Source organism: Sphingomonas adhaesiva, from assembly GCF_036946305.1.
Classification (GTDB): domain Bacteria; phylum Pseudomonadota; class Alphaproteobacteria; order Sphingomonadales; family Sphingomonadaceae; genus Sphingomonas; species Sphingomonas adhaesiva_B.
The window spans coordinates 107,810-164,918 of record NZ_JAQIJJ010000004.1; the positions used below are offsets into that span (position 1 = coordinate 107,810).

Here is a 57,109-nt window from a genome sequence, read left to right on the forward strand (position 1 = left end):
GCGGGTGGCGGTGCGGGACGGTGCGGATAGGACCGCGCCCTCATCCGGTGGAAGAACATGCCCAGCGCGACCAGCGCGATCGAGTTGATCCCCACCGGCGCGAACGCGAAGGCATAGCCGGCGGCGTGGATGCCCTGGCTGCCGATCACCGCGGTCAGCGCCGCCGCGCCGCCCGGCGGATGCAGGCACCGCAGCAGCGACATCACCAGGATCGCCGCACCCACCGCCACCCCCGCCGCGATCGTGGCATCGGGCACCAGGTTGAACGCGCTCACCCCGACCAGCGTGGAGATGACGTTCCCGCCCACCACCGGCCATGGCTGCGCCAGCGGACTGGCGGGCACCGCGAAGACCAGCACCGCGGACGCGCCCAGCGGCGCCACGATGATCGGCAGGTCCGCGATCGGCAGCGGCACCTGCGCGCAGACGAAGATCGTCAGCGCGATCCCGATCGTCGCGCCGACGCAGGCGACCAGCCGCTCCGGCAGATGTGCGCCCGCGACGATCGGACGGAACAGCCGCGTCATGCCGCGCGCGTGCCCCATGGGTTCTCGCGAAACCATTTGGTGATGATGTACTTGGTCCCCTCCACCACCGGCATGCCTTCGTGCAGCGTCTGCATATCGGGGCTGCCGTCGGCGGCCATGTTGTTCCATGCCAGCAACAGGCCGCGCCGCGGCGACACCCGCAGCCCACCCTGGGGGAACCAGGTCGCGCCCCCCTCCTCCACCTCGTTGAGGTAGATCATCGCGGTCCAGGTGCGCTGCCCGCCGCTCGCCTGCATCCGCGGCCAGTAGCTTTCGCCTTCGTGGAAATAATCGTGATGCGCGCGGAAATGCTGGCCGGGGGCGTAGCGCTGCCCCTGCATCGTCTCGCCATGTTCGGGCGCGATGCCCAGCGTCTCGGCGATATAGCGGTCGATCTCGCGGATGCCGTCTGCGTTGCGATCCATGTCGCAGCTGTCGCTGGTCCGGTTCGCACCCGATCCCGCGTCCGACAGCAAGGTCGACGGGCGCCGGTTGGCCTCGATCAGCGCGATCAGCCAGTCGCAGTTCGCCGCATCGAGGAAGCCGGGGCAGCGCCACGCCTGGACGCTGTCGCTGGGCAGCCGCTGCATCCGCGCGTCCGCCTCCAGCCGCGCCGCCACCGCGTGGCCGATCGCGGCGCGCACGGCGGAGGGGCGGCCCGGCATGTTGGTAGTGATCGCCATGTGGCTGCTTTTGCAAGCCCGGCGCGCCGGTTCAAGAGCGGCGCGCCGGTACCCACTTACCAGAAGAGGCCGGGGATCATGTCGACGACCTGCCCGGTGTAGATATCGACCAGCAACGCGTCGTCATAATAGCGTACCCAGCGATACGGACCATAGGCATCGGGCAGGCGATAAGACCAGGGATCGTCGATCCAGTAATTCTGCCCGAACAGCGGCGCCGCCAGCCTGACCCCGATCGAGAAGCGGGTGTAGCCGCGATCCCAGCCATAGGGCGCATAATAGCGCGGCAGGCGGTATTGCTGGCGATTGGCCGCCCGATAGCGCGTCCAGTCGTAGCGGCGATCCTGCCGCCAGCCGCGATCCCAGCCACGATCGCCGCGGCCCCAATCGCCTCCCTGCCAACCCTGCCGGGCCTGCCAATCCCGTCCCTGCCAGTCTCTGCGGTCGCGATCGTTCCAGTCGCGGCGCCCGCTCGCCCAGTCGCCGCGGCGCTGCGCGTCACGCACCCAGTCGCCACCGCGCCGGTCGTCACGCCAGTCGGGGCGTGCGGGGTCGGGACGCTGCCATCCGCCGCGATCGTCGCGCCCCGCCTGCGGCGGCACCGTCGGCATCACCGGGCGATCGTTGCGCCAGTCGCGCTCCGGGCGGCCCTGCGGCCCGTCGCGATCCGGGCGGTTCTGGCGCCACTCGCCCATCGGACGATCGGGGCGCCCCTGACGCCACTCGCCCGCCGGGCGATCCGGCCGCTCGGCCCCCGGCCCCGGCCCCGGCCCCGGCCCCGGCCCCGGCCCCGGCGCGGCGGGCGCCCCCTGCGGTCGGTCGGGGCGCGGCCCACGCCCCGGCAGCTCGCCGCGCGCCTCCATCCGCGCGCGCATCGCATCGCGCACCGACATGTCCTGCGCCAGAGCCGCGCCCGGCAGCAGCGCCACCGCGGACATCAACGTCGCCACCATCGCCTTCATCATCGCCAGCGTCTTTCCACCTGCCGGCGCACAAGCCGGCCCTACGATGACGTCTGTGTGCCACCGTCGCGCGGAACGATCGCTGAACCGCTCCGTCAGCGAAATGACAGCATTAGGCGAAGGTTCTCAAGGGCATTCCCGTCACCCCGGGCCTGACCCGGGGCTTATCCTCTTCAATCAAGTATTCTTCCTGCCACCCCGGCGCAGGCCGGGGTCCAGTCGGGAAGGTCGCTGTGACGACGTACAGCGCTCGCCAACCTTTGTTCCCCAACTGGACCCCGGCCTTCGCCGGGGTGGCGTGCTTGTCCGAACGGGACAAGCACCGATCAAGGCCGGGGTGACGGGATCGAGGGCATGCGGCCGCCCCCCGATCGTCAGGCCGCCGCTATCGCCAGATCCTTCGCCTTGGCGTAATCCGCCTTGCCGTTGGGCGCGCGCAGGCTCTGCGCGGTCGCGACCAGCAGCTTGGGCAGCTTGTATCCCGCCAGGTGGCGCCGCAGTTCGTCGCGCGTCGCCGCCTCGTCATAGCCCGCGCCGGCGCGCACCACCGCGGTGACCGACTGGCCCCAGCGCGGGTCGGGCGTACCGAACACCAGCGCGTCCTCCACCCCCGGACACAGCTTCAGCGCTTCCTCGACCTCTTCGGGAAAGATCTTCTCGCCCGCCGAATTGATGCATGCCGATCCGCGCCCCAGCAGCACCAGCGACCCGTCGGCATTCACCTTCGCATGATCGCCCGACACGACATAGCGGACGCCGTCGATCACGCGGAAGGTCCGCGCGCTCTTCTCCGGATCCTTGTGATATTCGACCGGGCCGGGCGGGGCGAGCACCACCTTGCCGGTCACGTCGCTGCCGGGCACCACGTCGCGGTCGTCGTCGTCCAGCACGCGGCAGCGCGGGCCGACCATGAAGCGCGCGGTCTCCACCGTGCCGTCGCGCGTCGTCACCGACGCCCCCATCCCGATCGCCTCGGAGGAGCTGAAATTGTCCTGGCACATCGCATCGGGCATGTGACGGATCAGCCCGTCCTTGACCGCCTGCGTCCACATCACGCCGGACGAGGAGATGAGCCGCACCGCCGACACGTCCCACCGCCCCGGCTCGCGGTCCAGCGCCTCCAGGACCGGGCGCGCGAAGGCATCGCCCACCACGATCAGCCGGTTGGCCTGCCAGCGGTCGATCGCGTCCAGCGCCTCCTCCGCGCGGAAGCTGGTGGAGGGCAGCGTCGCCACCATGCCGCCGGCCAGCAACGCGCCATAGGAGGACAGCAGGCCGGTGCCATGCATCAGCGGCGGGCCGCAGACGGTGCGCGGATAATCGGCATTGGCCGCGGCGAAGGCGGCCGCCTCCTCCACCGTCTGCGGGATCGGCAGCCCCTGCGACGCCGCGACCGCCAGGCCGATCGCGTTGAGGTCGGCATGCTGCCACACCACGCCCTTGGGCATCCCCGTGGTGCCGCCGGTATAGATGAAGAAGCGATCCGCCGGGTCGCGCGCGATCCCCAGCGCCGTCGCATCGCCCGCGGTCAGATCGTCGAACCGTTCCGCGAAATCGGGCGCCGCGCCCTCGCCGCCGATCTCGACCCACGTCCGGACCCCGGGCGCGCCGGGCACCACCTGCACCACCGCGTCGCGCAGCCGCGCGTCGTACAGCAGCACGGTCGCATCGCTGTCCGCCAGGATGTACGCCAGCTCCTCCGCGACATAGCGGTAGTTGACGTTGACGTGCGTGCCGCGCGCCTTCCAGCACGCAACCAGCCCGACCAGATAATCCGCCGAATTATAGGCATAGAAGGCGAACCGCTCCCCCGGCGACAGCCCGCGATCCACCAGCGCGCGGGCAAGTGCGTTCGATCGCCGGGCGAGCGTCGCCCAGTCGATCACCTGCTCGCCATGCGCCAGCGCCACGCGGTCGCCGGGCACCGCCCGCTCGACCGCCTCGATCATGTCGCCGAAGTTGAAGCTCATCCCGCAACCCCTCTCACCAATGGGGTTTTCCCCCAATATTCATCGCGAAGGAGCCGCTTGTACAGCTTGCCCGTGTCATGCCGCGGCAGTTCGTTGCGGAAATCGATCCGGCGCGGCGTCTTGACGTGGCTCAGGTTCGCGCGCGCGAATTCGGTCAGCTCAGCGGCCAGTTCCGGTCCCGCGCTCTCGGGATCGCGCGGCTGCACCACCGCCACCACTTCTTCGCCCATCTCGTCGTGCGGCGCGCCGATCACCGCGACGTCCGCCACCTTGGGATGCGTGACCAGCAGGTTCTCGATCTCGGCCGGGTAGATGTTCACCCCGCCCGAGATGATCATGAAGCTCTTGCGGTCGGTGAGGTACAGGAACCCCTCCTCGTCCACCCAGCCCACGTCGCCCAGCGTGGTCCAGCCCTTCGCATTGGTCGAATCGCGCGTCTTCGCGGCATCGTTGTGATAGGTGAAGATCTGCTCGCCGGTCGGGCTCTCGAAATAGATCGCGCCCTCGGTCCGCGGCGGCACCTCATTGCCGTCCTCGTCGCAGATGTGCGTGATCGTGGTCAGGTTGCGCCCGACCGATCCCTTATGCGTCAGCCAGTCCGCCGCGCCGATCGCATGGAAGCCGTTGCCCTCCGTCCCGGCATAATATTCGCCGACGATCGGACCCCACCATTCGATCATCTTCTCCTTGACCGGGATCGGGCACGGCGCCGCGGCGTGCCACACCGCCTTCAGCGACGACAGATCGTAGCGCGTGCGCACCTCGTCGGGCAGCTTGAGCATGCGGATGAAATGCGTCGGCACCCATTGCGCATGGGTGACGCGATAGCGCTCGATATAGTCCAGCGCCTTTTCGGCATCGAACCGCTCCATCACCACCACCGTGCCGCCAAGCTGCTGCACCGCCATCGACCAGCGCAGCGGCGCGGCGTGATAGAGCGGCGCGGGGCTGAGATAGACCATGTCGGGCGAAAAACCGTAGAGCGCCTGCCCGAGCGTCACCAGCGGCGACAGGTTGGTGCCGAACGGCTCCTCCGACAGCGCGTGCTTGACCCCCTTGGGTTGGCCGGTGGTGCCCGACGAATAGAGCATCGTGCCGCCCGGCGACGGGTCGGCGATCGGCGTCGCGGGCTGCGCATCGCGCGCCGTCTCGTACCGCTCGTAACCGGCGAGGTCGCCATCGACGATATAGCGCGTCAGGTCGCCTATCGCGGGCAGCAGCGCGGTGGCGCATTCCGCTGTCCCGCGCGACACGATCAGCACCCGGCAATTGCCGTCGCGGATGATATAATCGGCCTCCGCCACGCTCAGCTTGGAGGAGATGCAGGTGCAATAGACGCCGGTGCGCTCCGCCGCCCACATGATCTCCAGATAGCGCGGCGAATTGTCCATCATCACCGCGATGCCGTCGCCCCGCTTCAGCCCCAGCGACCGGATCAGTTGCGCGCCCTGGTTGGCGCGATGGTCCAGCTCGCCATAGGTCACCGTCTCGCCCGTCCCCGCCATGATGTACGCGGGCTTGTCGGGCATCGCCTGCGCATGGGCGACCGGGTGCTGCATCATTCTCTCTCCATCATGGTCGGGCGGGGCCGCGTCGATCCGCGCGGCCCCTTCCCTGCTTTGTTCAGGCGTCCAGCCGCTCGACGACGATCGCTGGCGCCATCCCGCCCGCGGCGCACATCGTGACCAGGCCATAGCGCTTGTTCTGGCGCTCCAGCTCGTCGACCACGGTGCCGATCAGGATCGCGCCGGTCGCGCCGATCGGATGACCCAGCGCGATCGACCCGCCGTTGACGTTCACCTTCGACCGGTCGAGGTCGAGATCGCGGATGAACTTTTCCGCCACCACCGCGAACGCCTCGTTGATCTCCCACAGGTCGATGTCGTCCTTGGTCAGCCCCGCCTTCGCCAGCACCTTCTTCGCCGCCGGCACCGGCGCGTTGAGCATCAGCGTGGGATCGTCGCCGACATTGGCGGTGGCGACGATGCGCGCGCGCGGCGTCAGGCCGTGCTTCTCGGCATAGTCCTTCGACGCCAGCAGCACCGCCGCCGCGCCGTCCACCACGCCCGACGAATTGCCGGCGTGATGGAAATGCTGGATCTCAAGATCGGGGTATTTCGCATTGATCTGCTTGCGGAACGTGTCGCCCGACTTGTTGTACGGCATGTCCGCCATGGCGGCGAAGCTGGGCTTCAGCGCGGCCAGACCCTCGGCCGTGGTCTGCGGGCGCGGATATTCGTCATGGTCGAGCACGGTGTTGCCCGCATCGTCCACCACGGGGACGATCGACTTCTTGAAGCGCCCTTCCTTGATCGCGATCTCGGCGCGGCGCTGGCTCTCCAGCCCCAGTGCGTCCAGTTCCTCGCGCGTGATCCCCTCCATGCTGGCGATCGCGTCGCCGCAGATGCCCTGATGGCTCTGCGGATGGCTGAGGTTGAGGCGCGCATTGCCCGATCCCATGCCGAGCGGGGGCTTGCCGCTCTCCATGTCCTCCTGCGCCATCGCCGCGGTCAGGCTCATCATCTCGGTCCCGCCCGCGATGACCAGATCCTCCATCCCGCTCATGATCTGCGCCGCGGCGAAATTCACCGCGGTGATGCCGCCGCCGCAGAACCGGTCCAGCGTCGTGCCCGACGCCTTGACGTCATAGCCCGCGTCCAGCGCCGCCATCCGCCCCAGGTCGCCGCCCTGCTTGCCGCGCTGCGACGAGGTCGACCAGATGATGTCGTCCACTTCCGCGGTATCGAGGTTGTTGCGTTCCTTGATCGCCTTCAGCACGGTGGCGGCCAGATGCTGCGGATGCATGTCCGCCAGCGCGCCCTTCCCCTGCTTGCCGATGCCGCGCGGCGTGCGCACCGCGTCGATGATATAGGCCTCACCCATGACGAACCTCTCCTGTATTCCCGAACTGACGCGACGGACGGCTCTTTACCGCCGCCGAATTCCGGCATAACCTTCGTTATGGTCGACGGGATGTCAAGCGTTACGCCTTCGGTTGCCCCGTCGCCACGGGGGGCCGACCTTACACCGCGCGACTGGCTGGAGGCGGGGCAGTCGCTGCTGCGTCGCGGCGGGCTCAAGGCGCTCAAGCTGCGGCCGCTGGCCGAGGAGCTGCGCGTGTCGACCGGCAGTTTCTATCATCATTTCGCGGACTTCGACGCCTATCAGGGGCAGCTCGCGAGCTATTTCGCGGGCGCGCAGCTCAGCGCGCTGATCGAGGCGCTGGAGCGCGCCACCCCCGATCCGATCGAGCGGATCCGGCTGCTGGGGCAGTCGGTGCGGCGGCGCGGCTCGTCGCGGATCGCGATCGCGATGCGCGCCTGGGCGGAAAGCGATCCGCGCGCGCGCATCGCGGTGGAGCAGCATGACGCGATGATGCTCGATTTCCTTGCCCGCTGCCTGACCAGCGCGGGGTTCGAGCGCGAGGATGCGGAGGTGCGCGCCTATGGCCTCATCACGCTGGGACTGAGCAAGGTCCACGCACCGCATCTCGACATGGCGCGATTGTTCGACCGGCTGCTGGAGATCGTCTGCGCCCGCCCGGAGCTGGGTCTGGAGACGGCGCAGTGAAGGCGGTGGTCGTCTCCGCGCTGACGCCCGACCTGTCGGGCACCGCGCTGGTCGACGTTCCGGAACCGGTCGCAGGCGCGGGACAGGTCACGATCCGGGTACGCGCCGCCGCGCTCAACTATCCCGACTTGCTGATGACGCGCGGCGAATATCAGCTGAAGCCGCCGCTGCCCTTCACCCCCGGCATGGAGGTGGCGGGCGAGGTGATCGCGGGCGACGGCTTCGCGCCGGGCACCGCGGTGGTGGCGGGCACGCGCACCGGCGGGCTGGCGGAGGTGGTCGCGGTCGATGCCGCCGCGGTGCGCGAGAAACCCGCGCACCTCTCCTTCGCGGAGGCGGCGGGCGTCGGCGCGGCCTATCTCACCGCTTATGTCGCGCTGGTCCGGCTGGCGAAGGTGGAGCCGGGCGAATGGGTCGTCGTCCATGGGGCCACCGGCGGGGTCGGCCTCGCCGCGGTGGATCTGGCCAAGGCACTCGGCGCGCGCGTCATCGCCACCTCGCGCTCGGCGGAAAAGCTGGCGATCGTGGCGGACCAATATGATGTCGACGCCACCTGCCTCGCCCCCGGTTTTCGCGAGACCGTGAAGGAGATCACCGGCGGCGGCGCGGACGTGATCTACGATCCCGTCGGCGGCGACGTGTTCGACGAATCGGTGCGCAGCATCGCTTTCGGCGGACGGCTGCTGGTGGTCGGCTTCACCTCTGGCCGGATCGCAACGGTGTCCACCAACATGCCGTTGATCAAGGGTTTTTCGGTCGTCGGCGTGCGCGCGGGCGAGTATGGGCGGCAGTTTCCGGAGCGCGGTCGCGAGAATCAGGCGGCGATCTGGGCGCTGGCCGGCGAGGGGCGCATCCGCCCGCGCGTCCATGCCGAATATCCGCTCGATCGCTGGCGCGACGCATTGGTCGCGATGGAGCGCAGCGAGATGGTGGGCAAGCTGGTGCTGGTGCCGTAAAATGAACGACGCGGCCCTCACCCCGCCGGCATGAGCGGGGACAGGCCATGAAGGAGAGGTCGATGTCCGGGTACGATTACGTCATCGTCGGTGGCGGCTCCGCGGGCTGCGTGCTGGCCGCGCGGTTGAGCGAGGATCCCGCCGCCAGCGTCTGCCTGCTGGAGGCGGGCGGCGCCAACAAGGAACTGCTGGTGCGGATGCCCGCCGGAGTCGGCAATCTCATCAAGTCGAAGAACAAGCACAATTGGGGCTTCTGGACCGAACCGGAGCCGCACATGGACGGGCGCCGGCTGTGGTGGCCGCGCGGCAAGGGACTGGGCGGCTCCTCCTCGATCAACGGCATGATCTACACCCGCGGCCATCCGCAGGATTACGACGAATGGCGCCAGATGGGGCTGGACGGCTGGGCGTGGGAGGACGTGCTCCCCTATTTCCGCCGGCTGGAGGGGCATCATCGCGGCGAGTGCGACGGATTGCACGGTGCCGCCGGCCCGCTGTCGATCTCCGCCGGCGAAAGCGACAGCCCGTTCCACGACGCGCTGATCGAGGCCGGGCGTCAGGCCGGCTATCCCGTCACCCCCGATTTCAACGGCGCATCGCAGGAAGGATTCGGGCGCTACGACCTGACCATCTCCGACGGTCGGCGCTGGTCGACCGCGGCGGCCTATCTGCGCCCGGTGCTGGCGCGCCGCAACCTGACCGTGATCACCGACGCGCGGACCACGCGCGTCGTGGTCGAGCACGGCCGCACGGTCGCGGTCGAGTACCGGCGCGGCACTGCGCTCGAACGGGTCGAGGTCGCGGGCGAGGCGATCCTGAGCGCGGGCGCGGTGCAAAGTCCGCACCTGCTCCAGCTCTCCGGGATCGGCGACCCCGACCGGCTGCGTGCGGCGGGGATCAACACGGTCCATGCGCTGCCCGGCGTCGGTGAGAATCTACAGGATCACCTCGACGTCATCATGAACTGGTCGACGCGCGGGCTGGTCACCGCTTTCTCCGCGACGCGCGGGCTGGGGCAGCTCAAGACCGGGCTCAACTATCTGTTGCGCGGTCAGGGACTGGGGCGGCAGCAGTTCCTCGAATCGGGCGCCTTCGTCCGCTCACGCGAGGGGCTGTCGCGTCCCGACGTGCAGATCCACGGCGTCCTCGCGGTGATGCGCGATCACGGCAAGCAACGCGTCGGACAGGACGGCTTCTCGCTCCATCTGTGCCAGTTGCGCCCCGAAAGCCGCGGCCGGATCATGGCGGCCTCCGCCGATCCGTTCGCCGATCCGCTGATCTACGCCAATTACCTCGCCGCGCCGGAGGACCGCCGCGTGATGCGCGAGTGCGTCAAGATCGGGCGCGACGTCGCCGCGCAGGCGGCGCTCGACCCGTATCGCGCCGACGAACTGTTCCCCGGCGCGTCGGTTCGGACCGACGAGGAGATCGACGCCTGGGTCCGCGCCGCGGCGGAGACGATCTATCACCCGGTCGGCACCTGCCGCATGGGGGCCGAGGGCGACCAGCGTGCGGTGGTGGACGGCGCCTTGCGCGTCCGCGGCATCCAGGGGCTGCGCGTCGCGGACGCCTCGGTCATGCCGACGCTGGTCGGCTCGAACACCAACGCACCCACGATCATGATCGCCGAGAAGACCGCGGACCTGATCCGGGGCGTGAAGGCGACGCCCGCACTGGCGGCGTAGCGCGCGGCGGCAGCGGCCACACCGGGCCGTCACCCCGGGCTTGAACCGGGGTGACGAGAAACGGGGCGCCTGCGTCTGGACGGAAGCATCCTGCCCGGCGTCGCGACCTAGTGCTGCTCCTCCAGCAACACCTGTCGCACCCGCGCTACCAGATCGTCGCGCGCGAAGGGCTTTCGCACGATCCACTCCTCCGGGACATGCGCGATCGCGGCCAGGTCGGCATAGCCGGTGACGAACAGCACCGGCAGCGCGGGCCGGACCGCGCGGGCGCGCCGGGCGAAATCCACGCCGCTCATCTGCGGCATCGCCACGTCCGCCACCACCGCCTCGATCCCCGGTTCCGCGTCGAGCGCGTCGAGCGCGCTGCGCCCGTCCGCCGCCTCGATCACGCGGCACCCCGCGTCGCGCAACGCGCCCGCGGTGACGTCGCGCACCGCATCCTCGTCGTCCAGCACCAGGATCGTGCGCCCCGCGATCGACGCGCCGTCGACGCCGGCGGCGCCATCGTCCGGCGCGACCGGCGAGCGCCGCCGCGCGCGGCAGGTACACGCTGACCGTCGTCCCCCGCCCCTCGACGGTATCGATCCGCACCCCGCCGCCCGATTGCTTGGCGAAACCGAACACCTGCGCCAGCCCCAGCCCCGATCCCTTGCCCACCTCCTTGGTGGTGAAGAACGGTTCGAACGCGCGCGCCAGCACCGCGTCGCTCATCCCGGTCCCGGTATCGCTGACCGCGACGCGGACATGATCGCCCGCGGGCGGCTCCTCGGGGCGCAGCGGATCGCCCAGCGACACGTTGGCGCTGGACACCACCAGCGTCCCGCCCTCCGGCATCGCGTCGCGCGCGTTGATCGCCAGGTTCAGCAGGATCAGTTCGATCTGCGTCGGGTCGACCAGCGCCGGCCACAATCCGTCGGCCAGCCGCGTCTCGATCGCGATCGAGCGGCCCAGCGTGCTCGCCATCAGCGGGACCAGCCCGGCGACGGTCCCGTTGAGATCGACCACCTTCGCCTGCAGCCGCTGCCGCCGCGAGAAGGCGAGCAGTTGCGCGGTCAGCGCCGCGCCGCGCTCCGCCGCGGTGCGGACATGCGCCAGCCGCTCCAGCGAGCGCGCGTCGAGCGGCCCGGCCGCGGCGGCGCGGGTCAGCATCTCGACATTGCCGAGAACGACTGTCAGCAGATTGTTGAAATCATGCGCCACGCCGGAGGTCAGCTGCCCCACCGCCTCCAGCCGCTGCATCTGGTGGAGCGTCTCCTCCATCCGCTCGCGCTCGGCGATCTGGCGGGTCAGTTCGGCGGTGCGCTCCGCCACCCGCGCCTCCAGCGCGGCACCGGCGAGATGCCGTTCGGTCACGTCGATCGCGCAACCGACATAGCCCAGGAACGTGCCCTCGCGGTATCGCGGCTGGACGACGCTGTACATCCAGCGCTCGCGCCCGTTCGCCCCGGTCAGCTTGTAATCGCCGCTGCGCTCGCGCGGGTCGGCGAACCAAGTGGCGTAGAAGGCCTGCGCCGCGGCCCGCGCCTCGTCGCGGATCAGCGGCGCGAACCCCTCCGCCATCATCCGCTGCGGCGAGACGCCGAACAGCAGCTCGAACCCCTGGTTGGCGAAGATGATCGCGCCGTCCGCGTCGGTCATCCACACCAGCGCGGGCAGGCCGTCGGCCAGCATCCGGAAGCGCCGCTCGCTCTCGCGGATCGCATCCGCCTCGCGATGCCGCGCGGTCACGTCGATCGCGGTGCCGATCGCGCGGACGCAGCGATCGCCCTCGAAGATGCCGCGCCCCTTGGCCGCGATCCACCGCGTCGTGCCGTCCGCCCCGGTGATGCGATATTCGACGTCGTAGAGCGCGCGGCGGGCGGGGTCGGTGGCGGCAGTAAAGGAGGCGATCAGCGCGGCGCGATCGTCCGGATGGACGCGCCGGTCGAAGTCGGCGACCGTGCGCCGCGTCAGCGCCGGCAGGTCGTACAGCGACCACAGCCGCGCCGACCCGTTGAAGGCGCCGGTGGTCAGATCGCAATCCCACGTCCCGATCTCGCCCATGTCGGTCGCGAGTTCGAGCGAGTCGCGGCTGATCGCCAGCGCGGCCTCGGCGCGATGCCGCTCGGTCTGGTCGTTGCCCTGGACGAACACCGCGGTGATCGCGCCGGTCACGTCCGCGATCGGCTGGTAGATGAAGTCCAGCCGCCGTTCCTGCTCCGCGCCCGTCGCCGGATCGCGCAACAGCACCGGCACGTCGACCCCGCTGTACGGCGTGCCCGTCGCCGCCACCGTGTCGAGCCGCGCGACGAACCCCTGCGGCACCAGTTCCGGCAGCGCCTCCGCGACCGTGCGCCCCACCAGGTCGCGCCCGCCCACCAACGTGCGGAAGGCGGCATTCGCCATCTCCACGACATGTCCGGGCTGGCGCAGCACCGCGATGAAGCCGGGCGCCTGATCGAACATGCGGTGCAGTCGCTGGCTGTCCTCCACGATCGCGCGCGCCGCGCGGACGCGCTCGGTCGTTTCCGACACGATGCACAGCACGCCACCCACGCTGCCGTCGTCCAGCGGCACCGCGGAATAGGAGATGTCGAAATACACCTCCTCGCCATAGCCCGCCCGCTCGATATAGAAGGGGCGATCGCGCGCGGCATAGGTGATGCCCGTGGCCCGTACCCCCGCCAGCAACGGCTCCAGATCGTCCCACAATTCGGTCCATGCCTCGCGCGCGGGACGCCCCAGCGCGCGCGGATGCTTGTCGCCGATCGTGGGGGCATAGGCATCGTTGTAGAGCGCGACATAGTCCGGCCCCCAGAACAGCACCGTCTCCGCCCGCGTCGGCAGCATCAGCGCGACCGCGTGGCGCAGCGCCGCGGGCCAGCGCTCGATCGGCCCCAGCGGCGAGCCATGCCAGTCGTGCGACGCGATCAGCCGCCCCATGTCCCCGCCCCGCGCCAGAAAGGCGGGCGGATCGTCGGTGCTGTCGGGCGGTTGTGTCATCTGCGCCAGCGTAGCGCGGCCGGGCGGTCGCGCGAAGGTGGCAAAATCCTCCGTTCGCAGGTAATTCCGGTGCCATGAACCCAGCCTTCCGCTCGATCCACCACCACGGCATGATCCGCGTCGCCGCCGCCACCCCGGTCGCGACCGTCGGCGACCCTGCGCGCAACGCCGAGGAAGCGATCGCGCTGGCGCAGGCGGCCGACGCGCGCGGCGTCGACCTGGTCGTCTTTCCGGAACTGAACCTCAGCTCCTACGCGATCGACGACCTGCACCTGCAAACGGCGTTGCAGCGCGCGACGCTGGCCGCGATCGAGGCGGTGCGCGCGGCCAGCGAGCGGCTGCGCCCGCTGCTGCTGGTCGGCGCCGCGCTGGAGCGCAACGGGCGGCTCTACAATTGCGCGGTCGCGATCGCGCGCGGGCAGGTGCTGGGCGTGGTGCCCAAGACCTTCCTGCCCAATTACCGCGAATATTATGAGAAGCGCTGGTTCGCGCCCGGTGCCGGCCTCACCGGGCTGACGATGACGCTGGGCGACGCGGACGTGCCGTTCGGCACCGACCTGCTCTTCGCCGCGCGCGACCTGCCGCATTTCGTCGTCCATGCGGAGATCTGCGAGGATTATTGGGCGCCCACCCCGCCCTCGACGATGGGCGCGCTCGCCGGGGCGCTGGTCTGCGCCAATCTCTCCGCGTCGAACGTCGTGATCGGCAAGTCGCGCGAGCGGATGATGCTGTCCGCCGCGCAATCGGCACGCGCGGCCTGCGCCTATGTCTATTCCGCCGCCGGGCCGGGGGAGAGCACCACCGACCTCGCCTGGGACGGTCAGGGCACGATCCACGAGCTGGGCGAGCTGCTGGCGCAATCCAGCCGCTTCTCGCACGAGGCGGAGCTGGTCGTCGCCGACGTGGATGCCGAGCGGCTGGCGCAGGAGCGGCTGCGCACCGGTACCTTCAACGACGCCGCGATCGCATCGGGCCACCCGGAGACGCGCTTCCGCCGTATCGCCTTCGACCATGGCGCCGATCGCGGCGACACCGGGCTGGAGCGCGAGATCCGCCGCTTCCCCTTCGTCCCCAACACGCCCGACAAGCTGGACGAGGATTGCTACGAGGCGTTCAACATCCAGGTGGAGGGGATTGCCAAGCGGCTGGTCGCCGCCAACGCGCAGCGGCTGGTGATCGGCGTATCCGGCGGGCTGGACAGCACGCACGCGCTGATCGTCGCCGCCAAGGCGCTCGACCGGCTGGGCCGCCCACGCGCCGACATATTGGGCATCACCATGCCCGGCTTCGCCACCAGCGAGGGGACGAAGGGCAATGCGTGGAAGCTGATGAACGCGCTCGGCATCACCGCGGAGGAGATCGACATCCGTCCCGCCGCGACCACGATGCTGACGGACATGGGCCATCCCTATGGCCGCGGCGAGCCGGTCTATGACGTCACCTTCGAGAATGTGCAGGCCGGGCTGCGCACCGATTATCTCTTCCGCATCGCCAACCAGCGGGGCGGGCTGGTAGTCGGCACCGGCGATTTGAGCGAGCTGGCGCTCGGCTGGTGTACCTATGGCGTCGGCGATCAGATGAGCCATTATGCGGTCAACGCCGGCGTGCCCAAGACGCTGATCCAGTTCCTGATCCGCTGGTGCATCGCGACCCGTCAATATGATGCCGCGACCGATGCGGTGCTGGATGCGATCCTCAACCAGGAAATCTCGCCCGAACTGGTGCCCGGCGAGGAATTGCAGAGCACCGAAAGCAAGATCGGCCCCTATCCGCTCAACGACTTCTTCGCGCATTACGTGATCCGCCACGGACTGGCGCCGTCGAAGGTCGCGTTCCTGGCATGGCATGCGTGGCGCGATGCGGATGCGGGGCGCTGGCCGCTCGGCTATCCGGATGCGGCGCGCACCGCCTATGATCTGGAGACGATCCGGATGTGGCTGGAACGCTTCCTGACGCGCTTCTTCCAGACCAGCCAGTTCAAGCGTTCGGCGATCCCCAACGGGCCGAAGGTGTCGGCCGGCGGCGCGCTCTCCCCGCGCGGCGACTGGCGCGCCCCCTCCGACGGCACCGCGGCGGCATGGCTGGCGGAACTGGCGGCGAACGGGCCGTAACCCTCCTCGTCACCCCGGACTTGATCCGGGCTCCCGCTTCTTCTTCGGGCGTCGCCTAGAAAGCGGGACCCCGGATCGAGTCCGGGGTGACGTGAAAGCCTTCTGAACCTCCGTCCCTTTCACCCGTTCGGGCCAAAACCCACGGGAGAACAGCGACATGAGCGACAACGGAACCACCCGCCGCACCGTTCTGGGCGGTGCGGCGATGGCGGCGGGCGCGGCGACGATCGGGGGCAGTACCGTGGCGCAGGGCGCACCCGCGAAGCTCACCGATCCGCGCGGCAAATACACCAGCCAGCCCTTCCCCGAACAGCGCCAGCCCTGGCCCGCGCTCCAGTCGAAAATGACCCCGCGCCCCGATTGCGGCGAGACGAGCTATCGCGGTTCAGGCCGGCTGGCGGGCCGCAAGGCGCTGGTGACCGGCGGCGATTCCGGGATCGGCCGCGCCGCCGCGATCGCCTTCGCGCGCGAGGGCGCCGATGTCGCGATCAATTACTACCCCACCGAAGAACCCGACGCGCGCGAGGTGAAGGCGCTGATCGAACAGGCCGGGCGCAAGGCGGTCCTGCTCCCCGCCGACATCCGCACCCAGAAGGCGTGCGAGAAACTGGTCGCCGATGCGGTCCGCGCGCTCGGCGGCCTCGACCTGCTGGTCAACAACGCCGCCTATCAGCAGAGCAAGGAGAGCATCGCCGACATCACCGACGAACAGTTCGTTCGCACGTTCGAGACCAACATCTTCGCCACGTTCCGCATCAGCAAGGCCGCGATCCCGTCGATGCCGCCCGGTGCGGTCATCATCAACACCGGCTCGGTCAACAGCTACGATCCGGGCGAGGAACTGCTCGATTATGCCAGCACCAAGGGCGCGATCCTGATCTTCACCAAGGGGCTGGCGAAGCAGCTCGCGAGCAAGGGCATCCGCGTCAACATGGTCGCCCCCGGCCCGATCTGGACCCCGCTTCAGGTCGCGGGCGGACAATTGCCGGGCAAGCTGGGCGAGTTCGGGCAGGACACGCCGCTCGGCCGTGCCGGACAACCAGCGGAGCTGGCGCCGCTCTACGTCATGCTGGCGGAGGACGGCAGCAGCTTCTCGACCGGCACCGCCGTCGGCGCCCATGGTGGCAAGGGCAATCCCTGACCACAAAGTCACTGATCGACATCAACACATTGAAATTACGGGGAACGTGCGCGCTGGTCGGCATTTGATCGGACACCTGCAACGAGGGAGCCCGACATGGCCGACCAGCCGTCAGACGACGACGCCCCCGCCTTCGCCGCGAAGAAAGGCGACCCCACGCCGCACGGCGAAACCATCACCGCGCGCGCCGTGACGATCAACAAGCCGGTCGCGGAGGTCTTCTCCCGCTTCCGCGATTTCGCCGCGCTGCCGACCTTCATGGAAAATGTCGAGCGGATCGACGTGGTCGACGAAAAGCGCTCGCACTGGACCGTCAAGGCGCCCGGCGGCGGCACCGTCGAATGGGATGCGCGCATCACCGAGGAGGTGCCTGGGCGCCTGATCGCCTGGGAAAGCGAACCCGGCGCCGACGTCCCCAACTCGGGTCGGGTCGAGTTCCGCGATGCCGGCGCGCGCGGCACGGTGGTGGTCGCCACCATCCTCTATGATCCGCCCGTCGGGATCGTCGGCAAGATCATCGCCAAGATGTTCCAGCGCGAGCCCGCGATCCAGGCGCGCCGCGACCTGCGCCGCTTCAAGCAGCTGCTGGAAACCGGCGAGATCGCCACCCCGGCGATGAACCAGAAGCAATTCGAGGAGATGGGGCTGTGAAAGCGATCGCCTGGCACGGCAAGCATGACGTCCGCGTCGACACGGTCGACGATCCCGGCATCGTCAACCCGCGCGATGCCATCATCAAGGTGACGTCGACCGCGATCTGCGGCTCCGACCTCCACCTCTACGACGGCTATATCCCGACGATGCAGTCGGGCGATATCCTGGGGCATGAGTTCATGGGCGAGGTGGTCGACGTCGGCCCCGGCTCGACGCTGAAGAAGGGGCAGCGCGTCGTGGTGCCCTTCACGATCTCGTGCGGCGCCTGCTATCATTGCACGAAGCAGCAATTCTCCGCCTGCGACAACGGCTTGCCCGCGGATAATCAGGACATCGCGCAGGAGCTGTACGGCCAGCCGATGGCGGGCCTGTTTGGCTACAGCCACATGACCGGCGGCTATGCCGGCGGTCAGGCGGAATATGTCCGCGTGCCGTTCAGCGACGTCGGCCCGATCGTCATCCCCGATGGCGTACCGGACGACAAGGTGCTGTTCCTGTCGGATATCCTTCCCACCGGCTGGATGGCGGCGGAGAATGCCGATATCGAGCCGGGCGATACCGTCGCGGTCTGGGGTTGCGGCCCGGTCGGGCTGTTCGCGGTCCAGTCGGCGTTCCTGATGGGCGCGGAGCGCGTCATCGCGATCGACCATTTCCCGCACCGGCTGGAACTCGCACGAAAATTCGGCGCAGAGACGATCAACTTCGAGCAGACGCAGGTCTATGAGGCGCTGATGGTCATGACCGGCGGCATCGGCCCCGATGCGGTCATCGACTCGGTCGGACTGGAGGCGCACGGCTTCTTCGTCGACAACGTCATCGACCAGATCAAGGTATCGACCTTCACCGGCACCGACCGCGCGCATGCCAACCGCCAGGCGATCATCGCCTGCCGCAAGGGCGGGCGCGTGTCGATGCCCGCCGTCTATGGCGGCTTCGTCGACAAATGGCCGCTCGGCGCCTTCATGGAGAAGGGCCTGACGCTCAAGACCGGGCAGACCCATGTCCAGCGCTATCTGCCCGCGCTGCTCGCCGCGGTGCTCGACGACAAGATCGACACCGAATTCCTGATCTCGCACCGCATGCCGCTGACCGACGGGCCGGAGGGCTATCGGATGTTCCACGATCAGCAGGACGAGGTGACCAAGATCGTCCTGAAGCCCGGGATGGCGTGAACAAGATCCGCAACCCCACCCACCTCCGTTTGCCCTGAGGAGGGGCTGAGCGACGTCGAAGACCCGTCTTGAAGGGCACGCACCATGCGTCGACACGGCATTTCGACAAGCTCGATGCCTCCTCAGCACGAACGGACCAGAAGAACACGAGAGGAACCCCGTGGCTGACACCTTCGCCATCATCACCGGCGCTTCGACCGGCATCGGCTTCGAGCTTGCCACCCTCGCCGCACAGGCCGGCCACGACCTCCTCATCGTCGCGGACGAAGGGCTGATCGAGGCCGCCGCCGCCGACCTGCGCCAGTTCGGCACCGACGTTCAGGCGCTGGAGGCCGACCTTGCCACGGTCGAGGGCATCGACCGCCTGCTCGCCGCGGCGGGCGGGCGCACCATCGACGTGCTGTGCGCCAATGCCGGCCGCGGGCTGGGCCGCGCCTTTCTCGACCAGTCGGTCGACGACTGGCGCCGCGTGGTCGACACCAACATCACCGGCACCGTGTACCTGCTCCAGAAGGTGCTGGCGCAGATGGTCGCCCGCCGCGACGGCAAGGTGCTGGTGACCGGCTCCATCGCCGGCTTCATCCCCGGCAGCTTCCAGGCGGTCTATAACGGCACCAAGGCGTTCGTGGACCATTTCACCGACGCGCTGCGCGACGAGTTGAAGGACCATGAGGGCGTGACGCTGACCACGCTGATGCCCGGCCCGGTCGAGACCGAGTTCTTCGACCGCGCCGACATGATGGATACCGAGGTTGGCACCTCCGACAGCAAGTCCGATCCGGCGAAGGTGGCGAAGGACGGCTGGGACGCGATGATGGCGGGCCGGCATTCGATCGTGTCGGGCTGGAAGAACAAGCTACAGGCCGCCGCCGCGCACGTCCTGCCCGCGGAGATCACCGCGCACCAGCACCGCAACATGGCCGAGCCGGGCACGGCGAAGAAGTAACCTGCACCAAGCCCCGCATCGTCATGCCGGACTTGTTCCGGCATCCAGGGCCACATGCACCCAACCATCGTAGGGCGTGCGGAACCCTGGACCCCGGAACAAGTCCGGGGTGACGATATGCCTGGGGCGCCGGCAGAGCCCCCTCAATCCCCCGCAAACCCCCAGGCCGACACCCCGCGCTCGCGCTCGTTGACCAGCAGCGCCCTGCCCGCCGGCGCCGCCGACCGTTGCGGGCAGTCCGCGCGATAGCAGGTCCGGCACCCCGTCCCGACCGGCGTCGCCGCACCGTCCAGATCCAGCCCGCGTGCCGCCGCCAGCGTCACCGCCTGTGCCGCCGCCACCCCCAGTCCGATCGCGAACTCCGCCGCGACCGTCGCCAGCCCGGCACCGACCGCCCCGCCCTGCGCGCCGACGCTGCGCGCCAGCGTGAACCAGCGGCTGCCGTCCTCCATCTCCACCACCTGCGCCACGGTCGTGCCCGGTCGGTCGAACGCATGGTGCAGCTGCCACAACGGGCAGCGCCCCTCCGCCTCGACCAATACCGACTGGCTCGCGCCCGCGAACCGCTTCGACGACTGGCCCGCGCGATCGATGCGGATCATGAAGAACGCCAGCCCGCGCGCGCCGACGCGCTGCAACGTGGTCAGCCGGTGCGCCACCTGCTCGAACCCCGCGCCGAACCGCCGCTGGAGGATATCGAGGTCATAGCCCGTCGCCTCGCACGCGCGCAGGAAGCGCGCATAGGGCATCATCAGCGCCGCCGCGAAATAGCCCGCCAGATGGCGCCGGAACAACCGCTCCGCCGCGCGATCGCTGAACCCCGCGCCGCGCGCCAGCGCGTCGATCTCGCCGCGCGCCTCCAGCTGCGCCAGCTGCACCGCCAGCGCGAAGGTGCGCGACGGTGCGTCGAGCCGCTCGCTCAGCTGCAACTGCCGCGCATGCAGGTCCAGCCGCCGCAGCAGGTCGGGCATGACCTCGACCGGCAGCACGCGGATCGCCAGCCCATGCTTCACCCGCAACCGCTCGACCAGCGCACCGTACAAGTCGGCCGCGACCAGCCGCAGCTCGTCGGCCAGCGTCTCGGCCGCCTGGTCCAGATCGGGGAAGTGGTTGCGCCACCGCTCGATCTCGCGCCGCACCGCGGTGCTGGGATCGTCCGCCACCGATGCCGTGGTCCCCCCGCCGCCGACGCGGTCGAACGCGCGCGCGAATGCCTCCGCCCCGCCCGGCGCCGCGGCCAGCCATTCCTCCACCTCGGCACGGTCCACCTCCAGGTCGGCGAACATCGGATCGCCCAGCCGCCGCCGGATCGCCTCCGCGCCGCCGCCCGGCTCGCCCGCGGTCAGCGCCCGCGGGTCGAAGTCGAACCGCTCCGCCAGCTGCACCAGCAGCCCCGCCGGCAAGGCGCGCTGGTTGCGCTCGATCAGGTTGAGATAGCTCGCCGACACCCCCAGCGCCTCCGCCATCGCCGCCTGGGTCAACCCGCTGCGCCGCCGCAGCCGCTTCACCGCATGTCCCGCCAGCAGCTTCTCGCGTGCCATCCGTCACCTGTAAATGAATTTACAAAACAACGGGCATTTACCGCATCTGTGCCGACCGCGCGACACGAAACTTAGGCGATACCGGTTAGTCGGCGTGCGATTCGTGGATTATCACACTCCCATCCGGCGACGACGACGTGTCGCCTCGAAAGGAGAGACCATCATGACCACCGAACCGCAACGCAGCCGCGCCGTCTTCTCCACCGAGGACTTCGGGCTGATGAAGGAAGCCGTCGCGCATTACGTCCGCCAGATCGCCGACGATCCGCGCTCGTCCAAATTCTCGAACCTCTACCACCGTCTCGGCCGCCTCGGCTGAGCGCACCAGTTCCTGGGGAGGAAAGGTGTCCGCCGGCATGGGCTTCCCCATGCCGGCGGCCATTTCCGCACCCGACGCATCTTCCAGACCAGAAGGATCTCCGCCCGTGACCTATCAGGACAATATCGCTTCCACCGCGCAGCTGATCGCGGGCCACAACGGCACCTGGGACGGGATCGATGCGGAGGCGGTCGCCCGCATGCGGCTCCAGAACCGCTTCAACACCGGGCTGGATATCGCCAAATACACCGCCGCGATCATGCGCCGCGACATGGCCGCCTATGACGCCGATCCCGCCAACTACACCCAGTCGCTGGGCTGCTGGCACGGCTTCATCGGACAGCAGAAGCTCATCAGCATCAAGAAGCATTTCGGCAGCACCAAGGGCCGCTACCTGTATCTCTCCGGCTGGATGGTCGCGGCGCTGCGCTCCGATTTCGGCCCGCTGCCCGACCAGTCGATGCACGAGAAGACCAGCGTGCCCGCGCTGATCGAGGAGCTCTACACCTTCCTCAAGCAGGCCGACGCGCGCGAGCTGGGCATGATGTTCCGTGAACTGGACAAGGCGCGCGAGACCGGCAACGAGGTCGAGGCGCAGCGCCTGATCCACGCGATCGACAATTACGAGACGCACGTCGTGCCGATCATCGCCGACATCGATGCCGGTTTCGGCAATGCCGAGGCGACGTACCTGCTCGCGAAGAAGATGATCGAGGCGGGCGCCTGCGCGCTCCAGATCGAGAATCAGGTCAGTGACGAGAAGCAGTGCGGCCACCAGGACGGCAAGGTCACCGTGCCGCACGAGGACTTCCTCGCGAAGGTGCGCGCCTGCCGCTACGCCTTCCTGGAGCTGGGTGTCGACGACGGCATCATCGTGACGCGCACCGACTCGCTCGGTGCCGGTCTGACCAAGCAGATCGCCTTTTCGAAGGAAGCCGGCGACATCGGCGATCAGTATAACGCCTTCCTCGACTGCGAGGAGGTGACGGACCTGTCGTCGCTCCGCGGCGATGTGGTGATCGAGCGTGATGGCAAGCTGGTGCGTCCCAAGCGCCTCGCCAGCAACCTGTTCCAGTTCCGCGAAGGCACCGGCGCCGACCGCTGCGTGCTGGATTGCATCACCTCGCTCCAGAACGGCGCCGACCTGCTGTGGATCGAGACCGAGAAGCCGCATATCGAGCAGATCGCGTCCATGGTCGACCGCATCCGCGAGGTGATCCCCAACGCGAAGCTGGTCTATAACAATTCGCCCAGCTTCAACTGGACGCTCAACTTCCGCCAGCAGGTGTTCGACGCTTGGACCGAGGCCGGCCGCGACGTCTCCGCCTACGATCGTGCACGGCTGATGAGCGTCGATTATGATGACACCGATCTGGCGGCGGAAGCGGACGAGAAGATCCGCACCTTCCAGAAGGATGCCGCAGCGCGCGCCGGCATCTTCCACCACCTCATCACGCTCCCGACGTATCACACCGCTGCGCTCAGCACCGACAATCTCGCCCGGGAATATTTCGGCGAGGCGGGGATGCTCGGCTACGTCAAGGGCGTGCAGCGGCAGGAGATCCGCCAGGGCATCGCCTGCGTGAAGCACCAGAACATGTCGGGCAGCGACATCGGCGACGATCATAAGGAATATTTCGCCGGAGAGGCGGCGCTGAAGGCAGGCGGCGTCCACAATACGATGAACCAGTTCGCCGCCTGACCGACAATCGCCGAAATATCCCGACGCCCGCGGGACTTGCCTCCCGCGGGCGTTCTTCTTTGCCGACATGTGACGATGCCGTGAAAACCGCCGGGCATCGCAAGACTGCCCCATTTCGGCGGTTGCGGCGTTGCACAATGATCGCATTCATGGGAGAGCAACATCTCCTGTCAGGGAGAGTTAGCATGAAGTTTGGTACCTACCTGCTCGCCGCTGCCGCCGCCACGATGGCGGCCGCTCCGGCGATGGCGGCTCCGGCGAACCCCGCCGCCAGCCTGTCGGTCGCGAAGTCGGCGCGCGCGTCGGCTCCGTCGGCCAAGAAGAACGAGCTGGCCGGTGGCGGCGTGCTGGTCGCGATCCTGGCGGCTGCCGCCGTGGTCGCCGGCATCGTCATCATCGCCGACGATTCGGACAGCAACTAAGACGTGCTGACCGGGGAAGGGGAGCTAACCGCCCCTTCCCCAACCTTTTCTTCCTTCCGACGCCGTGCCTAGCGCACGCTCGGCTCCGCGACACTCCCGGCACCCGGTTGCAGATCGCGCACCCCTTCATCGGTGACGAACACGCGGCGCGTCGCCGCCCAGCGCCCCGCCGCCTCGCTCGCGGTCCAGCGCACCAGCATCGGCGACAGCAACCATCCCAGCGTCACCGGCGCCAGCCACGCCGCCGCCACCGGCATCAGCGGCGACAGCAGCAACAGCACCGCCCCCGCTCCTACATGCCAGCGATAGCGCGGCATGATCTCCGCCAGCGTCAGCCCGTCGCTGCTGCGGTTCTGCGGGTGCCATTCCGCGCGCCGCTGCCGCGCGATGCCGAACAGTTCGATCGTCTGGGTCAGCGCGATCGTCGGCGCCGCGAGGATCGACAGCGGCACGTCGACCGCCACCGAGCGCAGGATCGCGCGTCCGCCGCCCAGCGCATGCCGCCGCGGCGCGTCGCGCACGACATGGATTACGCCCATCAGCTTCGGCCCGAACAGCAGCGCCAGCGTCACCGCCAGCACCGTGCCCGATGCATTGTCCGACAGCAGCCCCTGGTCCCCGCGCACCGCCAACACCACGCTGACCGCGATCAGCAACAGCCACAGCGGCGACGCCAGATACCCCGCCGCCCCCAGCAGCAGTTGCAGCCGGTTGATCCAGTGGAAGCCCGATGCGTGGAGCAGCCCCAGATGCTGGAGGTTGCCCTGCGCCCAGCGCCGGTCGCGCACCGCCGCGTCGATCATCGTCGGCGGATATTCCTCGAACGTCTCGTCCGCCATCACCATATGGACGCGCCACCCGCGCCGCCGCAGCAGCGCGGCCTCCAGCACGTCGTGGCTCATGATCGTGCCCCCGAACGGCGGCTTGCCCGGCAGTTCGGGCAGGCCGCAGCTCTGTGCGAAGGCGGCGACGCGGATCAGCGCATTATGCCCCCAGAAGGTCGCCTCCGCGCCCGACCACCAGACCAGCCCGGCGGTCGAGGCGGGGCCGTAGGCACGGCTGGAGAATTGCATCCAGCGCTGGAACAGCGTGTGGGCGCCGATCACCTGCGGCACGGTCTGGAGCAGCGCGACATCGGCGCGGCGGTCCAGGATCTGCGCCATGCCGATGATCGTGCGCCCGCCCATCAGGCTGTCCGCATCCAGCATCAGCATATAGTCATAGGCACCGCCGAAGCGCCGCAGCCATTCGGCGATATTGCCCGGCTTGCGCCCGACGTTGCGCTCGCGCCGCCGGTAATAGACCGCGCATTCCAGCCGCGCCGACAGCGCCGTCCAGGCGGCCCGCTCCGCCGCTTCGTGATCGGGCGCGGAATCGCTCAGGATGAAGAGGTCGAACGCCGGTGCCGCACCCGCCGCCGCGATCGCGCGCGCCATATGCGCGAGGCGCGCGCAGACCGCGTCGATATCCTCGTTGTGCACCGGCATCAGGATCGCGGTGCGCCCCTCCAGCGGCTCCGACCAGCGCGGCACCGGGGTGAACCCCGGATGCAGCCCCGTCGACAGCAGGATATAGCCGATCGCGGTGTTGATGAACCCGAAGGCGATCAGCGCGAACAGCGGGAAGAAGGTCGCCAGCAGCACCACGTCGCCGACGCCCAGCCCGTCCGCCAGCACCGCTTCCTTGAGCGCGGTCGACGCGGCGACCGCCACCACCCCGGTCAGCAGCACCAGGATGACGCGCCGCGCCAGCATGTCGTCGGGCGCCCGCCCGGCACCGGCGACATCGCGCGGCGCGCTGTCGGGCGGGGGCGGTCCGTCGAAGCGCTGCACCGGCATCGCCAGCGGCGCCTCGGGCGGCAGGTCGCGGATCATGGAGGTCACGTCAGGTCGAGCGGGAACAGCAGGGTTTCGCCCAGCGCCGCCTCGCCGCGCTTCAGGAACAGCCGCACGTCCGCGGTGGCGCCCGCCTCCGGCGCGATATCGGCGGTGACGCGCCAGCGATCGCGCTGCCCCGCCACCGGATAAGCGGCACTGGTCAGCAGGCGCCCGCGCGCCACCACGATGTCGGCGGTGACCCCGCTGTCGCGGGTCAGCCCGACCAGCCCGTCGCCCTGATAATCGACCACCAGCTTGCGCGCGCCCGCGGTCACGGCACCGCCCGGCCGCCCCGCGCTGCCGACACGCGCCTCGACGACGCGCGCGCCGCGATCGGCGCTGGGATCCTGCGACGTCCAGCGCAGGCGATAATCGTAGCGCAGCCGCTGCCCCGCCTTCACCGGCGCCGCCGGCACCCAGAAGGCGGCGACATTGTCCACCGTCTCCCCCGTCGTCGGGAAGGCGTAAAGCATCACGTTCCCCGCGCCCCAGCGCCCCTGCGGCTCGACCCACAGATCGGGCCGGCGATCGTAGAAGGCGCCATCGTCCTGATAATGGTCGAACGCCCGATCGCGCTGGATCAATCCGAAGCCGCGCACGTCCTGCGCCGCGAAGCTGTCGGTCACGGGGGCCGCCGGGTTGCGCAGCGGCCGCCACAGCCGCTCGCCCGCCGCGGTCAGCAGCGCCAGCCCGTCGGAATCGTGGATCTCCGGCCGCCAGTCGCTCGCCCCGCGCTGGACGCGATCGTCATACCAGAACATGCTGGTCGCGGGCGCGATCCCCAGCCGCGCGACGTCGCGCCGCAGGTGGAGCACGACTGACACGTCCTGCACCACCCCGCCCTCCCGGCGCGAGACGAAGCGATAGGCGCCGGTCACGCTCTCCCCGTCGAGCAGCGCATAGATCGTATGACCGCCGCCTGCGATCGGCTCGATCCAGAAGTCGGTGAAGCGCGGGAATTGCTCACGCCCGTCGACGCCGGTGTCGATCGCGATGCCGCGCGCGGACAGGCCATATTGGTCCTGCGACCCGGCGGCGCGGAAATAGGAGGCGCCCAGATAGGCGAGCCAGTCGCTCTCCCGCCCCGGCTCCATCGCGCGGAATCCGGCGAACCCCGGCGCCACCGGCCCCTTGCCCTCGAACAGCTCGGGCGAGAAGGCGACCGCGCGCGCGCGGCCGTTCTCCACCACGTTGATCGCGACCGGCGTCGTGCTGCCATTGCCCAGCGGGAACAGCCGGATGCCGCCGGCCGGCGCGCGATCGGCGCGGAAGCGGATCGCGCCGATCGCGTCGAAGTCGACGCCCTCCGCCGCGGCGACCCGCTCGGCAGGGCGATAGGGGCGTCGGGCGAGCGCGGCCGCGCGCTGTTGCACCATCTCCCACGAAAAGGGTGCGTCGGCGGCGCGCGCGGCGCGATCCAGCACGGGAGACAGCGCCAGCGCACCGCCGGCCGTCATGAAGGAGCGTCGATCGATCGGAAGCATGGCGTTGCCAACCGGCTAGACGACACTTTGTTGCGATGCAAAACCCGCCGCGACGGGCCGGACGATCAGAGCGATTGCCCGTCGTCCAGGTCGATCACGCTGCCGGTGACGTGCGCGCTGGCATCGCTGGCGAAGTACAGCAGCACGTCGTCCAGCGCGTCGATCGGCAGCAGGCGGCGGCGGTGGAAGCCTGCGATCTGCGCGCGCCCACCGTCCGTCTCGAACCAGTCGCCATTGATCTCGGTCTGGATATAGCCGGGCTGGATCACGTTGACGTTGATGCCCGCGCGCACCCATTCGCGCGCCAGATTGCGCCCCAGATGCGCCACCGCCGCCTTGGACGCGGCATAGGCGCTGTCCCCGGTCGCGGTCTGGTGCGCGGTGATCGATCCGATCAGGACCATCCGCCCCCGCCCCGTCTCGCGCACCCCTGCCGCGATCAGCCGCCGCGCCGCCTCGCGCGCGGTCAGGAACACGCCCAGGAAATTGACGTCGATCGTGGCGCGCAGCGCCGCCAGATCGACATCGGTCGCCCGCCCGGCATTGCTCTGCCCGGCATTGGCGATCACGGTGTCGACCGTGCCGAACGCGCCCTCCGCCTGGTCGAAGGCGGCGCGTACCGACGCTTCGTCGGTGACGTCCATCGCCAGCGGCAGCGCCGCGTCGCCCAGCCGCTCCGCCAGCGCGGCGACGCGGTCGACCCGCCGCGCCGCGATCGCGACGCGGGCACCCGCCGCCACGAAGCGCTCGGCGAAATGCGCGCCCAGCCCGGACGATCCGCCCGTGATGAGCGCGACGCGTCCGCTCAGATCGAATGCCATGGCAATCCTCTCGTCTTCTTGTTCTTGTTCTTCTTCCGGGATCAGGCGCGTCCCAGCCCCATTCGCGCCAGCGCGCGCTGCCGATCGATGAACTGGTGCTTCAGCGCCCCGGCGACATGCAGCACCAGCAGCGCCAGCATCAACCAGCCGCCCAGCCCGTGGATCGTCTCCAGCCGCTCGTGCAGTTCGTGCTGCTCGGGCACGCCCTCCGGCGTGCGCCCGATGTCGTTGATCGGCGCGATCAGCGGCAGTGGGATCGCGTTCCAGATCAGGATCGGCCCGCGCTTCGACGCCGGCTTGCCCTGCGCCGCAAAGGCCGCGCCGGCCGATCCGGCGGGCGGATTGGCCGACACCATCGCCCAGCCCGTCAGCGGCAGCGCCAGCATCGCGACATACAGCAACGCGTGGACGCCATGCGCCAGCGCGCGCTCGCCCCCCGTCATCGGCAGGAATGGCGGCGGACGATGCGTCAGCCGCCAGACGATCCGCACCACCGTCAGCACCAGGATCGTGATGCCGGAGGAGATGTGGAAGGCAAAGGCGCCGCGCGGCAGCCATTCGCCGAACAGCCCCGTCGCCAGATTGTAGAGGATCAACGCCGCGATCGCCCAATGCAGGACGATCGCCACATTGGAGTAGCGTACCGCGCGATACCCGCCCTCGCCCGTCATTCGTTGCGCCTCCGTTCGTTTCACCCCTGCTCCGCCAAAGCGCGCCGCGCGTCAATCGTGCTTGTCATGCGGTGCGGTGCGCGGTTGAACGGCGCAATCGACACGTTCTCCGGAAATTTCGCCATGATCCTGCGCCCGCTCGCCTGCCTCGCCCTGCTCGCCACCCCCGTCGCCGCGCAGGACGCGCCACGCGTCGAGCATCTGTCGCGCCCCGGCTCGCGCGCGCCCTTCTCGCCCGCGGTGCGCGTGGGCGATACCGTCTATCTGTCGGGGCAGATCGGCGCGGCGCCCGATGGCACCATCCCGCAGGGAATGGCGGCGCAGGCACGCGCCGCGATGACCAACCTCGGCCAGGCGGCGCGACTGGCCGGGGTCGGGTTCGACGATATGGCCAAATGCACCGTGATGCTGGCCGACATGTCGCAATGGGCCGCATTCAACGCCGTCTATGTGACCTATTTCACGCCCGGCCGCCTGCCGGCGCGCTCCGCCTTCGGGGTCAACGGCCTTGCGATGGGCGCGGGCGTGGAGATCGAGTGTATCGCGGTCGCGCCGCGACGCTGATCATGGCTCGATCGCCAGCGCGATCATGATCCGCGTCGAACAGATCGCGCAGTCCAGCGCCGACGCCTGCGCGCGCGGACAGGCGATGCACGCACGCCGCGGCAGCGTGCCGTCGACCAGCCCGATCAGCAGGCGTTCGTCGTCGGACAGCGTCGCCGCGCCGACCGCGATCCGCCGCCCCAGCGCCGCCTCGCACAGCGCCATCAGGCTGTCGAACACCGGTGCCAGCATCCCGCACCCGCGGCGCGTCAGCATCGCATGCAGCCGCTGTTGCACCGGCGCCCCGCCGTCGCGCGCCGTTCGCCAGCACCGTGCCGCCGCACTCAGCAACTCGGCCACACCGTTGCCGGGCCGGGGATCGTCCATCCGCATGTTCCGCTCCGATCGCTCGCCGCCCCGAACGCCATCTACGTTAAATGCGATTAGGTCGCAATAGCGTTATCTAGCAGTAGGAATTTCGTGAAGGGTGGCCCGCGTGCCTCGGATAGACCGTCATGTTCCCCGGCGGACGCCGGGGTCCAGTAACGATCGGCTCGTAAGTTACGGAAAACGCACCTCACTGGACCTCGGCCTCCGCCGGGGAACGGAAGAGACTTGGACGTCGCAGAGGTTCGCATCCGACGCGATGGATGCCGGAACACGTCCGGCATGACGGTAGAGCCGGTTGGGCGGGCCGCACCTCGCCAAAACCGCTATGGCCACCATCCCCGAACGCAAGAAGACCGGGCGCGGCCATCGCCCCACCCGGTCCTCGTCGCATCGCGGCGCGACGCTTACTTGCGCAGCGTGAGCCCGCCGCCGAAGCGCTTGTTGAAGCGCGCCACCTGACCGCCGCTGTCCAGCACCTGGCCGCGACCGCCGGTCCACGCCGGGTGCGCCAGGGGGTCGATTTCCAGCGTCATCGTGTCACCTTCCTTGCCCCAGGTGGAGCGCGTTTCGTACACGGTGCCGTCGGTCATCTGCACCTTGATCATGTGATAGTCGGGGTGAGTGTCCTTCTTCACGTCGCAAGCTCCTGTCGCGGCTGGTTTCCGACCAGCCAAAAGGGAAAGGCGCGCGCCTAGAGGAGCGCGCGCCGAAAGTCAAAGCATGATGCGCGCGTCAGCCGGCTTTTGGCGGATCGGCGATCATCGCGGTGAAGTTCGCCTCCGCCGCGACCTGTCCGTCGATCTTCGCCACACCGGCGAACTTGCACACGCTGGAGCGCTTCTGGACGAACTCGACCTCCAGCGACAGCAGCACGCCGGGTTCCACGGGCTTGCGGAACTTGGCGTTCTCGATCGCCATGAAATAGACGAGCTTGCCCGATCCCGCGAGGCCCAGGCTCTCCACCGCCAGCACGCCCGCGGCCTGCGCCAGCGCCTCGACGATCAGCACGCCCGGCATGATCGGACGGCCGGGGAAATGCCCCTGGAAGAAGCCTTCGTTGATCGTCACCGCCTTCGTCGCGCGGATCGACCGGTCGAGGACGATCTCCTCGACGCGGTCGACCAGCAGCATCGGATAGCGGTGCGGCAGCGCCTGCATCACGCGCGCGACGTCGAACGGGCCGATCGCCCCGTTCGACGCTGCGTCTTCGCTGCCCGCCTCGCTCACCGGCCGGTGGGGGCGCGGTTGTTGGTCGCCGGGGCTGCCGCGGCCGGGGCGGCGGCACCCTGCTGGCCCTGCTGGCCCGGCTGCCAGTTCGCCGGCGGGGTGATGCCGACCGACGGCACGGTGCGGTCCAGCTCCGCGGTGATCGCGGCGGTGATGTCCGCGGTCGGCTGCGCGAACAGCGCCGCGTTCGGGCGCAGCAGCAGGCTGACGCTCTTGGCGCGCACCGCGGCGTTCACCGCGTCGGGCAGCTTGGCGGAGATCTGCTCCAGCGCATAGGCCTGCGCACGGCTGGCGGGCGCGGTCAGGCGCTGCAGCTCGGCGTTGCCGGCCTGCTCCCTGGTCTGGATCGCGGTCGCCTGCGTGCGCAGCGACGCCTCGGTCGCGCCCGGCGCGGCCGCCGCGGTCTGATAGGCGGTCACCAGCGGCTGCAACTCGTTGCTGATCGCCTGGCGACGCGCGTTCGCCTGGTCGATCTGCGCCTTGTAGGTGGTCTGGATCTGCGTCCGCGCGGTCGCCCACGCCTTGGAATTGGCGACGGCGGCCTCCGGATCGGCGACGGCGACGCCGCCCACCTGCGCGGTGGCGGCACCGGCGACGAGCGCGCCGGGCGCGATCATCGCGGCGGCGAGCAGAATGTGGTGCAAGGTCTTCATCAGAACTGTGTCCCTACGTTGAACGTGATGAGCTTGGGGTCGTCGCCCGGCTGCGTGACGATCGCCTTGGCGAGGTCGATGCGCAGCGGGCCGAACGGCGAATTCCAGTTGACGCCGACGCCCACCGAAACGCGCGGCCGCGCCGAGCCGCCGTAGAAGGTTTCCTTGAACGGGTTGCTGGCGATCAGCGCGGTGTTGGGGACGATGCCGTTACACGTCCCCGATGCGTCCGGAATACCCGCGGCGCAGGTCGTTGTCACCAGTACACCGCCGGCGTTGACATAGCTGTAGAGCGCCTGTCCCGCGGCATTGGTCTGCGGCAGCGGCAGCACGATCGTGTTGCCGTTGGCATCGACCGTCGTCGGGAAGGTGGCGGTGGGCAGCGGGCGGGTCACGCTCCACAGGCTGCCGACCTGCGCATAGATCGACGGCCGCAGCCCCAGTTCGCGCGCGCCGGAGCCGAGCGGGATTTCCAGCTCCAGCTTGGCGAGGTAATAGGCATTGCCGCCCAGCGCGTCGTCGACGATCTGGTCGCGATCGGTGATCAGGATCTGCTTGCCGGTCGAATCCGTCGTGTACGACTGGCGCAGCACGCGCGGCCCGACGCCGCGAATGTCGAAGCCGCGGAACTGCGGCTCGCCCAGATAGAAGCGGTCGGTGATGCGAACCTTGTCGATCCCCGGCCCGCGCGACGATTCCAGCGAGCGGATATAGCCGCCCTCCGCGGTGAGGGACGCGACGAACCCGCTGCCCAGCCCCTTGAACTTGGACGCCTCGGCGCGGGTGCGGATATATTTCACGTCGCCGCCCAGCCCGGCGAAATCCTGGCTGAAGACGAAGCGCTGCCCCGCGGTCGGGCGCAGGCGGCTGTTGAGGCTGTCGTAGATCAGCGAATAGCCGACCGAGGAGGTCAGCCGGTTGCCCAGCGCATCGCACAGGTAATTGCCCGCGCGCAGCCGGTCGCACACGCCGTTGGTGAAGAAGGTCCCCTCGTCCAGCCCGACCTCGTCATACGAGAAGCTGTAGCGCCCGGCGAGCTGCCAATATTCGGTCAGCGGCACGCCGGCGCGCACCTGGAACCCGGTCGAGGTCTGGCTGTAGGTGGTGTTGCGGTTGGTGCCGATGAAGTTGAACGCATTGTAATCGCGCCGGAACACGTCGACGCCCACCGCGATGTTGCGATCGAAGATATAGGGCTCGGTAAAGCCCAGCTCGATCGACTTGGAATAGCTGGAATAATTCACGCCGGCGCGCAGCGTCTGCCCCTTGCCGCGGAAATTTTCCTGCGTGATGTTCGCCTGGATGATGAACCGCTCCAGGCTGGAGAAACCCGCCGACAGCTGCAGCTGCCCGGTCGACTTCTCCTCGACGTTCGCCTCCAGCACGACGCGATCGGGCGCGGAGCCCGGGGTCTGCTTGATCTCGAACTTGTCCTGGAAATAGCCGAGCGAGTTGATGCGATCCTGCGAGCGCTTCACCTGGAAGCTGTTGAACGCATCACCCTCCGCGACGCGCACCTCGCGCCGGATCACCTTGTCCTGCGTCTGCACGTTGCCGGTGATGTCGACCCGCTCGACATAGGTGCGCTGCGCCTGGCCGATGTGGAAGTTGATCGACATGGTCAGCGTGTCGCGGTCACGCTGGAACTCGGGACTCACGTCGGTGAAGGCATAGCCGAACAGGCCCGCGGTCTCGGACAGATTGTCGACCGTGTCCTCGACCATCTTGGCGTTGTACCAATTGCCTTCCTTGACCGGCAACGTGGCGGCCAGCTTCTTCCCGTCGAAGTCGCGGATGTCGCTGTCGACGGTCACCTTGCCGAATTTGTAGCGCGGGCCTTCCTCCACCACATAGGTGATGATGAAGTCCTTGCGGTCGGGGGTCAGCTCCGCGACCGCGCTGGTGACGCGGAAATCGGCATAGCCTTCGGTCAGATAGAATTGCCGCAGCTTCTGCTGGTCGTAGGCGAGGCGATCCTGGTCGTAGGAGGTGCCCGACGACAGGAAGCGATAGAAGCGCGCTTCCTTGGTCGCCATCTGCGCGCGCAGCTTGCCGTCGTCGAACACCTCGTTGCCGATGATGTTGATCTGGCGGACCTTGGACTTCGGCCCCTCGCTGATCTCGAATACCACGTCGACGCGATTCTGGTCCAGGCTGACCATCTTGGGCTCGACCGTCGCGGCGAAGCGACCCTGGCGCCGGTACAGTTCGATGATCCGCGCCACATCCGCACGCACCGCGGACCGGGTGAAGATCTGGCGCGGCTTCAGCCGGATCTCCTTCGTGATCTTGTCTTCTTTCAGGCGCTTGTTGCCCTCCAGGATCACGCGGTTGATGATCGGGTTCTCACGCACGCGGATGACGATGTCGCCCGTCTCCGCGCCGGAGATCGAGACGTCGGCGAACAGGTCGCTGGCGTACAGGTCCTTGATCGCCTGATCGAGCGTCTCGTTGGTGTACGGCACGCCCTGGCGCAGCTTGGTATAGCTGAGCGCGGTTTCCGGCTCGATCCGCTGCGTGCCTTCAACGCGCAGCGAGGTGATGGTGCGCGCTGACGCGGCGGGCACCGCGGCCGGGGCCGCCTGCGCGGCGGGCCGCGCCGGAGCGGGCTGGGGTCGCGCGGCCTGGGCCGATGCGATCGCCGGAGTACCGGCCAGCATCGTGCAGCCCAGCAGGGCCGCGGCGCGCGCCCGCGAAGTCGAAACGTTGGACACCGTCACTTGAATCCCACCCGAGAGAAGCCGCCGCGGTTGAGGGCCGCGCCGCCCTGCCTTACCTTCGTCACCCGATCAAGCCGGCCAGGTGACGCCACAATCCGAAGTTGCCGAGATCGTTGAACGTGACCAGCAGCATCAGTGCCAATACCGCCATCAATCCGCCGCGATAGGCCCATTCCATCGTTTCCGGTGCCACCGGACGACGCCGCACCGCCTCGATCGCGTAGAAGAACAGGTGCCCGCCATCCAGCATCGGCACTGGCAGCAGGTTGATGAACCCCAGATTGATCGAAATGAGCGCGATCAGGAACACGAACGCGTCCCAGCCCAGCGTCATCTGCTCGCCGGAGACCTTCGCGATCGACAATGGCCCGCCCAGTTCCTTCACCGAGCGCCGCCCGGTGACGATCTGGCCGATCGTCTCCACCATCATGCCGACGATCTGCCCGGTGCGCTGTACCGCGACGACCGGCGCCTCCAGCACGCCGACCGGACGGATCACCGGCGCACCCGGCGCGATGCCGAGTAGCCCGACGCGATATTCGTTGCCGAAGCGGTCGCGCTGCCGCTGCGTCCCGATCGTCGCCATCGTCGACTGCGCCGCCCCGTCGCGGACGAAATCGACGCGGATCCGCTCGCCCGCGCGGATCTTCACGAAGCGAACCATGTCCTCGAACGTCGTCACCGGCCGCTCGCCCAGCGCCGTCACCCGGTCGCCCGCGCGCAGACCGGCCGACGCCGCGGCGGTGCCCGGCATCGCCATCCCCACCACCGCAGGGGTGCGCGCATCGCCATAGGCGAGCGCAAAGCCCGCGAGGATCACGATCGCCAGCACGAAATTGATCACCGGCCCCGCCGCGACGATGATCGCGCGCTGCCACACCGGCTTGGCCTGGAACGTGCGCCGGCGTTGCTCGGCGGGCAGCGCCAGCCACTCGGCCGACGGCTGGCTCGCCGGGTTCATGTCGCCCGCGAACTTGACGTAGCCGCCCAGCGGCATCCACCCGATCTTCCACCGCGTACCGCGCCGGTCGGTCCAGCCGGCCACCTCGCGCCCGAAGCCGATCGAGAACGCCTCGGCATCCACGCCGAACCAGCGTCCAGCGAGATAATGACCCATTTCGTGGACGAAGACGAGCGGACCGATCACCAGCACGAAGGCGATGACGGTCAGCAACAATCCCGGGGTCTGGATCAACGCACGCAATCCTTCACGCGCTCGCCGGCCATCCTGCGCGCCTCCGCATCGATCGCCAGCACCGCGTCGAGCGTCTCCGGCGCGGCCGGGTCGTAGCGCTGCAGGGTATCGTCCACGATTGCGGCGATTTCAAGAAACGCGATGTTACCCGCCAGAAAAGCCGCGACCGCCACTTCGTTCGCCGCATTCAGGATCGCGGGGCGCGCGCCGCCCGCCTCCACCGCCGCGCGCGCCAGCGCCAGCGCGCGGAACCGCACCGGATCAGGCGCCTCGAAATCCAGCCGCCCCAATGCGATCAGGTCCAGCGGCGCCATCGGCGTCGCCATCCGCTCCGGCCAGGCGAGGCAATGCGCGATCGGCACGCGCATGTCGCTCGGCCCCAGCTGGGCCAGCATCGAGCCGTCGACATAATCGACCATCGAATGGATCACCGACTGGCGATGGATCACGATCTCGATCCGTTCGGCCGGCACCGGAAACAGCCGCGCCGCCTCGATCAGCTCCAGCCCCTTGTTCATCATGGTCGCGCTGTCGACCGAGATCTTGGCGCCCATCGACCAGTTCGGATGCGCCACCGCCTGCGCGGGCGTCACCGCCGCCATCCGCTCCAGCGACCAGTCGCGGAACGGGCCGCCGCTCGCGGTCAGCACGATACGCCGCACGCTCTCCGGCCGTGCAGCATCGAAGCACTGGAAGATCGCATTATGCTCGCTGTCAGCGGGCAACAGCGTCGCGCCATGGTCGCCCGCCGCGGCGGTGACCAGATCGCCCGCCGACACCAACGGCTCCTTGTTGGCCAGCACCACCGTGCCGCCCTGCTCGATCGCCGCCATGACGGGCTTCAGCCCCGCGCAGCCGACGATCGCGCCCATCGTCCAGTCCGCGCCCGATGCCGCGGCATCGCACACCGCCGCCGCGCCGCCCGCCGTCGCGATCCCCGATCCGGCGAGCGCATCGCGCAATGCGGGCAGGCACGTCGCGTCCGCCACCACCGCCAGTTCGGCGCGCGTCCGCAGCGCCGCCGCCGCCAGCCGCGGCACGTCGCCATTGGCGGTCAGCGCACGGACGCGATACCGCTCCGGCTCTCGCTCCACGAGGTCCAGCGTCGAGGTGCCGACCGATCCGGTCGCCCCCAGGATCGTCACCGTCCTCACGGGAAGACCAGCGTCGTCGCAACCACGAAGGCGGCGACCGGCGCGACCGGCACCAGCCCGTCGAGCCGGTCCAGCACGCCGCCATGCCCGGGCAGGATATTGCCCGAATCCTTGACCCCCGCCTGCCGCTTCAGCCAGCTTTCGTACAGGTCACCGGCCTGCGCCAGCACCGCCAGCAGCGGCGACATCAGCGCCAGCGGCGCGGGCAGCCCCGCCTCCGCCCATAGCAGCCACCCCAGCAGCCCCGCGGCGACCACGCCGCCACCCAGCCCGGCCCAGGTCTTGTTCGGGCTCAGCCGCGGCGCCAGCTTCGGCCCGCCGATCGAGCGCCCGGCGAAGAACGCGCCGATATCGGTCGCCCACACCAGCGCCATCGCCCAGAAGGCGTGGAGCAGCCCGTCGTCGTGCCGGCGCAGGAAGACGAGCGACAGCACCGGCAGCCCGCAATAGACCACGCCCAGCGCCAGTCGTGGCAGCCGGGTGGACGATCACGACGAAGAACGCCGCCCCCGCGATCAGGCCCAGCGTGAAGAAATCATGCGGCTCGATCACCAGCCACGCCGGCGCCATCGTCGCCAGCGGCACGCTGAGCGCGAACTGCGCCAGCCGCTTGGTCTTGGGCGGTACCTTCTGCAAATCCGCCCATTCCGCCATCATGAACAGTGCGACCACGACCGTCAGCAGCCAGAAGGCGATATCGCCCAGCCATAGCGCGAGGCTCGCCACCACGATCATCCCCACGCTGGCGATCATCCGCAGCCTGAGGTTCGACGGCGTGCGCAACGGCGCATCGGGGGTGAGCGGCGGGGTGGGCGGGAACGGCGCCGGATCGGTCATACGCAGGAACTACTCGTCAAAGGCCACCATAGCGGCGCTGCCGCCGGCCGAACGCATCCAGCGCCGCCGCGAGATCCGCCGCACCGAAATCGGGCCATAGCGTGTCGACGAACAGCAATTCGGCATAGGCCGCCTGCCACAGCAGGAAATTGGACAGCCGCTGTTCGCCAGAGGTGCGGATCAGCAGGTCGAGCGGGGGGCAGTTCGCGCGTCTCCAGCTCGCGCTCGATCGCGTCGGCATCGATCGCGGCGGGGTCCATCCCGCCCGCCGCGGCACGCTCGGCGAGCCGCTGCGCCGCCGCGACCAGCTCCGCCTGCGCGCCGTAATTCAGCGCGATCGCCAGGATCGGCCCGGTGTTCTGCGCGGTCCGCGCCAGCGCATCCTCGACCAGCGCCACGACATCGGTGGGGAAGCGGCGATAGTCGCCGATCACGCGCAGCCGCACGTTCTCGCGCACCAGCTCCGCCAGATCGTGCCGGATGAAGAACTTCAGCAGCCCCATCAGCCCGCTGACCTCATCCTCCGGACGACGCCAGTTCTCCGAGGAGAAGGCGTACAGCGTCAGCGCCTCCAGCCCCATCGCGCGCGCGGCGCGGGTGACGGCCCGCACCGCCTCCACGCCCGCACGATGCCCGGCGGCGCGCGGCAGGTGGCGCTTGGCGGCCCAGCGGCCGTTGCCGTCCATGATGATCGCCACATGACGCGGCAACACCTCCGGCACGGGCTGGTGCGTCACCGCCGCGGTCGCCATCAATCCTCCCCCAGAGATGTCCGGCGCGTCACTTGCCCAGGATTTCCTTTTCCTTGGCACCCGCGACCACGTCGATGTCCGCGATCGTCGCATCGGTCAGCTTCTGGACCTCGCCCTCGTGGCGCTTGCGCTCGTCCTCGCTGAACACGCCCTTCTTCTCGTCGGTCTTCAGCGCGTCCATGCCGTCGCGGCGCACGTTGCGCACCGCCACCTTGGCCTTTTCCGAATATTGGCCGGCGAGCTTGGCCAGCTCCTTGCGCCGCTCCTCGGTCAGGTCCGGGATCGGCAGCCGCAGCGTCTGCCCGTCATTGATCGGGTTGAGGCCGAGGCCCGCGGAGCGGATCGCCTTCTCGACCGGCCCGACGTTGGTCTTGTCCCACACCTGGACGGAGATCATCCGCGGCTCGGGCACCGACACGGTCGCCACCTGGTTGAGCGGCATGTGCGCGCCATAGACCTCGACCGTCACCGGATCGAGCAGCGAGGTCGACGCGCGGCCGGTGCGCAGGCCGCCGAGATCGCCCTTGAGCGATTCCACCGCGCCCTGCATGCGGCGCTCCAGATCTGCCTTGTCATAGGCGGGCATCAGATCGTCTCCATTTGCTTCTGCACGACCGTCGACACCCCTTCACCGCGCAGCACGGCGGCAAAATTGCCATGCTCGCGGATGTTGAAGACGACGATCGGGATGTTCGAATCACGGCACAGCGCGATCGCGCTGGCGTCCATGACCTTCAGGTTCTTCGCCAGCACCGTGTCGTAACTGACGGTTTCGAAACGCTTCGCGCCCGCCACCTTCTTCGGATCGGCATCATAGACGCCGTCGACCGACGTGCCCTTGAACAAGGCGTCGCAGTTCAGCTCCGCCGCGCGCAGCGCCGCCCCGCTGTCGGTGGTGAAGAACGGCGAGCCGACGCCCGCGGCGAAGATCACCACGCGGCCCTTTTCCAGATGGCGCTCGGCGCGACGACGGATGAACGGCTCGCATACCGATTGCATCGGGATCGCCGACTGGACGCGGGTGTCGACGCCGATCTGCTCCAGCGCATTCTGCACCGCCAGCGCGTTCATGACGGTGGCGAGCATCCCCATATAATCGGCGGTGCCGCGCTCGAACCCCTTGGCCGCCGCGGCCAGCCCGCGGAAGATATTGCCACCGCCGACGACGATGCACAGCTCATAGCCCTGCGCCTTCACGTCCGCGATCTCCTCCGCCACGCGCGCGGTGATCGCGGGGTCGATCGCCAGCCCCCCCTCGCCCATCAGCACTTCGCCGGACAGTTTGAGGAGGATGCGTTTGTAGCGGGGCTGGGTCATGGAATCCGGATGCTGGTGGAGGGCGGCGCGGACCCTAGGCGGCAGGCGCGGGGCTGGCAATGGGTTGACAGGCCACGCGGCGTAACCGTCACCCCGGCCTTGAGCCGGGGTCCCGCTTCTTCTCCGACGCAGGCGAACAGCGGGACCCCGGATCAAGTCCGGGGTGACGAAGGAAACGAAAACCGCCGCCCCGGTTACCCGGAGCGGCGGCCCTCATCTCTCGCGGATAGCGCGACGGCTTACGCCGGCTGCGGCACGCCCGAGGCGGCGGCGACTTCGGCGGCGAAGTCGGACACTTCCTTCTCGATGCCCTCGCCCAGCTGGAAGCGGACATAGTCCTTCAGCGCGATCGCCGCGCCGGCATCCTTGCCCGCCTTGGCGACCACGTCGCTGATCTTGGTCTTGCCGTCCATCACGAACAGCTGGCTGACCAGCGCATGCTCCTTGCGGTACTTGGCGATCGAGCCCTCGACCATCTTGGCGATGATGTCGGCCGGCTTGCCCGATTCGGACGCCTTCTCGGTCGCGATCGCGCGCTCGCGCTCGATCTCGGCCTCGTCCAGATCCTCTTCGTTCAGCGCCTTGGGGAAGGCGGCGGCGATGTGCATCGCCAGCTGCTTGCCCAGACCCTGGAGCACCTCGTCCGACGCCTCGGACTCCAGCGCGACCAGCACGCCGATCTTGCCCAGCCCCGGTGCCTGCTGGTTGTGGACATAGGCGACGACCGCGCCCTTCTCCACCGACAGCTGGCGTGCGCGACGGATCGACTGGTTCTCGCCGATCGTGGCGATATTGTTGGTCAGCGCCTCGGCGACGGTGGTGCCCGACGGCATCTTCTCGGCCTTGATCGCCTCCACGTCACCGCCGGTGGCGAGCGCGATCTGGGTCACCTCGCGGACGAACGCCTGGAATTGGTCGTTCTTCGCGACGAAGTCGGTCTCGGAATTGACCTCGACCACCGCACCCTTGGTGCCGGCGACGGCGACGCCGACCAGCCCCTCGGCCGCGGTGCGGCTCGACTTCTTCTGCGCGGCCGCCAGGCCCTTGGTGCGCAGCCAGTCGAGCGCGGCCTCCATGTCGCCGCCGTTCTCGCTCAGCGCCTTCTTGCAGTCCATCATGCCCGCGCCGCTCTTCTCGCGCAGGTCCTTGACCATCGCTGCCGTGATATCGGCCATCATCTTGTCCTTGCTTGGGTGCGCCGATGCGCGACGGTCCGAAAGCGAACCGCCGCGCACCGAACGGAAAACCACAGCGCGCCTACACGCGCTGCATGACGATTACGCGGCAGCCGTCTGCTCGGCCGGGGCATCCGCAGCCGGGGTCTCGACATTGGTCGCTTCCTCCGCCGGCGGCTCGCTCATCGCGCCCAGGTCGACGCCACGGCTGGCCTGCTGCTGCTGGTTGCCACGCGTCGCCGCGATCGCGATCGCCTCGCAATACAGGCGGATGGCGCGCGCCGCGTCGTCGTTCGCGGGCACCGGGAAGGCGATGCCGTCCGGCGACACGTTCGAATCGAGGATCGCGACGACCGGGATGCCCAGCGTATTCGCCTCCTTGATCGCCAGCTCTTCCTTGTTCGCGTCGATCACGAACATCACGTCGGGCACGCCGCCCATGTCGCGAATGCCGCCCAGCGACAGCTCCAGCTTGTCGCGCTCGCGCGTCAGCTGCAGGACTTCCTTCTTGGTCAGGCCCGCGGTGTTGCCCGACAGCTGCTCTTCCAGCGCCTTCAGGCGCTTGATCGAGTTGCTGATCGTCTTCCAGTTGGTGAGCATGCCGCCCAGCCAGCGGTGGTTGACGAAATGCTGGCCGGCACGACGCGCGGCGTCGGCGACCGGCTCCTGCGCCTGACGCTTGGTGCCGACGAACAGCACCTTGCCGCCCTGCGCCACCGACTGCGACACGAACTCCAGCGCGCGCGCGAACAGCGGCACGGTCTGCGACAGGTCGATGATGTGGACGCCGTTGCGCTCGCCGAAGATGTAGGGCTTCATCTTCGGATTCCAGCGATGCGTCTGGTGGCCGAAGTGCGCGCCGGTCTCGATCAGCTGCTGCATGCTGACGACAGGTGCCGCCATAGGGTAATTCCTTCCGGTTAAGCCTCTGGGAAGCGAGTGACGCAGCCTCGAAGGCCAGCGCACCGGTTGATGATGCTTCCCATGCGGGGTTGAGGGTGGCACCCTTAGCGCAAGCCGCCGCGACACGCAAGACGCGATCGCCGCTTGACAGCCCGGAACATAGATGGAACAACGCCAACGAACAAACAGCGAACCGAGTGTACGCCGCCGTACCGAGGGCCTCGAATCGACATGATCGATGCCAATCCGGTGCGAATTAGAGGAACCCGGACGGAGTCAAGGGGTTCGTCGGCGGTTGGTTCGCGCGTGTCGAGGAGGCGAACATGATGACCTTTGTAGCTATCGTGATTTTCGGTGCGGCGCTGGCGATGGCCGGCTACGCACTCGCCGCGACCGTCCTGCCCAGCCTGGACAAGATCGCCACCGCATTGCGCGGCGTACCGCAACAGCCCCGGTTCGAACCGCTCGCCTCGCTGGTGCGCGCCGAACGCCGGATCGCGGTCAGGCGCTGGGCGGCGGCACCGGGACGCCCGACGCTGCGCCCGCGCGAAGCCGCCTGACCCGGGCATAGCTGGCGACGCTGAACGGGATCGACAGCAGATAGGCGACGCACGCCGCCGCCGCCGTCTGCCACGGTGCGCTGACCGCGGCGGCACCGACGAACACCACCAGCGCGATCGCCTCGAACCGGATGTTCCGCCGCAGCCGCAGCGACGTCCAGGAGAAGGTGGCGAGGCTCGACACCATCAGCATCGCGACCAGCACGGTCCACGGCGCCACCAGCCGCGGATCGCGCAGCAGCGGCTCCTCGGTGACGAACCACAGGAACAGCGGCAGGAACGCCAGCCCGGCACCCGCCGGGGCCGGCACGCCGGTCAGGAAGCCCGCGGACTTGTGCGGTTGCTCGCTGGCATCGATCGCGGCGTTGAACCGCGCGAGGCGCAGCGCGCAGAAGACCGCGAGCATCAACGCCGCCATCCAGCCGAACCGCGGCAACGCGTGGAGCGACCAGAGATAGATGATGAGCGCGGGCGACACGCCGAACGAGATCGCATCCGCCAGCGAATCCAGTTCGGCACCGAACCGGCTCTCGCCATGCAGCATTCGCGCGACCCGGCCGTCCAGCCCGTCGAGCACGCCCGCGACCAGCACCATCACCACCGCCAGCTCGAACGACCCGGAGATCGCGAAGCGTATCCCCGACAGGCCCGAACACAGCGCCAGCGCGGTCACCGCATTGGGCGCCACCGCGCGCAGCGGCAGCCCCGCGGCGGCGCGACGCAGCGGTCGGCGGGCGGCGCGGCGCGGGACCGGGGGGCAGCATCGTTACTGCGCGACCGCGCTGACGGGCGTCCCGCCGAAGCGCGCCAGCACCGTCTCGCCCGCGATCGCGCGCTGCCCCAGCGCCACCTGCGGCACGCATCCTTCGGGCAGGAACACGTCGACGCGGCTGCCGAAGCGGATCAGACCGACGCGCTGCCCGGCGCCCACGATGTCGCCGATCTTGGCGAAGGCGACGATACGCCGCGCCACCAGCCCCGCGATCTGCGTGAAGCCGACCTTGCGGCCGTCATGCCCCTCCACCACGAAATGCTGGCGCTCATTCTCCTCCGACGCCTTGTCGAGGTCGGCGTTGAGGAACTTGCCCGAGATATAGACCACCTGCCGGATCACGCCCGCGATCGGCGAGCGGTTGATGTGGACGTCGAACACCGACATGAACACCGACACGCGCACCATCGGTGCCTCGCCCAGCTCGCCGACCAGCTCGCGCGGCACCGGCACGCGCTCGATCATCGTCACCAGCCCGTCGGCGGGCGACACGATCAGGTCGTCGCCGATCGGGGTCGCGCGCACCGGATCGCGGAAGAACGCCGCCACCCACAAGGTGACGCCCAGCAGCGGCCAGAAGAACACCTTGGACACGATCGTCATCAGCAAGGTGATGCCGAAGGCGATGGCGGTGAACTTCTGCCCCTCGGGATGGATCGCGGGGAAACGCCACTTGACGGTGGTGGTGACGGGAATCCCGCCATGCTGCGGCGGTTTGTCGAGCGATGTCATCGCCCGGTCCTATCGGTGCCCGCGCGGCGTGACAACCGTCACAGCTTCAGCGCCGGGCACAGCCGGTAATGCGTCCCGTCGGCGAGGTCGGTGAAGGCATCGCGCGCGTCGACGCGCAGCTTCAGCCGCTCCGCCCGCCCGATCGCGGGCGCGCGACCGCCATATTCGACGCACCGCTGACGCAGCGTATAGCGCTTGCCGATATGCGCCAGCACGCGCCCCTGGCACTGCCCGGCCTTGCTGGAGCCGATTCCCTGACCGTTATAGTCGCGCAGCGCCGCATTGGGCGCCTGCCGGCACGCCACCCCGCTCTGCACATAGGCGCCGCGCACCAGCGGCAGCGTATCGGCCCATGCCGGTGCGCTCGTCACCACCATCGCCGCGATCATCGTCAACATCCGCATACATCCGCCTCCATCGCCCGAACGTTGCACACCCCTTACCGGCTCCATGACGCACGTGGTTGATCCCCCGCGCCCTTCCCCCTATCGACCGCGGCAACCTCCCCTCACAAGGAAACGCAGATGGCGAAGATCAAGGTGAAGACGCCCGTCGTGGAGATCGACGGCGACGAGATGACGCGGATCATCTGGGAGTGGATCCGCGAGCGGCTGGTGAAGCCCTATCTCGACATCGACCTCGATTATTACGACCTGGGCATCGAGCACCGCGACGCCACCGACGACAAGGTGACGGTGGATTCGGCCAAGGCGATCCAGAAGTACGGCGTCGGCGTGAAGTGCGCCACGATCACCCCGGACGAGGCGCGCGTCGAGGAATTCGGCCTCAAGAAGATGTGGAAGTCGCCCAACGGCACGATCCGCAACATCCTGGGCGGCGTCGTCTTCCGCGAGCCGATCGTGATGCGCAACGTCCCCCGCCTGATCCCGGGCTGGACGCACCCGATCGTCGTCGGCCGCCACGCGTTCGGCGACCAGTATAAGGCGACCGACTTCAAGGTGCCCGGCAAGGGCAAGCTGACCATGAAGTGGGAAGGCGAGAACGGCGAGACGATCGAGGAGGAAGTGTTCGACTTCCCCGGCGCCGGCGTCGCGATGGGCATGTACAATCTGGACGAATCGATCCGCGATTTCGCGCGCGCCTCGATGAACTACGGCCTCGGCCGCGGCTGGCCAGTCTATCTCTCGACGAAAAACACCATCCTCAAGGCGTATGACGGTCGCTTCAAGGATATCTTCGCCGAAGTGTTCGAAAGCGAGTTCGCCGAGGACTTCAAGAAGGCCGGTATCGTCTATGAGCATCGCCTGATCGACGACATGGTTGCTTCCGCGCTCAAGTGGAACGGCGAGTTCGTCTGGGCCTGCAAGAATTATGACGGCGACGTGCAGTCGGATCAGGTCGCGCAGGGCTTCGGCTCGCTGGGGCTGATGACCTCGGTGCTGATGACCCCGGACGGCAAGACGATCGAGGCGGAGGCGGCGCACGGCACCGTTACGCGTCACTATCGCCAACATCAGCAGGGCAAGGCGACGTCGACCAACCCGATCGCATCGATCTTCGCCTGGACCGGCGGGCTGAAGTATCGCGGCAAGTTCGACGGCACGCCCGACGTCACCCGCTTCGCCGAGGAGCTGGAGCGCGTCTGCGTCGAGACGGTCGAGGCCGGCGACATGACCAAGGATCTCGCGATCCTGATCGGCCCCGACCAGAAGTGGATGACGACCGAGCAGTTCTTCGAGGCGGTCCGCGTCAACCTGGAGAAGAAGATGGCGACCTGGGCCTGATCGCCCGACCGTCATCGACACGATCTGGCCGGCGCGTCCCCCGACGCGCCGGCTTTTTCGTGATCAATCGTCGGCGGTTACGGGCTGCGGGCAGCGACAGGCGGGCCGCGCCGCGCGGCGCTTGGGTGCGGTCGTCGCGAACTCGGCCGCGGTCAGCGTGCCCGACCGGTCGCGATCCGCCTCGGCAAAGCGCTGGGTGGTACGCGCCGCCCATTCGTCGAACGACAACCGCCCGTCGCCGTTCACGTCCAGCTTCGCGAACGCCTTGCGCCGCGACGCGAGATATTCCTCACGCGTGATGCTGGCATTGCGATCCTTGTCGTAGCGGTCGAAGCGCTTCTGCTCGCGGGTCCGCGCCGACGCCTCCGGCAGGCCGGCATCCTCCGGCAACGGCGCCGGCTCCGTCACCTGCGCCGGTGCGCCCGCCGCGGTCCTCGCGGGCACCAGCGGGTCCGGCCGCGCCTGCCCGTTGAAGATCAGCCATCCCGCCGCCACCAGCAGCAGCGTCGCCACGCTCCCCGCCGCATATCGCCACATCGCCCCTGTGCTCCCCCCGGTTACCGGCGCCAGTCTAGCCACACGCGGGCAGGCGGCAACACCCGTGGCGCGCCTAGCGCCCCGTCGCGCGATGCCAGAGGATGCGGGCGGCGCGGGCGGGATGCCCCTCCGGCCGATCGGCGCGCGTCAGGTCGATCCGCGCCAGATGCGCCATCGCCCCCAGCGCGCGCGCACGAACCGGCCAGCGCCCCGCGAGCCCCTCCTCCAGCCGCTCGACCGCCATGCGACCGGTCGCCGCCGCCAGCGCCGTATCGCTGACGTGACGCGACAGATCCGCCAGCGCCCAGCCTTCGCCCGCGCGCGCGATCCGCGGATCGTCGCCAGCCGCTGGTGCCAGCACCGTCGCCGCCAGCCTGAACAGCCCCGCGCCGCGCGATCGCGCATGGCGCTCCAGCGCCTCCCGATCCAGCGGCATGTCGAGCAGCGCCTCCCATCCCTCCACCAGATCAGCGAGCGGCGCCGCGCCCGTCCGCCGGACGACGTCGCGTGCCAGCGCGGTCAGCACGGGTTCCGCGGGCGGCGCATGCGCGTCGAGCCGCGACAGCGCCTCGTGCCACCACGTCAGCCGCATCTGCCCCACCAGCGGCTCACGGGTGGTCTGCAGGACCGCCGCCAGCCGATCGTCGAGCGCCAGCAGCGCCGCCAGCGCCGCGCGGCACGCCACCGGTGCATAGCCGAGGATCAGCGCCCGCTCCGCCGCGCGTGGCGTATCCCGCTGGATTACTTCCGGATTAACCATAGCGATTGAAGCCACGTTATCGACGATCGCGCCATACGCCGCCTCCATGCAACAGGTTCCTCTCTGGCGGAAGCGCACCCGGCCGACCTCGACCGGCGTGCTGACGCGCCTCGGCCGGTCGACATCGGGCAATGTCATGATGATGACCGCGGTGGGGGTGATCCCGCTGCTGGCGATGATCGGCGGCGCGGTCGACGCCAGTCGCATCTACATGAGCTACGCCCGCCTGCAGCAGGCGTGCGACGCCGGCGCGCTGGCCGGGCGCAAGGCGATGGCCAACGTCACCGCGCTGACCGCGACGGAGCAGGCCAAGGCGAACGAATTCTTCGACTTCAACTTCCCGGCCGGCACCTATTCCGGACAGAATGTCACGCGCACCTTCGCCAAGGGCGCCGACGGCGTCGTCGTCGGCACCGCCTCGGTGACGATGCCGACCACGATCATGAAGATGTTCGGCTACACCACCGTCCCGGTCAACGTATCGTGCCAGGCGACGCTGAACATCCCGAACACCGACGTGATGTTCGTGCTGGACGTGACGGGGTCGATGGCGCGGAAACCCGACGGCAGCGTGTCATCCACGGGCACCGATTCCAAGCTGGCCGGATTGAAGCAGGCGGTGAAGGATTTCTACGCAGCCCTGGGACCGGGCGCCGCCAGCGGACCCGGTCGCGTGCGCTACGGCTTCATGCCCTATTCCAGCAACGTCAACGTCGGCCGCATCGTCTATGGGCTGAACCCGGCGTATCTCGCCGGTGGAACCGGTAGCGAGACGTGGGAATATCAATCGCGTGTCGCGGTGACCGAGCTCGTCTGGGTGCCGACCTATGGGACCGAGGGCAGCCAGTCCTACGCCCAGCCGACGTACACAACGCCATCCAGCTCCAGTTCGTCGTGGAGCAGCTGGTCCGACGTTAACGCCTCCGTCGATGGCTATGCCAGCAGCAAGGGTAACATCAGTTCCTCGTCCTGTTCGCAGCAGGGTGCGCCTGCCGACAAGCTGAGCGTGTCGTCGTGGAGCACACCATCGCTCACGAGCCAAGAGAATATGGTCTATCCTGACAACAGCCAGACGAAGAACTATTCTTCGAACAGCGGCTATCTTGGCGGCACGCTGGCCGACTATCGGTATGGCATGTCGGGCAGTACGTGCAAGCTGCAGCAGCGCACCGCGCGCGTCACCGCCTACCGCGCCTCCAGCACCGAGACGCCGGTGACGTGGCGTCAGGAAAACGACTTCAAGAACTGGAATTACGTCAAGCGGACCGACATCGACGTATCAGGAGCGGTCCAGAACGGGTCGATGCCCAACCCGACCTATTACACGGGCTATTCTTCCGGCGGCAATCCCAACGGCAGTGTCAGCGCGACCGCGACGTGGGGAGGCTGCATCGAGGAGGCGCGGACCGTCAACACCATCGTGGCATCCAGCTCGCTGACCCCGCCGACGGACGCGGACGACCTGAAGATCGATCTCATCCCGACCAGCATCCAGAACAAGTGGAAGCCGTTCCTTGCCGACGTTCAGTTCGACCGCGGCGGCAACTGGCTGAACCGCAGCAGCTGGATTGCCAGCGGCTTTGCGGCGTGCCCCAGGGAAGCGAGCGTGCTGACGCAATATTCGTCGGACTATGTCGCGTCGACCAAAAGCTCGGCCACCTTCAACACCTATGTCGATTCGCTGACGGCGATCGGTGGAACGTACCACGATATCGGCATGATCTGGGGCGCACGCTTCCTGTCGCCGGACGGGATCTTCAGTGCCACCAACTCCGACGCCGCCGCGCCGGGACGCTATCAGGTGTCGCGCAATATCGTGTTCATGACCGATGGCGATCTGGATACGCGTGAATATGCCAACGATCCCTGGGGTATCAACGAGCTCGACGGGCGCATCGGCCCGACGAACACCGATACGGCGGGGATGATCGAGCGTCACCAGCGCCGCACCGAGATCATCTGCAACGAAATGCAGGGCAAGGGCTTCACGGTCTGGGTAATCGGCTTTGGCGTGTCCGACCTCACTGACACGCTGAAGAACTGCGCCAGCGGGGGCAAGACCGGCGGCCACTGGTCGGTGGCGTCCGATACCGCCACCCTGCGTCAGACCTTCGCACGGATCGCACAGACGGTCGGTGGGCTGAGGCTCTCCTCGTGATCCGGCTCGCGCCTCGTCGCCGGCCGGTCGCCGCGATCGCGCGCGACCGGCGCGGTGCCACGATCGTCGAGTTCGCGCTCGTTCTGTTGCCGTTCCTGACGATGCTGCTCGGCTCGCTCGATATCGGTTATCAGGTGTATCTGAACGCGCTGACCAACGGCGCGCTGGAACGCGCGGCGCGAAAGGCGGCGGTGGGCAATCGCACGCGCCAGCAGGTAATCGATCTGGTCACAGACGAGGTGCGCACCATCCTGCCCGTCGCACAGCGCAGCGATCCCAATGCGGTGATCGTCACGCCGCTCAGCTATTTCAACTTCTCGAACGTGGGCGGCGGGGAGCGGATCACCGGCGATACCGCGCCGGTCGGCGTCTATAACGTCGGCGACTGCTACGAGGATCGCAACAACAACGGGCGCTACGATGCGACCGGGGGCGGCGGCGCGGATCTCGGCTCGTCGGACGACATCATCTATTACAAGGTCGACGTGTCGGTGCCACGGCTGTCCCCGCTGCTGGCGGCGATCGGCCTGGGCAACACCACCGACATCCACGCCAAGACGCTGATCCGCAATCAGCCCTACGGCGACCAGCAGGTCAGGATCCGCTGCTCATGATGCGTCACCTCTCCCTGCCGCGCCCCTCCCTGTCGCGGCGGCTGGCGCGCGACACGTCCGGCGTGGCGATGACCGAGTTCGCGCTGGCGCTGGTGTTCATGCTGCCGATCGCGCTGACGGGGGTGGAGGTCGGCAATCTGGCGGTCACCGTCCTGCGACTGAACCAGATCGCGATGATGGCGGCGGACAATGTGGCACGCGTGCGCGCCACGATCGACGAGAACGACATCAACGAGGTGATGACCGGCGTCCGCTTCGCGGGCGAGAACATCAAGTTCGGCGATCAGGGCCGCGTGATCGTCTCCACCGTCGAGGACAACGGCCAGACGGGCGCCAATGCCGGGTACAAGATCACCTGGCAGCGCTGCTTCGGGAAGAAGAACGTCACCTCGGCCTATGGCGTCGCCGGGGATGGTGCGACCAACTCCTCGATGGCCACCGGCATGGGGCCGAGCACGAACAAGATCCGCCCCGTTTCCGGCTCCGCGCTCGCCTTTGCGGAGGTACGCTATACCTATCAACCGCTCGTCGGCACCGGATTCATGCCGACGATGGAGCTGAGCGCGATCCAGTCGTTCACCGTCCGCGACCGGGCCAGCCAGACGCTGACCAACATCTCCAACCTGACCGACGCGCAGCGCCGGCTGTGCGACGCGGCGCACCTGTCGGCCACCTGAGCGGCCGGGCGGTGCGCCGCGCGCGCCGCGTCAGTTGCGGTAGCAGACCTTGCGGACCGCGGCCGTCACCTTGTCCGCGGACACCAAGGCCAGCTTCTCCAGATTGGCGGCGTAAGGGAGCGGGACGTCCTCGTTGGTGACGCGCAGCACCGGCGCGTCGAGGTCGTCGAACCCCTCCTCCATCGCGATCGCGACGATCTCCGACGCGATAGAGCAGGTCGGCCAGCCTTCCTCCACCACCACCAGCCGGTTGGTCTTGGCGAGGCTCTTGAGCACGGTCTGCTTGTCGAGCGGGCGCAGCGTGCGCAGGTCGATGACCTCCGCCTCGATCCCTTCGCCGGCCAGCGTCTCGGCCGCTTCCAGCGCGAGACCGACGCCGATCGAGTAGCTGACGATCGTGACATCCTTGCCTTCGCGCATGATGCGCGCCTTGCCGATCGGCAGCACCCAGTCGTCCAGCTTCGGCACCTCGAACGAGCGGCCGTAGAGCAGCTCGTTCTCCAGGAACACGACCGGATCCTGCGTGCGGATCGCCGCCTTCAACAGCCCCTTGGCATCGGCCGCGTCATAGGGCGCGATCACGATCAGGCCGGGAACGCTGGCGTACCACGGACCGTAATTCTGCGAATGCTGCGCGCCGACGCGGCTGGCGGCACCGTTGGGGCCGCGGAACACGATCGGGCAGCGCATCTGCCCGCCCGACATGTAATTGGTCTTGGCGGCCGAGTTGATGATGTGGTCGATCGCCTGCATCGCGAAGTTGAACGTCATGAACTCGACGATCGGCTTCAGCCCGCCCATCGCCGCGCCCGCGCCGATGCCGGCAAAGCCATATTCGGTGATCGGCGTGTCGATCACGCGGCGGTCGCCGAACTCGTCCAGCAGCCCCTGCGTCACCTTGTACGCGCCCTGATATTGCGCGACTTCTTCACCCATCACGAAGACGCGATCGTCGGCGCGCATCTCCTCCGCCATGGCGTCGCGCAGTGCCTCGCGGACGGTGACCTTCACCATCTCCGTGCCGTCGGGGATCGCGGGATCCTTCACCTCGGCATCGTGCTTCGCCGCGTCGAACATCTGGCGCGCGCCGGTCTCGACCTTTTCCTGCGCGGGGTGCGCGGAGTCTTCGACCTTGTCGTCCTTCTTCGCGTCCGCCTTCGCCTTCGGCTCGGGCTCATCGTCCTTGCTCTGCTCGGGCGCCTTGTCGGCAGCGCCCGCCTCTTCCCCCTCGCCGGTCAGCTGCATGATGACCTCGCCGACCTTCACGCCGTCGGTGCCCTCGGCGATCAGGATCTTCGCCACGGTGCCTTCATCGACCGCCTCGAACTCCATCGTCGCCTTGTCGGTCTCGATCTCGGCCATGATGTCGCCGGACTTCACCGTGTCGCCTTCCTTGACGAGCCACTTGGCGAGGGTGCCCTCCTCCATCGTGGGCGACAGCGCCGGCATCTTGATGTCGATCGCCATCTCAATACTTCTCCACCAGAACGTCAGTGTACAGTTCGGCCGGCTCCGGCTCCGGCGTGCTCTCGGCGAAATCGGCCGATTCGTTGACCTGCTTGCGGATCGCCTGCTCGATCGTCTTCAGTTCGTCTTCCTTGGTGCCGTGGTTCTCCATCAGCAGCTTCTTGACGTGTTCGATCGGGTCGGACTTGTCGCGCACCGCCTGCACCTCGTCGCGCGAGCGGTACTTGGCGGGATCGGACATGGAATGGCCGCGATAGCGATAGGTCTTCATCTCCAGGATGATCGGCCCCTTGCCCGCTCGCACCCACGCCAGCGCTTCCTCCGCCGCGCCGCGCGCCGCCAGCACGTCCATGCCGTCGATCTGCAGGCCGGGGATGCGGAAGCTCTCGCCGCGACGATACAGCTGGTCCTCCGACGAGGCGCGGTTGACCGACGTGCCCATGGCGTATTGGTTGTTCTCGATCACGAAGATGATCGGGAGCTTCCACAGCTCCGCCATGTTGAAGCTCTCGTACACCTGGCCCTGGTTGGCGGCGCCGTCGCCGAAATAGGCCAAAGTCACGCCGCCGTCATTGTTGTACTTGTGGCTGAACGCAAGGCCCGCACCCAGCGACACCTGCGCGCCGACGATGCCGTGCCCACCGTAGAATTTATGCTCGACGCTGAACATGTGCATCGAGCCGCCCTTGCCCTTGGAGATACCGGCCTGGCGCCCGGTCAGTTCCGCCATCACGTCCTTGGGCGGGATGCCGCACAACAGCATATGGCCGTGGTCGCGATATCCGGTGATGACCGAATCCTTGTCGGTCAGCGCGGATTGCAGGCCCACCGCGACCGCTTCCTGACCGATATACAGGTGGCAGAAGCCGCCGATCAGCCCCAGGCCATACAGCTGCCCCGCCTTTTCCTCGAACCGGCGGATCAGCAGCATGTCCTCGTAGAACTTGAGCAATTCCTCTTTCGTCGCCTCATAGGGCGCGGGATCGGACGGGCGCTCGCGATTGGACTTGTACGGATCACCCGATTCAGGCTGGGATGCCGTAGCGTTCGTGCGGGCTGGGGCTTTTGCCACGATGGACGTAACCTCGTTTCCTTGGGGAGAGACGCGCCTATAGTCGCGGCACCCGCGATTGCGCAAACCCTAGCGGCTTGAAAGGGTTTTGGCGCGGGGCTACCGATCCCGATATGGATCGCCCTTCCCCTGCCGACGCCGTCCCGCCGATCCACCCGCTGCGTATCGCCAACTTCCGCGCCTATTGGCTGTCGCGCTTCTCCGGCACGATCGCGATCAGCGCGCAGGCGATCATCATCGGCTGGCAGGTCTATGGCATCGCGCGGGAAACGATGGACATCCGCGAGGCGGCGTTCATGCTGGGCATGATCGGGCTGGTGCAGTTCGTCCCGCTGTTCATGCTGACCCCGGTCGTGGGGCTGGTGGCGGACAGCGTCGACCGCCGCTGGATCGTTCGCACCACCACCGCGGTGCTGGTGCTCAATGCCGCGATGCTGGGGGTGTTCACCTGGGCGGGCACGCTGACGCTGCCCGTGCTGTTCGCCGCCGCCGCGGTGATCGGGGTGGCACGCGCCTTCTCCGGCCCGGCCTATTCCGCGCTGGCCCCCAATCTGGTGCCCAAGGAAAGCCTGCCGACTGCGATCGCGATCTCCTCGATCGCGTGGCAGACGGGGACCATCGCCGGCCCCAGCGTGGGCGGGCTGCTTTATGCGATCCATCCCGACGTCGCCTATGGTGCGGTATCGGGGATGCTGGCGCTGGCGCTGGGCACGATGTTCCTGATCGGCCGCGTGCCGCAGCCGCCGGCGCAGAAGGATCGCCATCCGCTCCGGCGCATCCTCGACGGCTTCTCCTATGTGAAGCGCAACCGGCTGGTGCAGGCGGCGATCACGCTGGACCTGTTCGCGGTGCTGCTGGCGGGCGCGACCGCGCTGCTGCCGATCTTCGCGCGCGATATCCTCCACGTCGGCGCCAGCGGGCTCGGCTTTCTGGCGGCGGGCATGGGAATCGGCGCGGCCTCGACCGCGATCTGGTTCTCGTTCCGCCCGATGAAGACCAATGTCGGCGTGAAGATGCTGATCGCGGTCGTCATCTTCGGGCTCGGCATCCTGACCTTCGGCGTGGCGACGCAGGTGACCGACGCGCTGGGCATCACCGTCCTGCCGCTGCCCGCCGGATCGTTCTTCCCCGCGATCCGCACCGATTTCGTGCTGAGCCTGATCGCGCTGATCGTCGCGGGCGGGGCGGACATGGTGTCGGTCTATGTCCGCCAGTCGCTGATCCAGCTGCACACGCCCGACGCGATGCGCGGGCGCGTCGGCGCGGTGTCGCAACTCACCATCTCGGCCTCCAACGAACTGGGCGAGGCGGAGAGCGGGCTGATGGCATCGCTGCTCGGCCCCGTCGGCGCGGTCGTCTTCGGCGGGGTCGGCGCGATCACCGTCACGCTGCTATGGGCGTATCTCTTCCCGGAACTGAAGCGGGCGCGGACCTTTGACCCGCCCGAGATGCTCGAAACCGAACCACAACACGGAGTAGCGCAGCCATGAAGGCGAACACGATCCTGGAGACGATCGGCAACACGCCGCACATCCGCGTGCAGAAGCTGTTCCCCGGTTCCGAGGTATGGATCAAGTCGGAACGCGCGAATCCCGGCGGGTCGATCAAGGACCGCATCGCGCTTGCCATGATCGAGGCGGCCGAGGCGGCAGGCGACCTGAAGCCCGGCGGCACCATCATCGAGCCGACCAGCGGCAACACCGGCATCGGCCTCGCCATGGTCGCCGCGGTGAAGGGCTACAAGCTGGTGCTGGTCATGCCCGAGAGCATGAGCCTGGAGCGGCGGCGCCTGATGCTGGCCTATGGCGCGGAGTTCGACCTCACGCCCCGCGAGAAGGGGATGAAGGGTGCGATCGAGCGTGCGCTGGAGCTGGTCGAGCAGACCGAGGGCGCGTGGATGCCGCAGCAGTTCGAGAACCCCGCCAACGTCGACGTCCACGTCCGCACCACGGCGCAGGAGATCCTGAACGACTTCCGCGACGCGCCGATCGACGTGCTCATCACCGGCGTGGGGACCGGCGGCCACATCACCGGCGTCGCGGAGACGCTGAAAAAGGAATGGCCGGAACTTAAGGTGTATGCGGTCGAGCCGCAGGCATCGCCGGTCATCTCCGGCGGCCAGCCGGGGCCGCACCCGATCCAGGGCATCGGCGCAGGGTTCATCCCCGCCAACCTGCATACCCAGGCGCTCGACGGCGTGATCGAGGTCGACGCCGCGGTCGCCAAGGACATGGCGCGCCGCGCCGCGCGTGAGGAAGGCATGCTGGTCGGCATCTCGTCGGGCGCGACGCTGGCCGCGATCCTGCAGAAGCTGCCGGACCTGCCCGACAATGCGCGCGTGCTGGGCTTCAACTACGACACCGGCGAGCGTTACTTGTCGGTGCCGGACTTCCTGCCGGAGAGCTGACCTGACAAATGCTTCCTGGCGGCTGCGCGCGATCCTCGCGGGGATCGCGGCGGTCGCGATCGCGCTTCCCGTGGCGATCGTCACCCATCCGCCCGCCGTGCCGACATCGGTGCCCGCCGCGCTCGCCGCCAAGGTGAAGCGTCCGCAGCGCGTCGTCGCGCCGACCGAGGTGCCGGAGGTCGAGCCGGTCGAGTTCCAGTCGCTCGACCCGGCGGACGCACGCGCGTGGAACGCGAGCATCCCGTTCGTCCGCGGTCCCAAGCCTGCCGCGCAGCCGTTCCGCTTCGCCGGCGACGAGCAGCAGCGCGCGCGCGCCACCGACTGCCTCGCCGCGGCAGCCTGGTACGAGGCGGGCGACGATCCCGTCGGACAGCGCGCGGTGGTACAGGTCGTCCTCAACCGCCTGCGCCACCCCGCCTTCCCCAAGACGGTCTGCGAAGTCGTCTTCCAGGGCGCGGAACGCAGCACCGGTTGCCAGTTCACCTTCACCTGCGACGGGGCGCTGGCGCGCATCCCCTCGCCACCCGCCTGGGATCGCGCACGCCAGCTTGCCGCGCGCGCGCTGAACGGCGCGGTCGACCGCACCGTCGGTTATGCCACCCATTACCATACCGACTGGGTGGTGCCGTATTGGAGCGCCAGCCTCGACAAGATCGCCGAGGTCCACACCCATCTCTTCTTCCGCTGGACCGGCTGGTGGGGAACCCCCGCTGCGTTTCGCCGCACCGTGTCGGCGCAGGAGCCGGTGGTGGCGAAGATGGCGACGCTGTCCGCGGTACACCGGCTGGGCAGCGCGCTCGACGAGGCCGCGCTGGCCGTCGCCGCCGCCGCACCGCTGGCGGAGGGGCTGTCCGCACCCGCCGCCGCGACGATCGCCGCCGCCTCGCTCGCGGGCACGCCGCATGCACTGGCGGAGGATCCCGACACCTTCCTGGTCGTGCTCGACCCGCGCACGCCGGAGGCATTCCCCGCGCTGGCGCTCAAGGCGTGCGGCGACCGCGCGCGCTGCAAGCTGATGGGGTGGATCGACGGGCGGCTGCTGCCGACCTCGCTCACCATGTCGCCGGCGCAATATCAGGGGATGGGCTTCAGCTACCTGCGCGATCGCGCCGGGCGGCTGGAGCGGACGCTGTGGAACTGCCAGCAATTCCCGCGCGATGCCGCGACACAATGCATGCGCGGCCGCGCGACGCTGACCGCGACGCCCGCCCCTACGCCGACGCCACGCGGACCGGAAACGCTAAGCGGCATCCGCCGCGCACCGGCGCCTGCCGCGAGCCCGTCGATCCCGGTGCCGCAACTATAGTCAGCTTCCGTCATGCCGGACTTGATCCGGCATCCATGGTGCCGCGACTACCTCCATTGGTAGTGTGGGCGGAAAGATGGACCCCGGGTCGAGCCCGGGGTGACGTGTGGACGAGGCAAGCGGACCGATCGCCGGAGACGTAACGTCCACCCCGTCATGCCGGACTTGTTCCGGCATCCAGGGTTCCGCCCACCCAACCAGCGTGAGGCGCGCGGAACTCTGGACCCCGGCACGAGGCCGGGGTGACGACCGGGCAGGGCAACCGGGCGCCCCCCAAATCGTCATCCCGGCCTCCAGCCGGCGCCCACATTACGCCGCCGCGAACATCTCCGGCGGCAGCGCCATCACTGCCTCCGCACCACCCTCGATCTGGCGCCGCAACGCGCCCGCCTGCGGCAGCACACGCTCGGCATAGAAGCGCGCGGTCACCAGCTTCGCATCGAGGAACGCCGCGTCGCCGCTGCCCTCGCCCTTCAGCTTCGCCGCCGCGGTGGCCATGCGCAGCCACATCAGCCCCACCGCGACGACACCGACCAGATGCATGTACGGCACCGCGCCCGCACCGATGTTGTTCGGGTTCTTCATCCCGTTCGCCAGGAACCACATGGTCGCGCCCTGAAGCTCGCCCGCGGCCTTCTCCAGCCGGGCGGCGAAGTCGGCGGTCGCCTCGTTCTGCTTGCCCGCCGCGATCTCCTCCAGCACCAGCTTGCCGAACGCCTGCACCGCGCGGCCGCCGTTCATCGCCAGCTTGCGGCCCGCGAGGTCCATCGCCTGCACGCCGTTGGTGCCTTCGTAGATCTGCGCGATGCGGGCGTCGCGAACGTACTGCTCCATCCCCCATTCCTGGATGTAGCCGTGCCCGCCATAGACCTGCTGCGCGTTGGTCGCGATCTCATAGCCCTTGTCGGTGCCCACACCCTTGATGACCGGGGTCAGCAGCCCGATCAGGTCGCCCGCCAGCTGGCGCTCCTCCTCGGTCGCGGCATTATGCTCCAGATCGACCTGCAACGCGCCCCACAGGCACAGCGCACGAAGCCCCTCGGTCCACGCCTTCGCCTCCATCAGCATGCGGCGCACGTCGGGGTGGACGAACAGCGTGTCGGCCTTTTCATCCGGCTCCGCCGCGCCGGTCAGCGCGCGGCCCTGACGGCGGTCCTTGGCATATTGGACGGCGTTCTGGAATGCGACCTCGCCGATCGCCAGCCCCTGCAACCCGACGCCCAGCCGCGCCGCATTCATC

At 68.6% G+C, this 57,109-nt stretch carries 51 protein-coding genes and 3 pseudogenes (2 of these 54 cut by a window edge); 20 read left to right on the forward strand and 34 right to left on the reverse strand.

Features of this window, described 5'->3' with window-relative positions; genetic code table 11:
• The 6 genes from PGN14_RS06965 to PGN14_RS06990 form a co-directional block, all read right to left on the reverse strand.
• Positions 1-527, reverse strand: partial view of an HPP family protein gene (locus PGN14_RS06965; protein ID WP_335298744.1) — the 5' portion only. The gene continues 139 nt to the left of window position 1, outside the view; 527 of the gene's 666 nt are visible here — the first part of the coding sequence; the start codon lies at positions 525-527; the stop codon falls past the left edge of the window.
• The gene (locus tag PGN14_RS06970; protein ID WP_335298745.1) at positions 524-1,210 is read right to left on the reverse strand and encodes a prolyl hydroxylase family protein; all 687 of its coding nucleotides are present in this window, start codon (positions 1,208-1,210) and stop codon (positions 524-526) included. The genes PGN14_RS06965 and PGN14_RS06970 overlap by 4 nt, the downstream gene beginning before the upstream one ends.
• A gap of 56 nt (positions 1,211-1,266) precedes the next feature.
• Positions 1,267-2,175: an RcnB family protein gene (locus PGN14_RS06975; RefSeq protein WP_335298746.1), complete on the reverse strand. Its 909-nt coding sequence runs from the start codon at positions 2,173-2,175 to the stop codon at positions 1,267-1,269.
• Between the two features lie 371 nt (positions 2,176-2,546).
• On the reverse strand, positions 2,547-4,142 hold the full coding sequence (locus PGN14_RS06980) for an AMP-binding protein (protein WP_335298747.1): 1,596 nt from the start codon (positions 4,140-4,142) through the stop codon (positions 2,547-2,549).
• Positions 4,139-5,701 (reverse strand): acyl-CoA synthetase, encoded by a 1,563-nt coding sequence (locus PGN14_RS06985; RefSeq protein ID WP_335299182.1) that lies wholly within the window; start codon positions 5,699-5,701, stop codon positions 4,139-4,141. The genes PGN14_RS06980 and PGN14_RS06985 overlap by 4 nt, the downstream gene beginning before the upstream one ends.
• 64 nt (positions 5,702-5,765) lie before the next feature.
• Complete coding sequence (locus PGN14_RS06990; RefSeq protein WP_335298748.1) at positions 5,766-7,025, reverse strand: acetyl-CoA C-acetyltransferase; 1,260 nt, start codon at positions 7,023-7,025, stop codon at positions 5,766-5,768.
• Between the two features lie 90 nt (positions 7,026-7,115).
• On the opposite strand from PGN14_RS06990, the gene PGN14_RS06995 reads away from it, so the two are divergent.
• From PGN14_RS06995 to PGN14_RS07005, 3 genes are all read left to right on the forward strand, one after another.
• The gene (locus tag PGN14_RS06995; protein WP_335298749.1) at positions 7,116-7,712 is read left to right on the forward strand and encodes a TetR/AcrR family transcriptional regulator; all 597 of its coding nucleotides are present in this window, start codon (positions 7,116-7,118) and stop codon (positions 7,710-7,712) included.
• Entirely contained in the window at positions 7,709-8,668 is a 960-nt protein-coding gene (locus tag PGN14_RS07000) for an NADPH:quinone oxidoreductase family protein (RefSeq protein WP_335298751.1), read from the forward strand. Before PGN14_RS06995 ends, PGN14_RS07000 begins: the two co-directional genes overlap by 4 nt.
• A gap of 62 nt (positions 8,669-8,730) precedes the next feature.
• On the forward strand, positions 8,731-10,353 hold the full coding sequence (locus PGN14_RS07005; RefSeq protein WP_335298752.1) for a choline dehydrogenase: 1,623 nt from the start codon (positions 8,731-8,733) through the stop codon (positions 10,351-10,353).
• A 107-nt stretch (positions 10,354-10,460) separates the two neighbouring features.
• Here PGN14_RS07005 and PGN14_RS16845 read toward each other — a convergent pair whose 3' ends face one another.
• Both PGN14_RS16845 and PGN14_RS07010 read right to left on the reverse strand, forming a co-directional pair.
• A complete protein-coding gene (locus tag PGN14_RS16845; RefSeq protein ID WP_443019488.1) occupies positions 10,461-10,808 on the reverse strand; it encodes a response regulator in 348 nt (115 codons plus the stop codon).
• A gap of 88 nt (positions 10,809-10,896) precedes the next feature.
• A pseudogene (locus tag PGN14_RS07010) lies at positions 10,897-13,335 on the reverse strand (PAS domain-containing protein); the annotation flags it as partial.
• Positions 13,336-13,409: 74 nt separating this feature from the next.
• Here PGN14_RS07010 and PGN14_RS07015 point away from each other — a divergent pair.
• The 5 genes from PGN14_RS07015 (at position 13,410) to PGN14_RS07035 (ending at position 19,359) form a co-directional block, all read left to right on the forward strand.
• Positions 13,410-15,446 (forward strand): NAD(+) synthase, encoded by a 2,037-nt coding sequence (locus tag PGN14_RS07015; protein ID WP_335298753.1) that lies wholly within the window; start codon positions 13,410-13,412, stop codon positions 15,444-15,446.
• A gap of 157 nt (positions 15,447-15,603) precedes the next feature.
• A complete protein-coding gene (locus PGN14_RS07020) occupies positions 15,604-16,587 on the forward strand; it encodes an SDR family oxidoreductase (protein WP_335298755.1) in 984 nt (327 codons plus the stop codon).
• Between the two features lie 96 nt (positions 16,588-16,683).
• Entirely contained in the window at positions 16,684-17,238 is a 555-nt protein-coding gene (locus PGN14_RS07025) for an SRPBCC family protein (protein WP_335298757.1), read from the forward strand.
• Positions 17,235-18,413, forward strand: a complete 1,179-nt coding sequence (locus PGN14_RS07030) for a zinc-dependent alcohol dehydrogenase (RefSeq protein WP_335298758.1) — start codon at positions 17,235-17,237, stop codon at positions 18,411-18,413. The genes PGN14_RS07025 and PGN14_RS07030 overlap by 4 nt, the downstream gene beginning before the upstream one ends.
• A 160-nt stretch (positions 18,414-18,573) precedes the next feature.
• Positions 18,574-19,359, forward strand: a complete 786-nt coding sequence (locus tag PGN14_RS07035) for an SDR family NAD(P)-dependent oxidoreductase (RefSeq protein ID WP_335298759.1) — start codon at positions 18,574-18,576, stop codon at positions 19,357-19,359.
• Between the two features lie 143 nt (positions 19,360-19,502).
• Here PGN14_RS07035 and PGN14_RS07040 read toward each other — a convergent pair whose 3' ends face one another.
• Positions 19,503-20,900, reverse strand: coding sequence for a helix-turn-helix domain-containing protein (locus tag PGN14_RS07040; protein ID WP_335298760.1), 1,398 nt, complete (start codon positions 20,898-20,900; stop codon positions 19,503-19,505).
• A gap of 163 nt (positions 20,901-21,063) precedes the next feature.
• On the opposite strand from PGN14_RS07040, the gene PGN14_RS07045 reads away from it, so the two are divergent.
• The 3 genes from PGN14_RS07045 to PGN14_RS07055 all read left to right on the forward strand — a co-directional run bounded on the left by PGN14_RS07045 (position 21,064) and on the right by PGN14_RS07055 (position 23,343).
• Complete coding sequence (locus tag PGN14_RS07045) at positions 21,064-21,219, forward strand: hypothetical protein (RefSeq protein ID WP_335298761.1); 156 nt, start codon at positions 21,064-21,066, stop codon at positions 21,217-21,219.
• Positions 21,220-21,325: 106 nt separating this feature from the next.
• Positions 21,326-22,921, forward strand: a complete 1,596-nt coding sequence (locus tag PGN14_RS07050) for an isocitrate lyase (protein ID WP_335298762.1) — start codon at positions 21,326-21,328, stop codon at positions 22,919-22,921.
• A gap of 185 nt (positions 22,922-23,106) precedes the next feature.
• Complete coding sequence (locus tag PGN14_RS07055; protein ID WP_335298764.1) at positions 23,107-23,343, forward strand: hypothetical protein; 237 nt, start codon at positions 23,107-23,109, stop codon at positions 23,341-23,343.
• Between the two features lie 68 nt (positions 23,344-23,411).
• Here PGN14_RS07055 and mdoH read toward each other — a convergent pair whose 3' ends face one another.
• From mdoH to PGN14_RS07075, 4 genes are all read right to left on the reverse strand, one after another.
• The gene (gene mdoH / locus PGN14_RS07060; RefSeq protein WP_335298765.1) at positions 23,412-25,217 is read right to left on the reverse strand and encodes a glucans biosynthesis glucosyltransferase MdoH; all 1,806 of its coding nucleotides are present in this window, start codon (positions 25,215-25,217) and stop codon (positions 23,412-23,414) included.
• Between the two features lie 5 nt (positions 25,218-25,222).
• Positions 25,223-26,704 carry a glucan biosynthesis protein gene (locus PGN14_RS07065; RefSeq protein ID WP_335298766.1) on the reverse strand — a complete coding sequence of 494 codons (1,482 nt, stop codon included), beginning with the start codon at positions 26,702-26,704 and terminating at the stop codon, positions 25,223-25,225.
• Positions 26,705-26,769: 65 nt separating this feature from the next.
• Positions 26,770-27,525 carry an SDR family NAD(P)-dependent oxidoreductase gene (locus PGN14_RS07070; protein ID WP_335298767.1) on the reverse strand — a complete coding sequence of 252 codons (756 nt, stop codon included), beginning with the start codon at positions 27,523-27,525 and terminating at the stop codon, positions 26,770-26,772.
• A gap of 41 nt (positions 27,526-27,566) precedes the next feature.
• Positions 27,567-28,196, reverse strand: a complete 630-nt coding sequence (locus PGN14_RS07075; RefSeq protein WP_335298769.1) for a cytochrome b — start codon at positions 28,194-28,196, stop codon at positions 27,567-27,569.
• Between the two features lie 123 nt (positions 28,197-28,319).
• On the opposite strand from PGN14_RS07075, the gene PGN14_RS07080 reads away from it, so the two are divergent.
• Positions 28,320-28,760 (forward strand): RidA family protein, encoded by a 441-nt coding sequence (locus PGN14_RS07080; RefSeq protein WP_335298770.1) that lies wholly within the window; start codon positions 28,320-28,322, stop codon positions 28,758-28,760.
• Here the strand turns inward: PGN14_RS07080 and PGN14_RS07085 are convergent, their stop codons facing one another.
• From PGN14_RS07085 to rpsB, 13 genes and pseudogenes are all read right to left on the reverse strand, one after another.
• On the reverse strand, positions 28,761-29,126 hold the full coding sequence (locus PGN14_RS07085) for a hypothetical protein (RefSeq protein ID WP_335298771.1): 366 nt from the start codon (positions 29,124-29,126) through the stop codon (positions 28,761-28,763).
• Positions 29,127-29,533: 407 nt separating this feature from the next.
• Complete coding sequence (gene rpmE, locus PGN14_RS07090) at positions 29,534-29,764, reverse strand: 50S ribosomal protein L31 (protein WP_066485170.1); 231 nt, start codon at positions 29,762-29,764, stop codon at positions 29,534-29,536.
• 97 nt (positions 29,765-29,861) lie between these two features.
• A complete protein-coding gene (gene fabZ, locus PGN14_RS07095) occupies positions 29,862-30,314 on the reverse strand; it encodes a 3-hydroxyacyl-ACP dehydratase FabZ (RefSeq protein ID WP_443019489.1) in 453 nt (150 codons plus the stop codon).
• A gap of 38 nt (positions 30,315-30,352) precedes the next feature.
• Positions 30,353-31,009 carry an OmpH family outer membrane protein gene (locus PGN14_RS07100; protein WP_335298773.1) on the reverse strand — a complete coding sequence of 219 codons (657 nt, stop codon included), beginning with the start codon at positions 31,007-31,009 and terminating at the stop codon, positions 30,353-30,355.
• The gene (bamA, locus tag PGN14_RS07105) at positions 31,009-33,669 is read right to left on the reverse strand and encodes an outer membrane protein assembly factor BamA (protein ID WP_335298775.1); all 2,661 of its coding nucleotides are present in this window, start codon (positions 33,667-33,669) and stop codon (positions 31,009-31,011) included. The genes PGN14_RS07100 and bamA overlap by 1 nt, the downstream gene beginning before the upstream one ends.
• A 121-nt stretch (positions 33,670-33,790) precedes the next feature.
• Positions 33,791-34,924: a M50 family metallopeptidase gene (locus PGN14_RS07110; RefSeq protein WP_335298776.1), complete on the reverse strand. Its 1,134-nt coding sequence runs from the start codon at positions 34,922-34,924 to the stop codon at positions 33,791-33,793.
• Positions 34,921-36,078: a 1-deoxy-D-xylulose-5-phosphate reductoisomerase gene (locus PGN14_RS07115; protein WP_335298777.1), complete on the reverse strand. Its 1,158-nt coding sequence runs from the start codon at positions 36,076-36,078 to the stop codon at positions 34,921-34,923. Before PGN14_RS07115 ends, PGN14_RS07110 begins: the two co-directional genes overlap by 4 nt.
• A pseudogene (locus tag PGN14_RS07120) lies at positions 36,075-36,831 on the reverse strand (phosphatidate cytidylyltransferase). The gene PGN14_RS07115 and the pseudogene PGN14_RS07120 overlap by 4 nt, the downstream one beginning before the upstream one ends.
• Before the next feature lie 100 nt (positions 36,832-36,931).
• A pseudogene (locus tag PGN14_RS07125) lies at positions 36,932-37,667 on the reverse strand (isoprenyl transferase).
• Positions 37,668-37,695: 28 nt separating this feature from the next.
• Positions 37,696-38,253 (reverse strand): ribosome recycling factor, encoded by a 558-nt coding sequence (gene frr / locus PGN14_RS07130; protein ID WP_335298778.1) that lies wholly within the window; start codon positions 38,251-38,253, stop codon positions 37,696-37,698.
• Positions 38,253-38,984 (reverse strand): UMP kinase, encoded by a 732-nt coding sequence (gene pyrH, locus PGN14_RS07135; RefSeq protein WP_335298779.1) that lies wholly within the window; start codon positions 38,982-38,984, stop codon positions 38,253-38,255. The genes frr and pyrH overlap by 1 nt, the downstream gene beginning before the upstream one ends.
• Before the next feature lie 239 nt (positions 38,985-39,223).
• Positions 39,224-40,159 (reverse strand): translation elongation factor Ts, encoded by a 936-nt coding sequence (tsf, locus tag PGN14_RS07140; protein WP_335298780.1) that lies wholly within the window; start codon positions 40,157-40,159, stop codon positions 39,224-39,226.
• Between the two features lie 102 nt (positions 40,160-40,261).
• Positions 40,262-41,062: a 30S ribosomal protein S2 gene (gene rpsB / locus PGN14_RS07145; RefSeq protein WP_335298781.1), complete on the reverse strand. Its 801-nt coding sequence runs from the start codon at positions 41,060-41,062 to the stop codon at positions 40,262-40,264.
• A 326-nt stretch (positions 41,063-41,388) separates the two neighbouring features.
• Here rpsB and PGN14_RS07150 point away from each other — a divergent pair, with 326 nt between their 5' ends.
• On the forward strand, positions 41,389-41,622 hold the full coding sequence (locus tag PGN14_RS07150) for a hypothetical protein (protein WP_335298782.1): 234 nt from the start codon (positions 41,389-41,391) through the stop codon (positions 41,620-41,622).
• Here PGN14_RS07150 and PGN14_RS07155 read toward each other — a convergent pair.
• The 3 genes from PGN14_RS07155 to PGN14_RS07165 form a co-directional block, all read right to left on the reverse strand.
• Positions 41,564-42,319 carry a CDP-alcohol phosphatidyltransferase family protein gene (locus PGN14_RS07155; protein WP_335299183.1) on the reverse strand — a complete coding sequence of 252 codons (756 nt, stop codon included), beginning with the start codon at positions 42,317-42,319 and terminating at the stop codon, positions 41,564-41,566. The genes PGN14_RS07150 and PGN14_RS07155 overlap by 59 nt on opposite strands.
• A 69-nt stretch (positions 42,320-42,388) precedes the next feature.
• Positions 42,389-43,126, reverse strand: a complete 738-nt coding sequence (locus PGN14_RS07160; protein WP_335298783.1) for a phosphatidylserine decarboxylase — start codon at positions 43,124-43,126, stop codon at positions 42,389-42,391.
• Between the two features lie 38 nt (positions 43,127-43,164).
• Entirely contained in the window at positions 43,165-43,530 is a 366-nt protein-coding gene (locus PGN14_RS07165) for a hypothetical protein (protein ID WP_335298785.1), read from the reverse strand.
• 120 nt (positions 43,531-43,650) lie between these two features.
• Here PGN14_RS07165 and PGN14_RS07170 point away from each other — a divergent pair, with 120 nt between their 5' ends.
• Entirely contained in the window at positions 43,651-44,871 is a 1,221-nt protein-coding gene (locus tag PGN14_RS07170; RefSeq protein ID WP_335298786.1) for an NADP-dependent isocitrate dehydrogenase, read from the forward strand.
• Between the two features lie 63 nt (positions 44,872-44,934).
• Here the strand turns inward: PGN14_RS07170 and PGN14_RS07175 are convergent, their stop codons facing one another.
• Together PGN14_RS07175 and PGN14_RS07180 are read right to left on the reverse strand one after the other, a co-directional pair.
• Complete coding sequence (locus tag PGN14_RS07175) at positions 44,935-45,408, reverse strand: EF-hand domain-containing protein (RefSeq protein WP_335298787.1); 474 nt, start codon at positions 45,406-45,408, stop codon at positions 44,935-44,937.
• A 73-nt stretch (positions 45,409-45,481) separates the two neighbouring features.
• Positions 45,482-46,375 (reverse strand): squalene/phytoene synthase family protein, encoded by an 894-nt coding sequence (locus PGN14_RS07180; protein ID WP_335298788.1) that lies wholly within the window; start codon positions 46,373-46,375, stop codon positions 45,482-45,484.
• Here PGN14_RS07180 and PGN14_RS07185 point away from each other — a divergent pair.
• Genes PGN14_RS07185 through PGN14_RS07195 form a run of 3 tightly spaced genes read left to right on the forward strand, consistent with a single transcriptional unit; the run spans position 46,305 to position 49,617 of the window.
• A complete protein-coding gene (locus PGN14_RS07185) occupies positions 46,305-48,326 on the forward strand; it encodes a pilus assembly protein (protein WP_335298789.1) in 2,022 nt (673 codons plus the stop codon). The two genes, PGN14_RS07180 and PGN14_RS07185, sit on opposite strands and share 71 nt — an antisense overlap.
• Positions 48,323-48,940, forward strand: coding sequence for a TadE/TadG family type IV pilus assembly protein (locus PGN14_RS07190; protein ID WP_335298790.1), 618 nt, complete (start codon positions 48,323-48,325; stop codon positions 48,938-48,940). The genes PGN14_RS07185 and PGN14_RS07190 overlap by 4 nt, the downstream gene beginning before the upstream one ends.
• Positions 48,937-49,617, forward strand: coding sequence for a TadE/TadG family type IV pilus assembly protein (locus PGN14_RS07195; protein ID WP_335298791.1), 681 nt, complete (start codon positions 48,937-48,939; stop codon positions 49,615-49,617). The genes PGN14_RS07190 and PGN14_RS07195 overlap by 4 nt, the downstream gene beginning before the upstream one ends.
• A gap of 30 nt (positions 49,618-49,647) precedes the next feature.
• Here PGN14_RS07195 and PGN14_RS07200 read toward each other — a convergent pair whose 3' ends face one another.
• Positions 49,648-51,084 (reverse strand): pyruvate dehydrogenase complex E1 component subunit beta, encoded by a 1,437-nt coding sequence (locus PGN14_RS07200; protein WP_335298793.1) that lies wholly within the window; start codon positions 51,082-51,084, stop codon positions 49,648-49,650.
• Between the two features lies 1 nt (position 51,085).
• Complete coding sequence (pdhA, locus tag PGN14_RS07205; RefSeq protein WP_443019473.1) at positions 51,086-52,156, reverse strand: pyruvate dehydrogenase (acetyl-transferring) E1 component subunit alpha; 1,071 nt, start codon at positions 52,154-52,156, stop codon at positions 51,086-51,088.
• A gap of 113 nt (positions 52,157-52,269) precedes the next feature.
• Between pdhA and PGN14_RS07210 the strand changes: the two genes are divergently transcribed.
• From PGN14_RS07210 to PGN14_RS07220, 3 genes are all read left to right on the forward strand, one after another.
• Positions 52,270-53,646: an MFS transporter gene (locus PGN14_RS07210; RefSeq protein ID WP_335298795.1), complete on the forward strand. Its 1,377-nt coding sequence runs from the start codon at positions 52,270-52,272 to the stop codon at positions 53,644-53,646.
• Positions 53,643-54,563 (forward strand): cysteine synthase A, encoded by a 921-nt coding sequence (gene cysK, locus PGN14_RS07215; RefSeq protein WP_335298796.1) that lies wholly within the window; start codon positions 53,643-53,645, stop codon positions 54,561-54,563. The genes PGN14_RS07210 and cysK overlap by 4 nt, the downstream gene beginning before the upstream one ends.
• A gap of 70 nt (positions 54,564-54,633) precedes the next feature.
• Positions 54,634-55,869, forward strand: a complete 1,236-nt coding sequence (locus tag PGN14_RS07220) for a cell wall hydrolase (RefSeq protein WP_335298798.1) — start codon at positions 54,634-54,636, stop codon at positions 55,867-55,869.
• Between the two features lie 309 nt (positions 55,870-56,178).
• On the opposite strand, the gene PGN14_RS07225 is transcribed toward PGN14_RS07220, so the two are convergent.
• Positions 56,179-57,109 carry the 3' portion of an acyl-CoA dehydrogenase C-terminal domain-containing protein gene (locus tag PGN14_RS07225; RefSeq protein ID WP_335298799.1) on the reverse strand. 872 nt of this gene lie beyond the right edge of the window, so the window shows 931 of its 1,803 coding nt (coding positions 873-1,803); its start codon lies off the right edge, out of view; the stop codon is at positions 56,179-56,181.

Coding starts and splice junctions, on each gene's coding strand:
- PGN14_RS07180 (WP_335298788.1), bottom strand. CDS start 46,375: ATGCGACTGGCGTCGACCGCGCCGCCGATCATCGCCAGCAGCGGGATC.
- PGN14_RS07065 (WP_335298766.1), bottom strand. CDS start 26,704: ATGCTTCCGATCGATCGACGCTCCTTCATGACGGCCGGCGGTGCGCTG.
- rpsB (WP_335298781.1), bottom strand. CDS start 41,062: ATGGCGGCACCTGTCGTCAGCATGCAGCAGCTGATCGAGACCGGCGCG.
- PGN14_RS06980 (WP_335298747.1), bottom strand. CDS start 4,142: ATGAGCTTCAACTTCGGCGACATGATCGAGGCGGTCGAGCGGGCGGTG.
- mdoH (WP_335298765.1), bottom strand. CDS start 25,217: ATGATCCGCGACCTGCCGCCCGAGGCGCCGCTGGCGATGCCGGTGCAG.
- PGN14_RS07160 (WP_335298783.1), bottom strand. CDS start 43,126: ATGACATCGCTCGACAAACCGCCGCAGCATGGCGGGATTCCCGTCACC.
- PGN14_RS07015 (WP_335298753.1), top strand. CDS start 13,410: ATGAACCCAGCCTTCCGCTCGATCCACCACCACGGCATGATCCGCGTC.
- PGN14_RS07100 (WP_335298773.1), bottom strand. CDS start 31,009: ATGAAGACCTTGCACCACATTCTGCTCGCCGCCGCGATGATCGCGCCC.
- PGN14_RS07150 (WP_335298782.1), top strand. CDS start 41,389: ATGACCTTTGTAGCTATCGTGATTTTCGGTGCGGCGCTGGCGATGGCC.
- PGN14_RS07005 (WP_335298752.1), top strand. CDS start 8,731: ATGTCCGGGTACGATTACGTCATCGTCGGTGGCGGCTCCGCGGGCTGC.
- bamA (WP_335298775.1), bottom strand. CDS start 33,669: ATGCTGGCCGGTACTCCGGCGATCGCATCGGCCCAGGCCGCGCGACCC.
- PGN14_RS07085 (WP_335298771.1), bottom strand. CDS start 29,126: ATGGACGATCCCCGGCCCGGCAACGGTGTGGCCGAGTTGCTGAGTGCG.
- PGN14_RS07055 (WP_335298764.1), top strand. CDS start 23,107: ATGAAGTTTGGTACCTACCTGCTCGCCGCTGCCGCCGCCACGATGGCG.
- PGN14_RS07195 (WP_335298791.1), top strand. CDS start 48,937: ATGATGCGTCACCTCTCCCTGCCGCGCCCCTCCCTGTCGCGGCGGCTG.
- PGN14_RS07020 (WP_335298755.1), top strand. CDS start 15,604: ATGAGCGACAACGGAACCACCCGCCGCACCGTTCTGGGCGGTGCGGCG.
- PGN14_RS07200 (WP_335298793.1), bottom strand. CDS start 51,084: ATGGCGATCGACATCAAGATGCCGGCGCTGTCGCCCACGATGGAGGAG.
- PGN14_RS06990 (WP_335298748.1), bottom strand. CDS start 7,025: ATGGGTGAGGCCTATATCATCGACGCGGTGCGCACGCCGCGCGGCATC.
- PGN14_RS07165 (WP_335298785.1), bottom strand. CDS start 43,530: ATGCGGATGTTGACGATGATCGCGGCGATGGTGGTGACGAGCGCACCG.
- cysK (WP_335298796.1), top strand. CDS start 53,643: ATGAAGGCGAACACGATCCTGGAGACGATCGGCAACACGCCGCACATC.
- PGN14_RS06985 (WP_335299182.1), bottom strand. CDS start 5,701: ATGCAGCACCCGGTCGCCCATGCGCAGGCGATGCCCGACAAGCCCGCG.
- PGN14_RS06975 (WP_335298746.1), bottom strand. CDS start 2,175: ATGATGAAGGCGATGGTGGCGACGTTGATGTCCGCGGTGGCGCTGCTG.
- PGN14_RS07075 (WP_335298769.1), bottom strand. CDS start 28,196: ATGACGGGCGAGGGCGGGTATCGCGCGGTACGCTACTCCAATGTGGCG.
- frr (WP_335298778.1), bottom strand. CDS start 38,253: ATGCCCGCCTATGACAAGGCAGATCTGGAGCGCCGCATGCAGGGCGCG.
- PGN14_RS07025 (WP_335298757.1), top strand. CDS start 16,684: ATGGCCGACCAGCCGTCAGACGACGACGCCCCCGCCTTCGCCGCGAAG.
- PGN14_RS07040 (WP_335298760.1), bottom strand. CDS start 20,900: ATGGCACGCGAGAAGCTGCTGGCGGGACATGCGGTGAAGCGGCTGCGG.
- PGN14_RS06970 (WP_335298745.1), bottom strand. CDS start 1,210: ATGGCGATCACTACCAACATGCCGGGCCGCCCCTCCGCCGTGCGCGCC.
- PGN14_RS07210 (WP_335298795.1), top strand. CDS start 52,270: ATGGATCGCCCTTCCCCTGCCGACGCCGTCCCGCCGATCCACCCGCTG.
- PGN14_RS07170 (WP_335298786.1), top strand. CDS start 43,651: ATGGCGAAGATCAAGGTGAAGACGCCCGTCGTGGAGATCGACGGCGAC.
- PGN14_RS07080 (WP_335298770.1), top strand. CDS start 28,320: ATGATCCTGCGCCCGCTCGCCTGCCTCGCCCTGCTCGCCACCCCCGTC.
- PGN14_RS07070 (WP_335298767.1), bottom strand. CDS start 27,525: ATGGCATTCGATCTGAGCGGACGCGTCGCGCTCATCACGGGCGGATCG.
- PGN14_RS07185 (WP_335298789.1), top strand. CDS start 46,305: ATGATGATGACCGCGGTGGGGGTGATCCCGCTGCTGGCGATGATCGGC.
- PGN14_RS07045 (WP_335298761.1), top strand. CDS start 21,064: ATGACCACCGAACCGCAACGCAGCCGCGCCGTCTTCTCCACCGAGGAC.
- PGN14_RS07175 (WP_335298787.1), bottom strand. CDS start 45,408: ATGTGGCGATATGCGGCGGGGAGCGTGGCGACGCTGCTGCTGGTGGCG.
- pyrH (WP_335298779.1), bottom strand. CDS start 38,984: ATGACCCAGCCCCGCTACAAACGCATCCTCCTCAAACTGTCCGGCGAA.
- PGN14_RS06995 (WP_335298749.1), top strand. CDS start 7,116: ATGTCAAGCGTTACGCCTTCGGTTGCCCCGTCGCCACGGGGGGCCGAC.
- tsf (WP_335298780.1), bottom strand. CDS start 40,159: ATGGCCGATATCACGGCAGCGATGGTCAAGGACCTGCGCGAGAAGAGC.